The following is a 57,671-nucleotide window of genomic DNA, read 5'->3' on the forward strand; positions in this document are numbered from 1 at the left end:
ACCTGCATCAAGCGGATGAAAAACCTTGGCCAATTGAAAAGCCGAAAGATCCGGATCATTATTTATGGGACTATCATTTTGCCGGGGAACCAATCTTTGTCTTTGGTAATGCACCTGCTTATAAACAGCGGAAAACTCGCGATTTAGGAAATAGCCTCGTCCTTGGTTTCCAGCCCCGGATGATCTTTGAAGGATTGGAAGGAACGGAAAAAGGCGGAATCATGTCGCGGGAAAAGGTCCGGGAACGGGTGGAGAAATGGGATAATCTCCCGAAGCATCCTGATATCAGTCACTTTGGCGATGTAAATCATAATGAATGGAAACAATTTTTCATAGGGGATGATATAGAACCGATAAAAGGTAAGTGTCCCTTCCATCATAAACAATTAACGTAACCGTGAGCAAATTGCTCTCGGTTTTTTTGCGTTTGAAAATAAAAAACATAATCCTTGCCTTATTGAATTTTCAGTTTTATAATGTGAAAGTAGCAATTGCAGTTAATTCGAGATATATGGATTAAATGCTATTTTTATTAAATATACAAAATTAACAATTGGGGGAACGAAAATGTCTAAAGTATTGTTTGTTAAATCAAATGACCGCCCAGCGGATCAAGCAATCAGTGTTAAAATGTATGAAACGTTTTTGAACGCATATAAGGAAGCAAATAGTAGCGATGAAATAACTGAATTGGATTTATTTGAATTGAATTTGCCTTATTACGGAAATACTGCAATCACTGCCTTATTTAAACGCAATCAAGGCATGGAATTGACTGAAGAAGAAGTGGAAATTGCTGATATCGTGCAACAATACTTGAATCAATTCCTTGCTGCCGATAAAGTAGTATTTGCCTTCCCGCTATGGAACGCAACGGTTCCGGCACCATTGGTAACTTATATTTCTTATCTTGCCCAAGCGGGAACAACATTCAAATATACAGCTGAAGGCCCAGTTGGCTTAGCTGGAGATAAAAAAGTGGCTTTACTTAATGCACGCGGATCCGATTATGCATTGCCTGGAATGGAAGCTGGCGAAATGGCTGAGAAATACGTAACGATGAATCTAAACTTATGGGGCATTAAAAACCCAGAAACGGTCGTAATCGAGGGACATAATCAATACCCAGATCGCTCACAGGATATCGTTGCAGAAGGATTGGCGAAAGTTGCTGAAACTGCAGCAAAATTCTAATTTTTTAAAAGGAAAACCAGTATGTATTTTTAGCATACTGGTTTTTCTATGCAGATTTTTCTGAAAGTCGATTATAATAAAGGGTAAGCTAAAAGCATGAAAGGAAGTGCAGACGATATGCAAACGTTTAAATCGCGTGACGAATTAAAGATAGAAGAAACTTGGAATTTAAAGGATATTTACGAAGGTCAAGCTAATTGGGAAAAAGATTATCAAGAAGTCCTGAAGATGACAGAAAAATTAAAAACTTACGACGGCCATATTCAGTCAGCCCAAGATTTATTCGAGTATTTACGGTTAAGTGAGGAAGTTGGCTACATTTATAACAAGCTATATGTATTTGCCATGCTTCAAACCGATTTGGATACACGGGTCACCTCATCACAAGCATTGCTGGATCGAGCTGGTAAGTTAGGGCAGAAAATAAGTAATGCTTCCGCATTCTTCATGCCGTTTCTTCTAAGTCTGGAAGAACAAACATTAAAAGGGTACATAAAAGAAGTCGAGGGTTTGAAATATTTTGAAGAGGATTTATTGGATTCCTTCCGCTATAAAGCCCATGTATTAACGAAAGAACAAGAAGAAGTGCTTTCGCAAATAGGCGAAGCCTTTTCAGCTCCACAAAAAACGTTCGGAATGATCAACAATGCGGATATAAAATTTGGGGAAGTTACGAATGAAGACGGCGAGAGGGTAGAGCTGACGCGAGGAATGTATTCCAAATTGATTGAAGATGATGATCGGGATAAAAGAAAAGAGGCTTATTTCGCATATTATCAGCCATATGTACAATTGAAGAATACAATCGCTTCCACACTTGCAACGGCAATCAAAAATAATGTGAATCTTTCAAAGCTGAGAAATTATCCATCTGCCTTGGAAAAATCCTTATTTGGAGATCAAGTTCCAAAAGAGGTTTATGATAATTTGATTATGTCTACTAAGCAAAATATCGGACCCATGCATAAATACATTCATTTAAGAAAAAAATTGCTGGGTGTAGAAGAATTACGTGCATATGATTTAAGTGTACCATTAGTCGAAGGGGCTAAAGAGGAGATTTCTTATGATGATGGTTTTGCTTTGATGGTGGATGCACTAAAGCCGCTTGGCGAAGAGTATATCACAATCCTTAAAACCTTTAAGGAAAACAGGTATATCGACGTCAGGGAAACACCTGGAAAACGTTCAGGTGCTTACAATTTAGGACTTTATGGTGTTCACCCTTTCATCCTATTAAATCATCGTGATGATTTAGACAGTGTATTTACACTTGCACATGAATCTGGACATGGCATGCATTCATACTATAGCTCAAAATACCAACCGCAAATAAGTGCTGGGTATTCCATTTTTGTCGCTGAGGTTGCTTCCACTGTGAATGAAATCCTTTTGATTCGCCATTTAATTAAGATAACAAAAGACGTACAAAAGAAAAAACATTTACTTAACCATTTCATAGATAGTTTTAAAGGGACATTCTTCACACAAGTGATGTTTGCGGAGTTCGAAAAGATTGTACATGAAAAAGCTGAAAATGAAGAACCTCTAAATGCCGAGGTTTTTAATACAGCCTATGAATCGATATTTCGTGCATATAATGGTGATGAAATAAGTTTCGATGAAGAAGTGAAGTATGGCTGGTCACGCATCCCACACTTTTATCGTCCGTTTTATGTCTACAAATATGCTACTGGTTACGTTTCAGCCATTACGATCGCTGATAAGATCCTTTCTGGGGACAAAAAAACACTTGAAAGTTATTTGACTTTCTTGAAAAGCGGGAGTTCCGATTTCCCATTGGAGCTGCTTAAGAAAACAGGAGTAGATTTAACGAAACCTGAGCCGATCGAAAATGCAATGAAGATTTTCAGTGATCTCGTCGACCAATTCAGTGAGTTGACAGAAGGCTAATCTAAACCATTTCTTCCAAAAGAGCCCATGGTATGATGTTATAAAAAATGCTATAGTTAAAACATTGGCGTATGAAAGGCCCAATCAATAGATTGGGCCTTATTTTATATGCAAAAGAAACAGTTAATTCGCGAAAAAAGTCATGATGACAGCGTTATTTTCAACATCGGAGCCTAGCCAATGGGCCAGTTTCTTCGTACTACAATGGCATATTTTGTGAGGAAAGTGAAAAATGAATTCGACAGTTAATTATATAAAAGAATGGCAGCAGGCACTTCAACTTGAAATCCTGCATTTGAAAAAATATGGCAGCACAAAATACTTGGTTTCGAACGGCCATCTGCTTACAAGCGACGGTTCCTTCAACTATTATTTTGAAACAGGTTCATCGGTAAAAATCCCTGTCGGTTCCCTCGTTCGACTTGAATGGGGAGGGATTAAACAGGATGGAAGAATCCTCTCATCGGAAGGGAAAAGTATAATCATTGTTTTTGATCGCTCGTTAGGCGATATCATCAGTGAAGCCTTTTTATACCATGATCCCTGGGAATTGCTGGAGCAATTGATCATCCGCTTGGATGAAATCAAGAGGAGTAAAAGGAAAAGGCTTCGAATCAAGCGCCTGATGGATCCGTCCATGCCGCAAAAACATCCTTTAACTGAAAAACAAAGCAGTGTGAAAGAATTATATTCCCGCTCGAAGTTCAATCCTGTCACTTTTGTTTGGGGACCGCCTGGAACAGGAAAAACCTATACTTTGGCTCGTACAGTAGCCAATCATTATTTACAAGCTAAAAAAGTTCTGGTTTTGTCCCATAGCAACCAGGCTGTAGATGTTTTGATGGCTGAAATTTCATCATTCATTAAAAAGAAAGATCGTTTCAAAGAAGGCGATGTGCTTCGCTATGGATCTCAAATCGGTGAATCACTAGCTATCCATGATGATATTGTTACGGGGCAATTATTAGGTAAACATGAACCGACATTAATTAAAGAAAAAGAAGAACTTGGCGAAGAAAAACGTCTTTTAAAATATGATTTGGCAGGTTCCTTCAGTAAAAGGGATACAGATCATTTAATTGGGATAGAGAAAAAGCTGGCCAAAGTATTGGAGAAAATCCGCCAAAAAGAAATTCAATTCGTAAAAGAAGCAAAAGTAATCGGGACGACCTTAGCTAAAGCCGCAAATGACGAAACGGTTTATCAAAAGGAGTATGACCTGGTCATCTTGGATGAAGCGAGTATGGCTTACGTTCCTCAGGTGGCTTTTGCTGCAGCGTTAGCCAAGCATATTATCGTTTGTGGTGATTTCAAACAATTGCCGCCCATTGCTTCGGCTCGTGATTCCCTCGTGAAACTTTGGCTGAAGGAAGACATATTTCATCGGGCCGGTGTCGCCCAGTCTGTTGAAGAAGGAGAACTCCATCCACATTTATTCCTATTAAAGGAACAGCGCCGCATGCATCCGGATATTTCAGCATTCACTAATCGTGTCGTCTATAACAATTTTGTTGGCGATCATAAAAGTGTTGCGACTAGCAGGGAGGGCATAATGCTGGCGGAACCGTTTGCCAATAGGGCATCGGCACTTCTTGATACTAGCTTAGCAGGGGAATATTGCATCACTGAACGGACATCCCACTCGAGAATGAATTTATGGCAATTGCTTTTATCTTTTCAGTTGATTCATGAAGCTTATGTGGGCGGTTCAAGGTCAATTGGTTATGTCGCACCATATCGGGCTCAGGCAGAATTGATGGAAAAGCTATTGGATGACTTATATGAAAAAGAACGGCAAACTGCGGATATCATCGCTGCAACTGTACATCGTTTCCAGGGAAGTGAACGTGAGATGATGATCTTTGACACAGTAGATAGTTATCCACAAAACAGGGCTGGAATGTTATTGACAGGGAGAGAAAGTGAAAGGCTGATTAACGTGGCCATAACAAGGACGAAAGGTAAGTTCGTACATGTATGTGACACTTCGTTTGTTAACAAACACGTTTATCGCAGTAAAACACTTCGTCAGCTTGTCGATCATCAAATTCAAAATGATCAGATTGTATCAAAGAAAGACATTGGAAAATGGGTTATCCACCAGCACCCGAAATTACGATGGATGCATGCCCGTAAATTGGAGGACTTTCAGGAAGATATTGAAACTACAAAACATGATATGGTTATCGCTGTACCGGATTTGAACAGTCTGTCAGAAGAATGGCAGCAATATTTAATGAAACGGAACCCTGCAGTGAAATTGACGATCATATCAGCAAAAAGAAATCCTGATATCAACTCGGATCATTTTATTTGTTCACCTATTTCCTTTTCCTTTATCATCTTTGATCATCGAGTTATTTGGCTAGGTTTGCCCGTGGAGTCCAATAATCGGGTTCAGCCCCCATATATAGCGGCTCGTTTGGATTCAAAAATCATGGCAGATGAATTACTATCTCAATTCAAAAAAAGTGAATAGCTCGGGAAAGGCCCTTATAAGGGCTTTTCTTTTTTACATAAATCCCTAAAAAGACCTCGCTAGAATAAATGACGACCATCTGAGCCACTTGCGTCCTTAGTATATTAAACCAAACACCTCGCTAGAATATACAATTTACTTATACTCCCCAATTTGGATTCAACTCCTTATATTTTCTGCTAAAGGCTGCAAACTAAACTAACAAAGCAAGCGTTTCAGGCGACTTTCGGCTGGTTATGATTTACGATTAAGTTACGAAAGCCAAGAAAGGAGGTAACAAATTGAAATTGAGCATATTGGATCAATCCCCGATTGCATCCGGGCAATCAGCACAAGAAGCTTTGCAGGCTTCACTTCAACTAGCTCAAGAAGGAGATAGGCTGGGGTATAGCAGAATCTGGTTTACTGAACATCATGATTTGCCTGGCTTGGCCTGTTCCGTTCCAGAGGTTTTGATAAGCTATATTGGTTCACAAACAAAAAATATCCGGATTGGATCAGGGGCAGTACTGCTTCCACATTATAAGCCATACCGAATAGCAGAGACATATAATATGCTAGCCACGCTTTTTCCAGGCCGGATTGATATAGGAATGGGACGTGCTCCTGGTGGATCTGCCGAAGCAACGATGGCCTTATCCGATAATTTCCTTCAAAATGTATACAAAATGCCCGAACTTGTTCAAGAACTGTTGAATTTTCTAAGAGATGAATTTCCGAAAGAACATCCGTTTTCAAATGTCTCTGCTGCTCCTATCCCAATGGTATCCCCTGAACCATGGATATTGGGAACAAGCGGGAAAAGTGCAAAACTAGCCGCTGAGAATGGAACTGCATACGCGTTTGGGGAATTCATGAGCGAAAATGATGGCGTGCAGAGTTTTAAACAGTACCGTGAGCACTTTCAAACAAAAGGGTTGCTCAAAGCACCTAAAACGATTATTACGGTATCGGCCATTTGTGCTGAAACGGAAGAATATGCGAAAGAAATCGCCCTCAGCAACACCCTGTGGAAAATTCAAAGTGGACATGGGGAAAGAAAGCAAGTTCCAAGTATAGAAGAGGTAAGGAATCATGAATGGACTGAAAAAGAAAAAACACAGATGGATACCATGCATAAAAAACTGATTTTTGGTACCCCTTCACAAGTTAAGGATCGCCTATTGACGATTCAGGAGAAATATCAGGCAGATGAAATCATGCTGATAACCATCACTCATAAGTTGGAGGATCGGCTTAATTCGTTTCGATTGATTGCCAGGGAAATTCTTAACAGTTAATCCTTAAGCATTTTATGTGCATTTTTTGTGTATTTTCTATATGATGGCTTTGCGTCCGATTTATCATAATTGAAAGAAAGAAGATGAAGATATGAATGCTGATCAATATGCAAAAAAACTTGGCGACATTTCTTTTTCCGTTCTGGACCTGGCTTCTATTGTTGAAGGTGGTACAGTTTCGGGAGCTTTTAAAAATACAGTAGAATTAGCTAAGCATGCGGAGCAATGGAATTACAACCGTTTCTGGGTTGCAGAACATCATAGCATGCCTGGGATTGCAAGCTCTGCAACGTCAGTGCTTATAGGCTATGTTGCAGGCAGGACGGAAAGAATTCGGGTAGGTTCTGGAGGCATAATGCTACCGAATCATGCACCGCTGGTTATCGCAGAACAATTTGGAACATTGGAAGCAATGTATCCTGGCAGAATAGATTTAGGACTGGGGCGTGCTCCGGGAAGCGACCAATATACAGCCATGGCACTTCGGGGTGATGTACGTAATAACGGTCAGGATTTTCCTGAACAATTGGCGCAGCTCCGTAGCTATTTAGATGCGGATTCTAAACATAATCGTGTTCGCGCCATTCCTGGAGAAGGGCAGGACATCCCGATTTGGCTGCTTGGTTCAAGTGGGTTCAGTGCAGCATTATCAGCACAGCTGGGATTGCCATTTTCATTTGCAAGCCATTTTTCCCCTGAAAATACTCAACCAGCTTTAGCCCGCTACCGCAATAATTTCCAACCATCCGACGTTCTAGATAAACCTTATGTCATGGTTGGTATCAATGTTTTTGCAGCCGATACTACGGAAGAAGCACAAAGGATTGCTACATCATATCAACAGCAGTTCTTGAATTTGATACGGAACACACCCGGTCAACTAGCTCCTCCAGTTGATACGATGGAAGGCCTTTGGACAGAATATGAAAAAGCCATTGTCATGAAGCAGCTGAACGCTTCCATTATAGGTAATCCAAAAGAGGTAAAAGAGCAGTTGCAGGGATTTTTAAATGAAACACAGGCGGATGAAATGATTATAAACTCTGCCATTTATGATCAGGATGCACGCCTTCGTTCTTATGAAATCATTGCAGAGGTTACTGGAATGAAATAATTGTTAAAGAATGAGCTTGCAGATCCCGTGTCTGCAAGCTTTTTTATAAAAATACATACCGATTGGCTTCATAAACAAAGTTAGGAGAGAGTAATGAAACGAGAAGATCCTTTATCCCTAATATTTCACTTCACAGATAAACAAGGTGACAGCAGGCCACTATATTTTGCGAATCCGAAAAAAGTGATCACCGCCCATTCAATTGAGGATGTCCTTCCCCAATTCCAAAAAGTCCAGGAAGCGATCGAACAGGGGAATTATGCAGCGGGATATGTTTCCTATGAAGCGGCACCTGCTTTTGAACAATCCTTTAAAGTAAAAGATGGAGCCAAAATGCCATTATTATGGTTCGGGATTTTTGATAAACCGGAAGCGGAAATACCTGAAAAAATGACCGGGGCTTTTCATTTAGCTGAATGGCAATCAGAAACGGATTCAAATGCCTATCGTACCGGATTTCAAAGAATAAAATCAGAAATTAAGAAAGGAAACACATACCAAGTCAATTATACGATGCGTTTGCAATCTCAGTTCGAAGGGGATGACTTCGCTTTTTTTGAACGTTTGAAGAGAGCCCAACGCTCGAACTATAGTGCATATTTGAACGTGGGTTCACATCGAATCCTCTCGGCTTCACCCGAGTTGTTTTTTCGTTGGGAAGATGGTCAGCTGATTACTCGGCCCATGAAGGGAACGGTAAAGCGGGGAACGACACTGAAAGGGGATTGGCTTAATGCTGAATGGTTGGCAGCCTCGGAAAAGAATCAAGCTGAAAACTACATGATTGTGGACCTGCTAAGAAATGATTTGGGAATGATTGCGGAACCAGGAAGTGTCGAAGTTCCACAACTTAAGGCAATTGAAAAATATCCGACCGTTTGGCAAATGACATCCACGATTACAGCCGATACGAATCCAGGAACAACAATCATTGATATATTCAAGGCCCTTTTTCCTTGTGGATCGATAACAGGGGCACCTAAAATTAAAACGATGGAAATCATCGCTGATATCGAGAATTCACCGCGTGAAGTTTATTGCGGTGCAATCGGGTTTATCACTCCTGAATCCGAAGCCGTTTTTAATGTGCCGATTCGTACGGTCGTGATTGATAAGGAAACAGGGAAAGCCGAGTATGGGGTTGGCGGGGGGATCACTTGGGATTCCGAGTTATCGGAAGAATATGACGAAGCCTTTTTAAAAGCCAAATTATTAACGGTTGAACGGCCTGCTTACAAACTATTGGAATCGATAAAGCTCAGCGATGGCGAATATTATTTGTTGAATGATCATATCGACCGGATGAAACAATCCGCTGAGTACTTCAATTATCGATTCTCTGAAATGAATCTTAGAGATCGACTCCAAAAGTATGCGGAAATAAACCATGGGACGCTGCAAAAAGTAAGGGTACTACTACATGAAAATGGTGAAATTGAAGTCTTGGGACAAGCAATCAAGCCCCTTGATCCAGAATTCAAGGCCATACTGGCTGAAGATCCAATATCAAGGGCAAATCCATTTCTATTTCATAAGACCACCAATCGTGATGTCTATGAAGGCTTTCAAATGAATAATCCCGACTTCCAGGATGTTCTGCTTTGGAATGAAGAAGGATACATCACGGAATTCACGAACGGAAATGTAGTGGTAAGGATAAATGGTGACCTCTATACCCCTCCGGTGGAATCAGGTCTGCTTGCAGGAACATTTCGTCAAGAATTGATCAGGAAGAAGGAAATCAAGGTGAAAAACATTTCAAAGACTGACCTCAATAACGCTGAGGAAATTTGGTTCATTAATAGTGTGCGAGGGAAATTAAAAGTGAATTTAACTTTCTAAGCTGATAATTCGTAAAAAAGTGAAAATTGTAATCTTTATTACAGTTTGTTGAGTTATAGTAGATGATGAATACTACATTTCCGGGAGGGACTGCTGAGGAGATGCATAAAATCGCAGGATTATCGATTAACGAATGGAAAGCGAAAGATCCTATACTTAATAATGTGATAAAGATGAATGAAGTCTTCTGGAAGAATCCAGATTACGGTAACAAACAAGAAAATCCAATCGTCCAAGCTGAACAAGTTAAATCGGCTGAAGAAAGATTAAATAGTTTTGCCAATTATATAATTAAAGCATTTCCAGAAACTGAACCAATGGAGGGGATCATTGAATCACCTCTAGTCGAGATTCCTTTCATGCAAAAAAACTTGGAAAAATCCTATGGAACTAAAATTGCGGGAAAACTTTTGCTGAAATGTGACAGTCATTTGCCTATATCAGGTTCAATCAAGGCACGCGGAGGTATTTATGAGGTCTTAAAACGTGCTGAGGAAATAGCAATGAAGCATGGCGGTTTAAAGCGGACTGATAATTATGGAATACTTGCGAGTGATGAATATAAGGAGCTTTTTTCAAAATATTCGATTGCTGTCGGTTCAACCGGCAATTTAGGAATGAGTATTGGAATAATAAGCGCGAAGCTGGGATTTAAAGTAACGGTCCATATGTCTGCAGATGCCAAACAGTGGAAAAAAGATAAATTAACAAGTCTGGGTGTCATTGTAAAGGAATATGATGATGATTATAGTAAAGCTGTAGAAGAAGGCCGTAAAGAAGCATCACTTAATCCCGATTGCCACTTTATTGATGATGAAAATTCCATGGATCTGCTGCTAGGTTATGCGACAGCTGCAACGCGCCTGAAGAAACAATTGAAAGATATGTCCATTACCGTAGATGAAGATCATCCTTTGTTTGTGTACTTACCATGCGGAGTCGGCGGCGGGCCCGGCGGCATAACATATGGGCTCAAGTTAGCCTTTGAAGATGATGTACATTGTTTTTTTGCAGAGCCGACACATTCACCATGCATGACGCTCGGATTGATGACAGGACTTCATGACAAAGTTTCGGTTCAGGACTTTGGCATCGATAATAAGACGGAAGCGGATGGTCTTGCAGTAGGAAGGCCTTCAGGATTGGTTTCCAGTATGATGACGACCATGTTAAGCGGCAGCTATACCATAGAGGATAGAAGGTTATTCGAACTGCTCAAGGAAATGGCAGAGACGGAAGGACATTATTTAGAGCCATCTGCCTTAGCAGGAGCATTTGGTCCGATACAACTTTTGTCAGCTAAAGAAGGAAGGGAATATCTTATGGATCAAAAACTGCTGGATAAAATGAACCAGTCGACGCATGTCATCTGGGCGACCGGCGGGAGCATGGTACCAAAAGATATGATGGAACTGTATTTATCTAAAAGTTAAAAAAATCCACAAGAGTGAAATTTTAGAATGCAGGCAAACTCGTAGAAAAGGTGAGTTTGCCTGCATTATTTTTATTTGAAAAACCTCTCAGTTGTTTTCAGACGAAGCCGTTTTTCGTCCAAACCGCACTTTATTGGACCGACAACGAATTATTCGAACCCCGGAGCACACATTTTGCGGTCCGGATGATGATTCCGTTCCCTTAAGGTCGACGTCCTGCCAAATACTCCTCACCGCAAGCTTCAAGCAGGGGCTGGGCTCCAGACATTCAATCCGAATTTCATCACAAAGAAAAGTCTTGTATTAAAATCATGGTAATCATCCCGATACAATCGTGAGAGGGAATCAGGATGAGACCATTCCGAACCTCTTTTGGCATTTTCATTGAAATATCTCCTAAAGTTAAGAAATTGGGGCTCTATGAGCCACTATGTTAAGCCACTTTTGGACCTAGCCATGTCCAATTGGCCATATTCTTTAAATTAATGGCAGAGAAAGTAAGCATCGCTTGCATCGGCAATTTTTTATATCCCCTGAAAGCAGTCTTACGCATATCATACTTCTTTTGCATCTACGAATACACACTCAATCGTTTTTTATGTTTCCCATATATAGGTTTTAGATATAAAAATGACGCAGATGATCTGCATCTTCCACGATATGCGTGCCAGAAATGCCGTGCCACTACTAAAAGCGCGTCTAGGGGAGACCCGCTCAGGCCAAAGCCGAGGGCAGACCGCCGGCGGAAAGCAAGTGCCTGAAGTGGAAATCAACGTTCAATATGTAAAAGCTAAAAAAACTGTAGACAAACTCGATCGAAAGTTTGTCTACAGTTCGTGAAGTTCACGACAGTGAACTTCTATATATTTATAACCCCCATGAGTTCAATAAAAGGTGAATGGCTTTTTCCAATTCGGATTCAGGAATCCCTGCAAAGCCCAATATGATTTTTGGAGGATGTTCGTCAATTTTCTCGATTGAATATGTTGATAATCCATAAATTTTAATATGGTCTTCGTTTGCCTTTTGAATAAGTGTCTGTTCATCCATGCCGTTCTTGACGATGAGGACGATATGCAAACCTGACCTCTCTCCAATGATTTTTATTTGTTGATGTGGCTTAAAAAGATCGATCACTTTCTCCAACTTCCGACGGTACACTTTCCTCATGCGATTCAAATGCTTTTCGAAATCACCTTCCTTCATGAATTGTGTCAACACATGCTGATCAATCCGAGAAACGGTTGAATGGTAAAAAGACAATTCCTGTTGGTGAATTTGTAACAATGGAGCGGGAAGAACCATATAACTGATCCGAATTGATGGCATCAATGATTTGGAAAATGACCCTAAATAAATCACTTTATCACCAGCATCCATACTCTGCAAGGAAGGAATTGTTTTTCCACTATAACGAAATTCACTATCATAATCGTCTTCGATAATATAGCGGTTTGCTGCCCCTTGAGCCCAGTTCAACAATCGCGTCCGTCTGTTAACGGATAGGATCGTCCCATTGGGGAAGTGGTGTGAGGGAGTGACATACACAACGTCGATCTTTGAATCTTCAATTTGGTTCACCTTTACGCCTTCTTCATCAATTTGCAGTGGATGGACTTCATTTGGGTAGCTGCGTAAAATCCGATGAATCAAGTGATACCCAGGATCTTCAACACCATAGATGGCATTTTTATCGAATAGAAGGACAAGCTGCTGCAATAAAATTTCCATTCCTGCACCAATGATGATCTGTTCTGGAACACATTGTACACCACGTGCATGATACAAATAATGGGCAATTTCACATCGTAATTCATATTCCCCTTGAGAATCCCCAAGTAATAGAAGATCTTGATGTGATTCATCGATTTTGCTTTTCATGTATTTTCTCCATTTTTCAAATGGGAAATGTTCCGTGTCAATTTGGCTGGGATGAAAATGATATAGCAATTCCCCTTCTTTATGATTGCTTTGTTCCAATGATACTTGGTTAGTTTGTGTATACTCTAAATCCTCGAATGTTTGAATATAGTACCCTTTTCTTGGTATGACTTCAACGTATCCCTCAGCAGTCAATTGTTCATATGCAGTCTCGACAGTATTTTGACTTATTTGAAGGAACTCTGCCAATTTCCGTTTGGAAGGCAGTTTTGTGCCGTAAAGAAGACGGCCATCAATAATTTCTTTTTTAATATATGAATATAATTGTTCGTACAAAGGTACTCCACTTAACCGATTTAAATCACAAGAAAGCATATTCATTTTTTGTTACCACCTTTTTGAAAAAAATACTGACCCCATTAAATTTATTAAAACTGACACTTTCAATGCGGTCAACTCTTTTTTATACTAAGCCTAACAAATCTAAAAAATGAAAATATTAGGGGGAAGAAAGAAATGGAAAAATTATTAGGAACTGACACAGTAAAAAGAGGAATGGCACAAATGCAAAAGGGTGGCGTAATCATGGACGTCATTAACGCAGAACAAGCAAAAATCGCAGAAGCATCCGGTGCGGTCGCTGTCATGGCATTGGAAAGGGTTCCTTCCGACATCCGTGCGGCTGGCGGCGTAGCAAGAATGGCAGATCCGCGAATTGTCGAGGAAGTAATGAATGCAGTCTCAATCCCGGTCATGGCTAAAGCAAGGATTGGCCATATCGTTGAATCAAGGGTCCTGGAATCCATGGGAGTGGATTATATCGATGAAAGTGAAGTGCTGACTCCTGCGGATGAAGAATACCATATTCTAAAAAGTGATTTCACAGTACCTTTCGTTTGTGGCTGCCGTGATTTAGGCGAAGCTGCGCGCCGTATTGGTGAAGGAGCATCCATGCTTCGTACAAAAGGAGAACCAGGAACAGGTAATATTGTGGAAGCTGTGCGTCATATGAGAAAGGTACAGTCACAAATTCGCAAAGTGAGCATCATGAGTGATGATGAATTAATGACTGAGGCAAAAAATCTTGGAGCCCCATTTGAAATTTTAAGAGAAATCAAACGCACAGGTAAATTGCCTGTAGTTAACTTTGCAGCGGGCGGAATTGCCACTCCAGCAGATGCTGCATTGATGATGGAATTGGGAGCAGATGGCGTTTTCGTTGGGTCTGGTATTTTTAAATCTGAAACTCCAGAAAAATTCGCATCCGCAATCGTTCAAGCGACTACATATTTCACCGATTATGAATTGATTGGCAAGTTGTCAAAAGAATTGGGCAGTGCAATGAAAGGCATTGATATTTCCAAACTAGCTCCGGCAGAACGGATGCAGGAACGTGGATGGTAATATGATAACGATCGGTGTTTTGGGATTACAGGGAGCGGTTGAAGAACACTTGAACCAAATCAAAGCTGCCGGCGAACAAGCGATTATAGTGAAAAAACCGGAACAGTTGCGGGAAATCGATGGCTTGATCATTCCAGGCGGAGAAAGCACGACGATGAGGAAGCTAATGGATCGTTATGGATTTATGGAACCGATCAAAACTTTCTTCGAAGGTAAAAAACCTATTTTCGGTACATGTGCGGGGATGGTATTGGCGGCCAAAGAATTGACTGGCGATGAGGTGGCCTATCTCGAACTAATGGACATTTCCGTTAAAAGGAACGGATTTGGACGTCAACGGGAAAGTTTCGAGGCTGACCTATCCATCAAAGGAATGGAAGCACCTTATAAGGCAGTATTCATCCGGGCGCCATTTGCTGATGGAGTTGGAGAAGGTGTAGAAGTATTGGCTGTTTATGAAGAAAATGTAGTGGCTGCGAGACAAGACCATGTCCTCGTAAGTGCATTTCATCCAGAATTGACAGGTGATGATCGCTTCCTTCAACTTTTCATTGAAATGGTGAAGACATCCGTAAGTAAGGCCGAATTGAAAACTTGCTAAACAAATGAAGCTGTCCTATTAATAGGACAGCTTTACTTTTGAAAGCTCAAAACTGAATTTACTATTCTTTACTTTTATAATAAAAACTAAGTGATCACTCACTTAGTTGGAAGGGGAATGTATATGACAGCAAGAGTTGCAGTTATCACAGGGGGAGCAAGCGGTATAGGCCGAGCCACATGCCTGAAATTCGCAGCAAAAGGGGACAAGGTCGTTGTTGCGGATTTTAATGAAGAAATGGGCCGGGAAACCGTTGATCAGATAACAGCTAATGGTGGAGTGGCCATATATGTTAAAACGGATGTTTCTAAGTAGGAAGATGTTGAATCGTTAATCAATAAAGCAGTGGAAACATACGGAAGGCTCGATATCATGTTTAATAATGCCGGCATTGGTGCGGGCGGTATGATCCTAGATCAAGATATGGAAGGTTACTACAAAACGATTGGGGTGAACCAGCACGGAGTGGCCTTTGGAATCATGGCAGCAGGCCGGAAAATGAAGGAACTGGGTAACAAGGGAGTCATTATAAATACCGCTTCTGTGTTTGGCTACTTAGCTTCCCATGGGACTTTTGCCTATCAGGCGACTAAAGGCGCTGTAAGAATGATGACACAGACAGCAGCTTTGGAATTGGGTGCTCATGGCATACGCGTTGTGGGCATTGCGCCGGGCGGGGTCGACACTCCTATCATACAAGGTTATAAAGACATGGGAATCATCGATAAATTGAATGCAAGGCAAATGCGCGGTGAATTGATTAAGCCAGAAGCCATTGCAAATGCCGTCTATCTATTATCGTTAGAGGAAGCGGATGCGATCAATGGAAGTGTAGTCATGGTCGATGATGGCTATGCATCTTTTAAGTGATTTTCATAAATAGAAAACATCGTCCCAACCAGACGATGTTTTCTATTTATGATATATGGGAATATTGAATTCTAATAGATCAAAGGTAATATTGACCGATTGATACCAGCGATATATCATGGGAAATAGATGGGTGAAACCGGTCTTATCTTTATAAAAGAAGGTTGATATTTTTGAAAAAAGGGCAGCAAACCAAAGAACGAATCATAAATGTAGCCCGGACTCTTTTTGCCACTAAAGGTTTTGACATGACAAGAACGAATGAAATTGCCTCTGCATGCAATGTTTCCGAAGCTACTATTTACAAATACTTTGACAGCAAAAAAGATTTGCTTTTGGCTACAATTACCCCTAATGAAAAAGAGGAATCTGAAGATGGGACTAGCCATCTATCCACGGATAATCTAGTGGAGAATCATGTTACTACCATGATAAAAAAAATTCTTGAAAATAAAGAACAGTTTTCGATATTATTTAGGGAAACACAATTCGATCAAGATATTTCAAAGCAATATGTAGATCAGATTTTCAGGCCAAATGCCAGGCATATTGAAATACAGAAGAGAATAGATAGCGGAGAGATACAATATATCTCTGATATTATATTATTTAATGTAGGGATCATTTCTTTCACATTGGCTTTATCTACACATTATGAGATCCATCAACAAAAAAAGGAGCCATATTTTACTTCTGAACGAATTAAGAGCATTGCTCAACTTTTGGTATATGGTATTCATGGGAAACAAAATCATACATAATGAAACGGTCATATTTAAGGGCATGAGCATCAAGCCGTAAATATGACCGTTTCTTTTTTCATTCAGAGTAGATGTCCAGAGTGTAAGATTTGACTTATATTTTTCAGACAATTACGATAAATGTATACTTCACGAAATGCTCTAAGAAAATTATATCTGGAAATCTTGTAACATTGGAGGGTATCAAATGAGCGATATCGTAATTTTATCAGGAAGTCCGGCTATTCCATCAAGAACGGACATTTCACTAAAACATATTCAATCATTAGTCGAAAATGCAGGATTTACTACAGCTTATTTCTCGATTACGGATTTCACAGCAGATGATTTATTCCAAGGGAAATATAATAGCGAGGATATCTCAAAGCTTTCAGAGAGAATTCAAGCAGCCAGAGGAGTCATTATAGGTTCACCGGTTTATAAGGCTTCTTATACAGGTGTATTGAAAGCATTGATTGATCTGCTGCCAGAAGGTGCTTTTAAGGGTAAGCCGGTGCTGCCAATCATGATTGGTGGAAGTAACAGGCATCTATTGGCGATTGACTATGCGCTTAAACCATTAATTTCAATATTAAAAGGCGAGCCGATGCAGGGGATTTATTTTGTTGATAAGGAAATAGATAAACAGAATCCAGAAAACCCAATCAATGATTTGCATTTAATTGATCGCGTCCAGAGTCAGGTTCAAGAATTTGTAGAAGCGATACAGTTAAGAAATTAATGACTTCAATAAATTAATTCCTTCTATAAAAAGACTGGAACCCTAGAATTTTTTTTTAGAATAACACGCGTCAATAATAGGCCTAATAATGAAAATAGACTCATTTTTTTGGAGACTTTATCTAAAAAGACGAGTCTATTTTCGCATTTATATGAACATAAAATCATAAATTGAATAGTGTGTATAAAAATAACAGTTCATCCATAATATTAAACCAAGTTATTTTATAAGAAAACTCCATTGACAAGGATTAAATATATGTTAATATTTAAAATAATAAAACTTATCCAGAGCGACGGAGGGAATTGGCCCTTTGAAGTCCAGCAACCTGCATGATGGATGCAAGGTGCTACCTCCAACAAAATGTTGATCATTTTGGAAGATAAGGTAAAGATATTTACCTTGCGATCTTTCCATCATGGAAAGATTTTTGTTTTTTGTGAAAATTTTAGGGAGACCATAACAATGTAAGGTTGTATGGAATTATATAAATCTAAGAAATTTAAAATAAAATATTCGCGGATTTTCTTAAAGGAGGAACTGGTTTGGATAAAGAGAATCAGCTTGAAGAAATTTTTGAACGACTTCAAGAAATGCTTAATTCAATGAAATATGGATCCATTACACTTATTGTCCAGGATGGTAAAATCATTCAAATGGAGAGAAATGAAAAACTAAGAATTAAATAAGGTATCTGCTGACTAGAAAAACTAGAGGCGGGTTTAACTGATATAAAGAGAGTATTGGTTAGATTCGTCTCTTTTTCCTAGATTCAAATAACCCGGGGAATATTACAACGGGAATTGATCAACAGTTACTCTAACCTGATACAGCAAGTTTTTAGAGGGGGCTACAAAGTTGGCTGCATTAATAAACTATGAAAATTTCAATACAGGGGACTTCCCTGTATTTCCTGAAGACACTGAGACAAAAGGTGCTTTGGAAGTTCTTAAATGGGCGAATGACCATTATGGTGACAAACTGATTTATGCTTGCAGTTTTGGTATTGAAGGCATCGTGCTTACGGATTTATTGGCGAAGGTCAATCCTTCGGCAAAAATAGTTTTCCTAGATACAGATGTTCATTTTGAGGAAACTTACCAATTGATCGAGGAAGTGAAGAAGCGATATCCGAAGCTTTTGATCGAAATGAAGAAACCTGACTTGACGCTTGAGGAACAAGCGGCGGAATATGGCGATGAATTATGGCTTAGAGATTCCAATAAGTGCTGTAACATCCGTAAAATCGTTCCGCTTACAGATGTGCTTTCATCGGCAACAGCCTGGCTTTCGGGACTGCGGAGGGAGCAATCCGAAACAAGAGCTAAGACCGAGTATATCAATAAGGATAATAAGTTCAAATCAGTTAAAATATGCCCACTCATACATTGGACATGGAAAGATGTTTGGCGCTATGCCCACAAAAATGGACTTCCATATAATGTCCTGCATGATAATGGATATCCGAGCATTGGATGTAAAACGTGTACTGCACCTGCCTTCAATGCAGATGATTTACGCTCTGGCCGTTGGCAAGGAGCTCAAAAAACGGAATGCGGATTGCATTTATCTTAAATAAATAGAAAGTATAGGCTTAAATAAATAGAAACCATAGGGGGAAATTAGCATGACAATCAGTTTACCGCACGGAGGAACATTAATCGATCTTTGGGAACCAAAATATGATTTTAGTAAAATAACGAAGTCAATCGAAATCGATGAAATTGCTTTGAGCGATCTTGAATTGATAGGGACTGGTGCTTACAGCCCGATTAAAGGATTCTTTACAAAAAGTGACTATGAGACAGTGGTAAAGGATATGAGGCTTAGCAGCGGACATGTATGGAGCATCCCGATTACGCTGCCTTTGACCGAAGAAACTGCAGGAAGCCTTACTATAGGTGAAGAAGTAACATTAACCCATGATGGTGAAACATACGGGGTTCTCTCCGTTTCTGATATTTACACTCCAGATAAGCAATTGGAAGCGACATTGGTATATCAAACAGCTGATGAGAAGCATCCTGGAGTGAAAAATTTATATAACCGCGGGGATGTATATGTCGGCGGGGAAATAAAGTTGATCAAGAGAATAGAGCGTCCGCTATTTCAAGCTCATTATTTGGACCCAGTCGAGACAAGGAAGGCTTTCGCTGAAAAAGGATGGGAAACGGTTGTTGGTTTCCAAACAAGGAACCCTGTTCACCGTGCACATGAATATATTCAAAAGACAGCATTGGAAATCGTCGACGGCTTATTCTTAAATCCTCTCGTCGGTGCCACTAAATCAGATGACATTCCGGCAGATGTAAGAATGGAAAGCTATAAAGTGCTGCTTGACAAATATTATCCTAAGGATCGCGTCTCCCTTGCAGTTTTCCCTGCTGCCATGCGTTATGCAGGACCTAGAGAAGCCATTTTCCATGCGATGGTCCGTAAAAATTATGGTTGCACCCATTTTATCGTCGGACGCGATCATGCGGGTGTGGGCGATTATTATGGCACATACGATGCCCAAAAAATCTTCGGGAACTTTAACGCAGATGAGTTAGGAATCACGCTATTATTCTTTGAACATAGTTTTTACTGTAAAGCATGTGGCAATATGGCTTCCGCTAAAACTTGTCCGCATGGCAAGGAAGACCATGTCATCCTGTCTGGAACGAAGGTAAGGGAAATGTTGCGTAATGGAGAAATTCCTCCAGCTACCTTTAGCCGTAAGGAAGTCATCGAGGTGTTGATAGAAGGTCTAAAAAAAAATGAAGTTTATAACTGATTTGACATAAATGGAAGGGTCACATGAAGAGGGGGATTATCAAATGAGTAAAAGTACGAATGTCACATGGCATGAGACGTCATTGACAAAGGAGCACCGACGGAAGCAGAACGGGCATGAAAGCACGGTTCTATGGTTTACAGGACTATCGGGTTCCGGAAAATCAACGATTGCAAACGCGGTCGCTAAAGAGTTATACAATCGGAATATTCGAAGTTATGTTTTGGATGGTGATAATATCCGTCATGGCTTAAATAAAGATTTAGGTTTTTCTGAAGAAGATAGAACCGAGAATATTAGGCGGATTGGTGAGGTTTCCAAGTTATTCGTGGATAGTGGGCAGTTCGTATTGACCGCTTTCATATCACCTTTCAGGGCAGATCGGCAGATTGTACGTGATTTACTCGAAGAAGGGGAGTTTATTGAAGTATACATAAAGTGTCCGATCGAAGAGTGTGAAGTGCGTGATCCAAAAGGGCTTTATGACAAGGCCCGTAAAGGCATCATTAAAGATTTTACCGGAATCGACTCTCCATACGAAGAACCTGAACAACCGGAAATCATTTTAGAATCCGACCAATACAGCATTGAAGAGTGCGTTGAACAGGTAATCGGTTATTTAACAGCAAAGAAAGCGATTTAATCAAGGAGGAAATGTAATGGTTTACGAGAAATTTTGGTCGGAAAATCCACTAATCGCTAAAAATAAAACGGAAATCTGGAAATTGGAAAAAGATGGCTTGAAGATATTTGATGATATTCCACATTACGCAGCAAATGGGTTTGATTCCATCCCTAAAGAGAAATGGGATATGTTCAAGTGGGCAGGTTTATACCTGCAACGGCCAAAAGAAGCTGGTTATTGGATGATGCGAGTCGTAATTCCCGGAGGTATCCTGACTTATGATCAACAAATAACTCTAGCTAACATCGCTAAAGATTACGGGAGGGATGTATATGACATTACAACCCGTCAAGCCATTCAATTCCATTGGCTGACCATCGAACAGGTCCCGGATATATTGAATCGTTTAGAAAAGGTTGGAATGACTACGGCTGGAGCTTGTGGTGATATAACCCGCAATATCATCGGTAATGCATTGGCAGGCATCGATCCTGATGAACTTTTTGATACACGCGAGGTACTTTATGATGTATTTGAGTATTTCCGCCTTAACGAAGACTATTCGAACCTTCCGAGGAAATATAAAATGTCCATAAGTGCTAATATCCATAATGCTTCAAATGCTGAAATCAACTGTGTTTCATTCAATCCAGCTACTAAAGTAATTGATGGAGTAACGGAAGTCGGTTTTCACGTAAAAGTAGGGGGTGGGCTTTCCTCCGTTCCGATGCTGGCAGAAGAACTTGACTTATTCATTTTACCTGAAAAAACTGTGGAAGTGGCTGCCGCCATCACGACGATATTCCGTGACTTTGGGTACCGTGAAAAGCGTCATCGCTCACGTTTGAAATTCCTTGTCGCTGACTGGGGTCCTGAACAATTCAAGGAAAAATTGCTGGAATACACCGGTCCGCTTCCTGAAAAGGGAGAAAGTGCGGTGAAAGGATGGAATGCAGGGTATTTCTACGGCATCCATAAACAAAAGCAAGATGGTCTGAACTATGTTGGCGTCAATATACCAGTTGGTCGTTTAAACCCAGACGAAGTGATCGAATTTGCCGAACTTGCAAAAAAATATGGAAATGGTGAAATCCGCAACTGTAATTCTCAAAATCTAATCATTCCTAATGTGCCGGATGCAAAACTTGAGGAATTAAAGCAGGAATCCATCTTTGAAAGATTTCCATATCAACCAAAGAAATTCATTGGGTATTCCGTTTCGTGTACAGGCATCGAGTATTGCAACCTGGCTCTGGTTGAAACGAAAAACCGAATGAGGACCATATCTGAATCACTTGACAAGGAAATAGATCTCGATGTGCCTGTAAGGATGCATATGGTCGGCTGTCCGAATAATTGCGGTCAAAGAGCCATCGCCGAAATAGGGCTGCAAGGCATAAAAATGAAAAACCAGGATAAAAAGATGGTCGAGGCTTTCGAGATATACGTTGGAGGAACGCTTAATGAGGGCGGGAAGTTCAATGAAAAGCTTAAAGGAAAAGTGGAAGCTGAAAAGCTCCATCATGTTCTGAAAGAAATGATCCTATTTTTCAAAGAAACAAAACTACTATCCGAAACCTTTCTCGATTTTGTGGAAAGGGTAGGGGTGGACGAATTACAAAGTAAACTTGATGATATATTAGCGGAAGTGGCCGTTTAATAGGGGAAGGTAAGCATTCCATGAATCTATACCGTTTTGAAGTCACTATCAAGGAAAAACCAATTCATGTCATCATTGTTGCCGATTCAGATGAAAAGGCGTTTGAACTTGTTGATATCGAGCTGGAAAAGCATTATTTGAAAATGCCTGAAGTGGATGACATCTCATTATATGAAAAAAGGAAAATTAAAAATGGAGCAGGTTTCGTTTTATCGGAATTCGAAACAATTCTCTAAGGGAAGGCAGGATGCAAAAATGGGGAAAGTATATCTAGTAGGAGCCGGTCCCGGAGATCCAGATTTAATTACATTAAAAGGATTAAAATGCATCCAAGAAGCTGATGTCATTTTATATGATCGACTTGTCAATAAAGAACTTTTGAATCATGCAAAAGACGGTGTCGAGCTGATTAATTGCGGTAAACTGCCGGATTATCATTTGTTGCAGCAGGATACCATCAATCGGTTCCTCGTTAAATATGCAAAAAAGGGGAAAATAGTCACCCGTTTGAAAGGCGGCGATCCATTCGTCTTTGGGAGAGGCGGTGAGGAAGCGGAAGCCCTTGCCAAAAGTGGCGTGAGCTTTGAAATCGTACCAGGAATTACGGCTGGAATCGCCGCTACAGCCTATGCGGGAATTCCAGTTACACATAGGGACCATGCTTCATCATTTGCAATTGTTACCGGTCATCGGAAAAAAGATGAAGAGGATAATATCAAGTGGGAATCCCTTGCAAAAGGAATCGATACATTAGCCATTTATATGGGTGTTAAAAACCTGCCATATATTCAAGGAAAACTTTTGGAACATGGGAAAAGCCCGGAGACTCCGGTAGCCCTTATTCATTGGGGTACATTAACAACGCAAAAAACAGCTGTCAGTACGTTGGCTAAAGTAGTGGAAACCGCCAATAACGAACAAATTTCGAATCCTTGCATGATAGTCGTGGGAGATGTCGTTAATTTACGGGAAAAAATCAAATGGTTTGAAGGAAAACAAACCGAAAATTTGTTGGCGAATGAGGCCTTTTAATGGAAGCCATTTTATATATTTGCCATGGCAGCCGTGTTAAAGAAGCTTCAGCCCAAGCCATTGATTTTATTAAAGTTTGTATGCAAGCACAGCCATATTCCATTCAAGAGTATTGCTTCTTGGAATTGGAAACTCCTACGATTGAAGAGGCCTACGAACGATGCGTCCAAAAAGGTGCGACGAGTATATTGGCCATTCCTGTTCTATTGCTGACAGCTGTACATGCAAAACATGATATTCCAGTCATATTGAATAAAATGAAAGAACGGTACCCTGCCGTTGACTTGAAATACGGGAGGCCGATTGGTGTCAGCGAGAAAATGGTTGACATTTTAGTGGAACGGTTGGAGGAAACAAATGTAAGTGTTACAGAGGATTCCTTGGTATTATTGGTTGGAAGGGGCAGCAGTGATCCCGACGTGAAAAGGGATTTATCTCGATTGGCCGTTTTGCTAAGGAACAGGTTTCCAAAAATCCGGGTGCAAGAGTGTTATTTGACAGCTGCCACACCAAGCTTTGGAGAAGCGTTGGAATTTGCGGTGGAATCTCGATCAAACCAAGTATTTATCATTCCTTACTTATTGTTTACAGGTCTCTTAATGCAGTCGATTGAAAAAAGTATAAAAAAGATCCAAAAAAAGGGGAAGCAAAGATTCACACTTTGCCGATATTTAGGTTATCACCCAAAGATTGAACAAGCAATATCGGAACGAATTCATGAAGTGAGTGGGGAGGGAGACTATGTATCCAATTACGCTTAATATCGAGAACAGAAAGTGTGTCATCATCGGCGGTGGTAAAATAGCTTACTTTAAAGCGGGCCCCTTATTGGAAGCTGGTGCTGAAGTTACCGTCGTAAGCCCCGAAATATGCACAGGTTTTCAAGTGTTGGAGAAAGAAGGTAAGATTCGGGTCTTACTTAAAGAAGTGGAAGAAACTGACTATAATGATGCATTTTTAATCATTGTAGCTACCAATTCTACTGAAGTAAATGAACGAGTTTACGAGAATGCATCCGAAAGTCAGTTGGTTAATGTAATCAGCAATCATGAGTTGGGTAATTTTCATATACCGGCCACATTGAATAGAGGCATGCTTTCCATAAGTGTTTCTACCAATGGAGCAAGTCCAACGCTCGCAAAAAAAATACGGAATGACCTAGGTAAAGTATATGATGAATCGTATGAAGAATATCTTGAATTCCTTTTTGAAGCAAGAATGATTATAAAGAGTGGGTCATTTTCAAAAGAAGAAAAATCTAAATTATTGAAAGATTCAATAGAGGATATTTATAAATATTCCTTAAAAGAAAGATATCGTTTTTTAGCTAGGCTTTTACCTGTAGAAGCTGAAGAAAATATATCGATGGGCTGATCAGAAAAACTGAAGGCACCTAACCAACATGTCATTTCATTTTGGTTAGGTGCCTCTTTGTGCCTTAAAGGAAATCTAAATGATTTATACAGGCAAACGGTACCATCGGGTCGATGATATAGGTTCTATTTTAGTGAAAAAAGGGGAATGTCATGAAAAAGTTAATCGTTTTGGCCTTTATCGGGTTTTTAGCCCAATTAATTGATGGTTCGCTTGGAATGGGGTATGGAGTGAGTTCCACTTCCTTATTATTGACATTCGGGATTGCCCCTGCAGTAGCATCAGCATCCGTTCATTTATCGGAAGTAGTGACCACAGCAGTATCCGGAGCTTCACATATAAAGTTTGGGAACGTCGATAAAAATATGGTCTATCGCTTGATCATTCCAGGTTCTGTTGGTGCATTTGTAGGTGCATGTTTCCTGAGTAACCTGCCAGCCGAATTAGCAAAACCGTATATTGCCATATTTTTATTTGGTCTTGGTGTATACGTTTTATTCCGCTTTTTATTTATTTTTAAACCGTCAAAGGAAAATGAAACCGTAAAGCCATTGACCGCAAAACAATCCATTCCGTTAGGCCTTTTTGCAGGCTTTTGTGATGCAACAGGCGGAGGCGGTTGGGGACCGATTGCAACACCTGTTTTATTGTCAAAAAAAGGCATGACGGCAAGGAAAGCTGTAGGAACTGTAGATACGAGCGAATTTGCCATTGCTTTCTTTGGAAGTCTTGGCTTTATCATTTCTCTTGGATGGGAAGCTGTCAATTGGCTTTGGGTCGTAGCGTTGATAATTGGAGGGGTGGTTGCCGCACCAATTGCAGCCTGGCTCGTCAGGATGCTTCCTGCTCAATTAATGGGTGTTTTAGTGGGCGGTTTTATTATCTTAATCAATGTAAGAACATTATTAGCTACATGGATTCCGATTGAAGCCCATATATACATCTATACTGGCATCGTGACAATATGGTTTTCTGGAATTCTTCTTACCATCAATAAAATGGGCAATGCGAGAAAACATGATCATATCGAACACCGCCAGAATGTTTCCTGATTCCGAGTTTGAAAGAAGCGAATGTACACAAGAAGCATATTCCGATGCGGAAATAAACTCGTAGGTATGTATGTGCCTACGAGTAAAGTCGTTTGCCAAATGGAATTCCGACTATAAAGTTGCTGCGGTTTTAATAAAGGATCTTGATCTTATTTAATAGATTCATTACCATTTTTAAGGGTTCCCAAAAATCGAGAGACTTATCACTCCGATGTATAAGAATTCATAGTACCCCTTACTAAAGAAAACCATCGGAGAGATTTGAATGATTTTAGAACAGAAGCAGAATCAATAATTTATAGCTCCTACTGTTCAAATGAGTGATTTACACTTTCACTTAATATAATAGGAGGGACTATTTCTTTTACTCTATCGAATTTAAATCCCTGCCTGTTTGGATATCAGCATTTGATTGATGGAGGCTAATTCAGCGTCCAAAAATTCCCTTGATTTCTACCAGAAATAATGGGTCTTTCGCTTGTCTTGGTTTCCCCAATAGCCCTCCCCGTGCCTACAATAGTCATCAGTTCACTACTAGTAAATGAATGGGCAACTTGAATGCACTCAGCCATATACTTAATGTCCTTTAGATGTCTGTCATTTCCGACGATGAGTACATGAAAAAAAATCGCGGATATCCTTTAATTTAAATCCCTGCAAGCTTTGAAAAGCATGCAGGTTTTTGCTTTATGCCGGGACATCGGAAAAATCGGTTATCAATTTATTCCTTGGAAAAAATCTTTACCTCCACTATGGTATCCTTTTCATATCTAATGTTTGGCACTGTGTCCAGTGAAGGCGAACGTAATGTTTTAGGGGCAATAGGTCTTCCATATACAATTTGTCAGGTCTGCACCCATACTATGGAGCCGTCACCGTTCAAAAGGTAGTTAAATATTTTTCAGTTTTGTACAATGATTAAATAGCAAATTTGAAAAGGAGTTTTAAAATGGAAGGCATCTCTGATCATTTAAAGGAAAATTTGGATATTTTGTTCGTAGGTTTCAACCCAAGCATTCGTTCAGGTGAGACTGGTCATCATTATGCGAATCCAAATAATCGATTTTGGAAAATCCTCTTCGAGTCCGGGCTGACACCAAGGAAATATGAACCGACTGAAGACTCGTCATTGCTGGATTTAGGTTATGGTTTTACCAATATCGTTTCCAGACCTACAAAAGGAGCGGACGATATCACTAAAGAAGAGTACATAAAAGGAAGGAAACAATTAAAAAGGAAAATAAAAAAGTATAAACCTAAACTTGTCTGTTTTGTAGGAAAGGGTGTCTATCAGGAATATCGTCAATTACGAAAAATCTCATGGGGGCTGCAAGAAGAAACTACATTCAATGAGACCATGGAATTCGTTGCCCCATCTTCCAGCGGTTTAGTTAGAATGCCGATAAATGAGATCATCGAAATATATAGTGAGTTGCCCATTCTGCTTGGCCAGCTGAAAAGCAATTGAAGAAACTTATTAAAACAACGGTGAAATTATACGAGTCAGGATAATTCTAAAATGGAAAAGCGGTGGCTTTTCCGAGGTCGAAGGCTTTTGCCAAGGAGTAAAGGATTGTAAATTTATTTTATGGGATACCTAAGTATCGGTTTTGCTAAACAGGGTCTTCGATAGGGACTTTCATACCTAGAATCGATCCTTTGGCGCTGCTTAGTAATATGCAGATTCCTGAATGGGGCATCGATTGGCTACGGTTATGATTGGATTGCTTTCCTTGATGAAATTACGAAATTTCTTTTGATCATTACTAAACATTTTAATGATAGGCCGATATAACCAGTAATGGATTGCCATTACTGGTTTTTTATTTCCCAAGAACATATTTCATAAACCGCACCTTTTTGAGTTCGTTCATTACGGTTAGGCAAATGACGCTTTTTTATGAACATTGGAAGCTTGATTATCAAAATGGCCAGTGATTACATAAACTAGGGTGAATGTACTTCTGAATGATCGGTTTGGTTAGCAGAAATGAAAGCGCTTCTAATTGAAAATGAAACAACCAACGTTTAGAAAACGGGAGTCTGTCTACAATGGGAATAAGCAAATAACTATGGAGGTGTTCAATTGATGAATGTTAATGGTGCCCTAGAGGTTCTTGATCGCATGCGGCTTCCTAATGGTGCATATACTGCAAGCGTTTCCGATGATTATAATTATGTCTGGATAAGGGATGTCGTTTATACAGTAATACCTTTTATAAATGATCCGTCCAATCGTTACGAAAAAGCATATCATGCTTTATTCGACTTATTTCAAACCTATGAGTGGAAGATAGATATTCATACGGTGCAGAAACCCCAGTTTCTATTTGAACATATCCATGCAAGGTATTCCACTGAGCTAAAAGAACTGCCCGATGAGTGGGGGCATGCCCAAAATGATGCGGTAGGTGCCTTTCTATGGGGTGTCGGTGAAGGATATAGGCATGGTAAAAAGGTGATAAGAAACCAACGTGATTTAGAAATTGTCCAAAAGCTGGTCAATTACTTGGAATGCCTGCAATATTGGCAGTCGGAAGATAACGGGATGTGGGAAGAAAATATAGAAATCCACGCTTCAAGCATAGGTGCATGTGTTGCTGGATTGAATTCAGTCAAAATGCTGGTAAACGTCAAGGAAGAACTGATTAAAAAGGGAGAAGAAACACTTCGTTTCCTGCTTCCAAGGGAAAGTTATTCAAAAGAGACGGATTTAGCCCTTTTATCGTTGATTTATCCGTATCGGCTGGTAGACCGTGAAATAGCACTTGAAATATTGAAGAATGTCACAGAAAGACTAGAAAGAACAAATGGTTGCATTAGATATGAGAAGGACCTTTATTATAATGACGGTCAAGAAGCGGAATGGTGTTTCGGGCTTCCATGGTTGGGCTTATGCTACCTTGAACTTGGCATGATGAACAAAGTTAATGAATATATAGATAAAACCAAAATGATCATTCCGGAAAATTGGGAAGTTCCTGAGTTATATATTGGAGGCAGTAATTTACCAAACGGGAATACTCCTTTGGCATGGTCAGTCTCATTATCCTATTTATTCTTGACGAAGACTTCCATGATTCGAACTGAACAAATAACATGAAGCATTCATACTGGATACCTTAAAGCTCTTCCCAAAAAAAGGGGAGAGTTTTTCTTGGTATAATAATATTTTTACAATAAATGTCTTTTTTCTTTAAAAAAGTGTTTAAATTTACAAAAAAACGGCTATTTATAACAATAACTTCACCTCCATTTGAAGGATTAATATCATTTTTATCGAATATATATAATAACTGGGGAAGGATGGGTAAAATACTATCGAGTTAATACTGATGGAGGGGTTTTATTGAGTACAATTATTGACCAGCTACAAGAGATTTATCCAAGCGATTTCGATTTGTATTTGTTTCATGAAGGCACCCTTTATGAAAGCTATAAAATGCTTGGGGCACATATTGTGACAACATTAGGTAATGAAGGAGTACGCTTCACCGTTTGGGCCCCCCATGCCAAGCAAGTTTCAGTAGTCGGTAATTTTAATAATTGGGACGGAAAAGATCATGCGATGAAACGGATCGAGCGTTCAGGTATCTGGGTGTTGTTCGTACCAGGATTACAAGAAGGGGAACTCTATAAATATGAAATACATACACCCGGAAATAAACGTATCCTAAAAGCCGATCCATATGCCTTTTATTCGGAGGTCAGACCAAATACTGCTTCGGTCATTAAAAGGCTGGATAATTTTGAATGGCAAGATTCGAAGTGGATAGCCGATAGGAAAAAGGAAAATATTTATCAAAAACCCATGTCCATTTATGAAGTGCACCCAGGAACATGGAAACAGAAAGAAGATGGTGAATTTTATTCGTACCGTGAATTGGCTGATAGATTAGTTGAATATGTGATTGATAATAGTTTTACACATATTGAAATCATGGCCATAATGGAACACCCTTTTGATAAATCGTGGGGATACCAGGTCACGGGTTATTATTCCGTAAACAGTCGGTACGGTTCACCGGAAGATTTTAAATATTTAATTAACCTTTGCCACCAAAAGGGCATAGGAGTAATCCTTGACTGGGTTCCCGCCCATTTTTGTAAAGACGCGCATGGACTTTCCCGTTTTGATGGTACGCCTCTCTATGAACCAATTGATTACACGAGAGCAGATCGCCCGTTATGGGGGACATACAACTTTGATTTTACTAAACCTGAAGTAATCAGTTTCCTTATATCAAATGTCATGTTTTGGATGGATGTATACCATATTGATGGGGTCCGTGTCGATGCGGTATCGTCAATGGTTTACTTGAATCATGATAATCCATTGCCGGTCAAGCTGAAAAACCAGTTTGGCGGTGAGGAAAACCTGGAAGCCATACAATTTTTACAAAAACTTAACGAAGTGGTTTTCAAGAAATTTCCCAATGCATTAATGATGGCTGAAGAAGCGACAGACCGGCCACTTATAACTTCTCCTACTGATATAGGCGGCCTGGGCTTTAATTACAAATGGAATATGGGATGGACTAACGATATCCTTCGTTATATGAAACTTGAAACAAATGAAAGGCCATATCATCATAACCTCTTAACATTTTCATTTTTCTATGCTTTTTCAGAAAATTTCGTCTTGCCCTTTTCACATGATGAAGTGGTTCATGGCAAGAAGTCATTATTGAATAAAATGCCAGGTGACTATTGGCAGAAGTTTGCAAATTTACGGTTACTCTTTGGGTATTTCATGACGCATCCTGGAAAGAAGCTTCTATTTATGGGAGGTGAATTTGGTCAATTCATAGAATGGAAAGATGAGGAACAATTGGATTGGCTGCTTTTGGAATATGAATCCCACGAAAAGATGGCATATTACTTCCGTACCCTTCAGAACTTTTATAGCCAAACTTCCTCCCTTTGGAGACTGGATCATGTCCAGGAAGGTTTTGAATGGATCGATCCGAACAATAGTGAACAAAGTATCATCACCTTTATGAGAAAAGGTAAACGCAAAGGCGATTATTGCATTGTTGTCTGTAATTTTTCTGCACAGGCTCATGCTCAATATCAAATAGGTGTACCATCCCATGGCAAATATATAGAAGTTTTCAGCAGTGATTCAGCAGCTTTCGGAGGGTCGGGTCAGATCAATGAAGAACCCATTAATGTCAAAAAGATACCATACCATAATCAACCATACAGCATGGAAATAACTGTACCTCCATTAGGCATTTCTATATTTATGAAGCAAACAAAAAAAAGACGGGGGAGAGTGACCGAATAATGGGAGCGAAAAAATGGATAGCAATGTTATTGGCAGGAGGCCAGGGTTCAAGGTTAGGTGAATTGACGATTGGTTTGGCAAAACCAGCTGTTCCCTTTGGCGGTAAATATAGAATCATCGATTTTCCATTAAGTAACTGCACTCATTCTGGTATAGATACGGTTGGGGTACTGACCCAATACCAGCCTTTGATTCTAAATGATTATGTTGGTAATGGCAAAGCTTGGGACCTTGATTTGGATGTTGGCGGAGTTTCCGTACTTCCCCCTTATCAAGGGAAAGAAGGCGGTGAATGGTATAAAGGGACGGCAAATGCAGTTTATCAAAATATCCAATACATTGATAACTATGATCCGGAACATGTACTGATTCTCTCTGGTGACCATATTTATAAGATGGACTACAGTAAGATGCTTGATTATCACATCGAAAAAAATTCAGAGGCAACAATAGCGGTCATTCAAGTGCCGTGGCAGGAAGCAAGTCGTTTCGGAATCATGAATACCAATGATGATGATAAAATCACACAATTTGACGAAAAACCAAAATATCCAAAAAGTAATCTCGCTTCCATGGGAGTTTACCTTTTCAATTGGAAAACCCTAAGACGGTATTTAATCAATGATGAAAAGGACGAAAATTCTTCCAATGATTTTGGCAGCAACATCATTCCAAAAATGCTTGAAGATCGAAAAAAGCTATATGCCTACCGTTTTAATGATTATTGGAAAGATGTCGGAACGGTCGAAAGCCTTTGGCAGGCACATATGGACTTATTGGAGGATACGCCAAATTTCCAGTTGGATGATCAGCAATGGAAAATTTTTGCCCGCAATGCAAATCATCCGCCGCAATATATATCACCGGATGCCGAGGTCAGTCAGTCGCTTATCAATGAAGGATGCATGATACATGGGAACATTGAACATTCGGTTTTATCCTATAATGTACAGGTGGGCTATGGGTCAACCATAAAAGATTCAGTCATCATGCCTAATGTCACGATTGGTGAAAACGTTCATATAGAAAGAAGCATCATAGCCAGCAATTGTGTTATAGAAGATGGTGCCGTAGTTGGCAATTCAGCGGTGACATCCGATATTACCTTAATTGGTGAAAATCAAACCATTATCAATCCAAACAAAAAAAAGATCACTCTTAACTAGAAAAAGGGGAAGATGCTATGGAAAATGTGTTGGGTATTATTAACTTAATCAATGAAAGACAACATTTAAAAGATCTGACTGCTCACCGTAATGTAGCATCTGTGCCATTTGGTGGACGCTACCGTTTGATTGACTTTACTATGTCGAATCTCATTAATGCAGATGTATCAAAAGTAGCCGTTTTTCCAAAAGAAAAGTATCTTTCAGTTATGGATCATCTTGGCTCAGGTAAAGAATGGAACTTGGATCGGCGTTCAGGAGGCTTACACATCTTGCCCCCTATCCATCCGGACGAAACGGTAACAGGCGATATGAAGCAATTTTATGATCATCTCAGCTTTTTCGAACGTGCAGAGGCAGATACTGTCATCATTTCCCCAGGAAGCCATGTATGCAAATTGGATTTTAATGAAGTGCTTGATTATCACAAAAAACATAAAGCGGATATAACGGTGGTATATAAGGATTATGTAGGGGAATTGATTGAAAAACCAATCTATCACACCTGCTCGGTAGATTCGGATGAAGACATAACTGACATTAGCTTTTATACCATCCCTAGACCTGGTGACCATGTTTGTCTAGAAACTTTCATCATAAGTAAAACGCTATTGGTGAACTTGATCAAAAGCTGTGTTGCCAGTGGGGAATATGACTTTTTGAAAGACGCTGTGAAAGCAAATCTTCATCGTTTTACCGTAAAAGGCTATAACTTTACTGGTGATATGCCATTCATCCATTCCATTGAAAGCTTTCATGCCAGTAATATGAATTTCCTGAACCCTTCGGTAATCCGTTCTTTCTTCGGGGATACTTGGGCTGTTTATACGAAAATCAAACATGAGGCACCGACCAAATATTCAAGTTCTTCGAAGGTTACCAATTCATTGATAGCCAACGGTTGTGATATTGAAGGGATTGTCGAAAACAGTATACTCTTCCGTGGGGTAAAGGTGAAAAAGGGTGCGATAGTAAGAAATAGCATCATCATGCAAAAAGGCGTGATTGAAGAAGGGGCCATCGTTGAAAATATCATAACTGATAAAGAAGTGAGAGTTACTGGTGAAAAATCAGTTATTGGTTTAAAACAGCCTACAGTAATAAAAAAAGCGGAAGTAATTTAATAGAGGAGGTGCGGCAATGAATGTTGTATTTGCTGCTTCAGAATGCGCCCCTTTTATAAAAACGGGAGGGCTCGGAGACGTTATAGGCGCGCTCCCGAAAGCGCTGAAAAAACAGGGAGTCCATGTAAGTGTAATCCTACCTAAATACGCGGATCTTCCAAACCAATTCAAACAGGAATTGGAACATATTACGAGTATTGAAGTTCCTGTTGGTTGGCGCCAGCAATTTTGCGGCATCGAAAAACTTGTTGCTAACGGAATTACATATTATTTTCTGGATAATGAATATTATTTCAAAAGGCATGGTAGTTATGGTTTCTTCGATGATGGCGAAAGGTTCGCCTTCTTTTCCCGTGCAATTTTAGAGGCTTTACCCTATTTAGAAGAAAAACCGGATGTTATACACTGCCATGATTGGCAAACGGGCCTTGTCAGCGTTTTGAAGAAAGCCCATTATCATAACCATCCATTCTATCAGGATATTAAAACGATATTTACGATACATAATTTACGCTATCAAGGAGTTTATCCTAAAGCTGTATTAGCTGAATTACTCGATTTGAGTGAGTTATATTTTAATATCGATGGTCTTGAATTTCATGGGAATGTAAGTTATTTGAAAGCCGGCCTGGCTTTTTCTAACATAGTCACAACTGTAAGCCCAAGTTATGCGGAAGAAATTCAGATACCTTATTTCGGGGAAAATCTGGATGGGTTTTTACGTAAGAGAAATGGTGAGCTTAAAGGGATTATCAATGGAATCGATTATGAGGAATATAATCCTGCAGCAGATGAACATCTTGCTGTTCCATTCGATTCTTATGAGGGTAAGATGGAGAATAAACGTCAGCTACAGGAATCGCTGGGTCTTCCTGTCAATGATGACGTCCCGGTTTTATCAATGGTAACGAGGCTTGTTGATCAAAAAGGAATAGATCTTGTTCTCCATGTTTTTCATGAAATGATGAACCAAGGAGTTCAATTCATTCTTTTAGGTACGGGTGAAGAGCAATATGAAACGGCATTTCGTCATTTAGCTGACCAATATCCAAATCAGGTTTCAGTCCATACATATTTTGATGAGGGGTTGGCAAGAAGGATATATGCAGGTTCTGATTTATTCCTGATGCCGTCACAATTCGAACCATGTGGTATCGGCCAACTCTTGGCACTGCGGTATGGTACACTGCCTTTAGTGAGGGAAACTGGCGGACTTCGTGATACGGTCATACCGTATAACCAATTTACTGGTGAAGGCAATGGCTTCAGTTTTACGAATTATAATGCACACGATATGCTCCATACAATTGAGCAATCTGTTGGTCTTTACAAATTCCAGCCGAAAAGATGGAGGAAAATGGCCGAAAATGCAATGAAGTTAGACTTTAGTTGGACATCATCGTCATTAAAGTATATGGAGTTGTATGAAAGTTTGATTCCTGTCATGAAGTGATAACTGGATAGGTAATACACAAAGCACTTGCGAACATTGTTTTCGTAAGTGTTTTGTTTCTTTTACCATCAAATATGGGTATATGATATTTATATATAAAATATTGCTGTGTAGGAGAATGAAAAGATGAAAAGAAGAAGGATGGAAATTGTATTTTTATTTATATTAATTGCTTCAGTTTATATGATCCTGTTTACTCAAGTTAGCTTCGACGTGAAGCTATTTTTTATTGGATTATATATTTTGGTCATGTTTATCACCCTATTTTCACTAATGCTCGAAAATAGATTTGCCCACGAGACACTTTTATGGATGTATGTGCTTTTATTTTTCCCGGTATTTGGATATGTGTTTTATCTATTCTCAGGTCAGCTCTATTTAAAGGGGTATTTATTCCGAAGTAAAAGGAAAAAAGATCGAGAAGAATGGAAGAGTCTTGTTACACGGGTATCCTCTCCAGATTTATCGTTCTTGAATGATCATCAGAAATCATTCGCAGCTTTTGCCAAAAATGCATCTGAGACCACCATTAGTACATCATCGAAAACGGAAGTATTGAAAAATGGCAACGAAACGTTTACAGAAATCATAAAACAATTAAGAAAAGCTGAGAAATTCATCCATATTGAATACTATATTTTTCGTTCCGACAGGCTTGGTACTGAAATTATAGATATCCTTATTGAAAAAGCAAAAAATGGTGTGGAGGTTTTATTCATTTTTGATGCGGCAGGAAGTTTAAGCCTCTCAAATAATGAGGTTAAACGGATGAAAAATGCAGGGGTTAAAGCCTATCCCTTTTCGCCATTGAAACACGGTTTTTTCAATCAAAAATTTAATTTTAGGAATCACCGTAAAATCATCATCATAGATGGGGAAGTTGGCTTTGTAGGAGGTTTAAACGTAGGAGAGGAATATTTAGGCCGAAATAAAAGCATTGGTTTTTGGAGAGATACACATATGATCCTTAAAGGTGAAGCGGTATATATGCTTCATACCGTTTTCCTTTTGGATTGGGAATATGTCAGCGGCGAAGATGTATTGCAAGGACGTCCAGAATTCAAGAATAAAGTGGTACAAGGGGATGGAGCTGTCCAGGTGGTAGCGAGCGGACCTGATACACAACAGGGGATCATGAGTGATTTTTACTATTCACTTATCACGAACGCCACAAAATCAATCTGGATTGCAAGTCCATACTTCGTACCAAATCAAGCGATTAAAGCAGCAATTAAACATGCCGCAATTAAGGGGATACAAGTCAGGGTTATGGTTCCGGCAGTAAATGATGGGTTTTTAACCCAATACGGCAGTCGCTCCTATTTCGGTGAGCTGCTTCAATTCGGCGTAGAGGTATACTCGTACAACAAAGGTTTTCTACATCAGAAACTTATTATCGTAGATGGTGATATGGCTTCCATAGGAACGGCAAATATGGATATGAGGAGTTTCCACCTGAATTTTGAAGTGAATGTCTTTCTTATGGGCAGCCGTACCATTGAAGATCTCATCACTCATTACAAAGAGGATATGATGGATAGTGACAAACTAGATCCTATCGGGTATAACAATCGTGGTTTACTGGAACGTTCAAAAGAATCATTTGCCAGATTGTTTTCGAATGTACTCTAATGGGAAAAAAAGCAGATAAATAGTATAGTTGAAATGTAAAGAAATTAAATTGGCCATAAGGAGAATTTAAGAGTATATGAAATTGGTTTCCTGGAATGTAAATGGAATTAGGGCTTGTGTTAAAAAAGGATTTTTAGATTACTTTAAAGACGTGGATACAGATATTTTCTGCCTTCAAGAAACTAAGCTTCAAGAAGGGCAGATTTCACTTGAGTTGGAAGGGTACCATCAATATTGGAATTATGCACTGAAAAAAGGATATTCAGGTACAGCCATTTTCACGAAGGAAAAACCGCTTTCAGTGAAATATGGTGTAGGAGAGCTGGATGAGGAGCCGGAAGGCAGGATCATAACACTTGAATTCGAGAGTTTTTATATGGTGAATGTTTATACCCCCAATGCAAAAAGGGATTTATCGAGACTGAATTACCGTCTCGAATGGGAAGATGAGATGATAAAATATCTTAAGGAACTGGACCTGGTGAAGCCGGTTATCTTTTGTGGTGACCTCAATGTCGCACACCAGGAAATCGACTTGAAAAACCCAAAACCCAATATAGGGAATTCCGGTTTTACAAATGAAGAACGTGGAAAGATGACTGAATTACTTGATTCAGGGTTTATCGATACATTTCGCCATTTTTATCCAGACCAGGAAGGCTCTTATACTTGGTGGTCATATATGGCAAAAGTCAGGGAGCGGAATATTGGGTGGAGAATCGATTATTTCATTGTTTCAAAACGTCTGGCGGATTCTTTAATAGAGGCAAACATTCACTGCGATGTCATGGGCAGCGATCATTGCCCGGTCGTTTTGGAAACAAACCTCTAAATGGAATAAATTCGGTTAAATGGGGATACTAATGGTTATCCATATTCAACAGGAGGTTTGATTATGAACACATTTATCGTGGGCTTTCATCAAGAAGATAATGTAGACAGCATGCAAGTGCAAAAATTGACGTCGCCTGAGTTTGAAAAAGCAACATCACGCGGATTTCGCAGATTATTTGAACTGGATACAAATATCGGTTATTTCGTATTTTTTGATGCTGAAGATGATGAGGGTGATTTATCCCATCTAGTTTTACAGTATGAAGAAGATAATCAGGATCCAAGTGATTGTTACTCCTTTACTAAAAATGATTTTTATGAGTTCATGGCACTTTATTTACAAGGGATGGATGAAGTGGAAGTGGAGGATGAAGAAGATGATGACAATGAAGAGTACGGACCAATCCATCATCTTGCCCATTTGATGTTTCATATTGTTGAAGAAGGAAAATCCGTAAAGCCATAATTGGCCGAGTAATGTAATGATAGGTACTTGTGAGCTTTGTGACAGGGATAAGATAGAACTGACCATCCATCATTTAACACCCAGAGAATTTGGCGGAAGCCATTTACCAATAGCCTATCTCTGTAAATCTTGCCACAAACAGATTCACGCACTGTATTCAAACCGAGAACTGGCCATCCGACTAAATACCGTGCTTTTGTTAAAAGATGATGAAGCATTAAAAAAATATTTAAAGTGGATTAAAAAACAACCGGTAACGAGGGCAGTGAGAATAAGAAAATCAAAAACGAAATAAAGCAAAAGCCCATCTTAATAAGATGGGCTTTTGCTTTTCATTTTCAGCTTGCTTTATTTTTCAACCGATCCAATAAAAATCCACCTTTAAAATAACGTGGTTCATATGAAATGATGAAAGCTTTAGGTTCAAACTTTTCAACGGTTGCTATCAATTCTTGTTCCCGATTGCGTTTGGTCAAGATTTCCATACGATAACGGTTGCTATCCCTGCCCTCGCCCGTATAAAGAGTTACACCAAATCCGTTGTTCCTCAATGTATCTACCAAATGTTCATTTTTGGTTTGAGTATTAACGGTTACATTAATAAAACCGATGGCAAGTTTTTGCTCAATTTTCGTACCAAAAATTATTCCGATTCCAAAACCGACTGCATATACAACCATGGCGAGTATGCTTTGGTCACCGCCAAATACGAGGGATAATCCAAAAACGTATATTAACATTTCTGCGATACCCAGTATCGAGGCTAGTATGGTAATATTTTTTACTAAGAAAATGGTTCGCAATGTGTAAATCGGAACATAAATAAGTTGTAATAGTAGAATCAGAAGTATTTCTTTCACTTGAGCACCTCACCAAAATCTTCCAGTTTAATTAGACGTTTCAAATTGGGGATTGTTCATTCCATAAGTAACATCTTCCCTAATATAACCACATCATTATAGGGTAATTCAATGGGGAATATTATGTATTTTTTGTGTCATTTCCATGGACACAGATTTAAAAATCCCATAAGATTTTTAAATATTCTTTTTTTAATTAATTTGGTATCATTATCCTTATTAATTCATATGGGGGAATGATGATGTTTAATTATGATGGTCGGATATTCAAAGCTAAAATCAATTCTGAAAATGGAGAAGTGTCAGGAAATACTACCTTCCACTATTCACAAGACGGCTCAATTCTTTCAGCAAGTTATCAGGGGGGAGAGATTGTTAAAGGGACTTTAATAGGGCTGGTCAATCTGGATGGAACTCTGGAATTCAGGTATAATCATATCAATGAAAAAGGTGAAATTAGAGGAGGCAGCTGCCTTTCCACCCCTGAAATGCTTCCTGATGGAAGGCTGCGCTTGCATGAAAAGTGGAAATGGTCAGATCTCGAACGGACTGAAGGACATTCCATCATTGAAGAAGTGAGAAAATAACAATCTACTTAGAGGGGTTTGAGGACAATTACTACTATTTGTTTAGTGCGGCATGGTCAAACAGATTGGAATGCACTAGGAAAGCTGCAAGGGCAGACTGATATTCCTTTAAATGAACTTGGAAAGATACAGGCACGGCAATGTGGTGAATTTTTATCAAAAGATGATTGGGATGTAATTATTACAAGCCCCCTGAAGAGGGCAAGGGAGACGGCGGATATCATTTCGCACTATATTGAAGTACCGGTTATTGAAAAAATGGAATTCATTGAAAAGAATTTTGGCGCCGCTGAAGGAATGACTGCAGCGGAAAGGAAGTCTGCATTCAGGGATAAAGATTATCCTGGTCAGGAAAATCAGGAATCTCTACGAAACAGGCTGATGAATGGGCTCCAGGAAATTCAGAAGGAGTATCCTGAGAAGAAAGTTATACTTGTTGCCCATGGAGCCGTCATTCATTTTATTTTACGCTTGATGTCAAATGAGTCAATCGTATCCAACGAAATGCGCTTGTTCAATGCATGTTTGAGTACGATCAGATTTGAAGTTGATTCCTGGATAATTGATGATTTCAATCAAGTGAATCATTTATCTTAGTCCTATTAAGCTAGGTTAGTTAAAAAGGAAATGGTTGATTGAAAAGCTAAGTATAGAAAGAAGGAAATCATGACTATTAAGAAGGCATTGATTTTAGGCGCTACAGGTATGGTAGGCACCCAGTTGGTTAAAGAGCTAGGCAAAAGCAAAATCTATAGTGAAATCCATTTGCTGACAAGAAGGGCACTGAAACTCGCCGATCCCAAATGCATAGGACATGTTGTGGATTTCGATAATTTATCCAAGTATGCCGATTTGTTCAAAGTCACCGATGTGTTCATTTGTTTGGGTACAACTATTAAAAAGGCTAAATCGAAGGAAGCATTTCGTAAAGTGGATTATGACTATGTAATTGAAGCAGCTAGATTGGCAAAGACATCCAATGTTGAAAAAATACTCGTCATTACGGCCATGGGTGCCAATTCCAAATCAATGTTCTTCTACAGCCGTGTTAAAGGTGATGTGGAAGGTACACTACAACATCTGGCATTGAATACTGTACATATTTTCCGTCCTTCCTTACTTCTTGGAGAACGAAAGGAATTCAGGGCAGGTGAAAAGATTTCTGGGCTGCTAAGTACTTTTGCAAAATTTGTCTTTGTAGGCCCTTTACGTCCATATCGTGCAATAGAAGCAAACAAAGTAGCTGCTGCAATGTACGTTGCGGCCCAAACGACGGCAAAAGGATATCATTTTTATGATTCTGCTGAAATAGAGGAACTTGCACAAAGAGTTACGATTAATAGTGATCATCCGGATAAAATAGTAAAAAAATAGATACAAGTTTCCTGTAAAAATGAAGGTTTGGGAAGACCATGCCGACGATATACTGAAAACGAGCCCCAATAAGGCTCGTTTTTAAATTCCTGGACAAATTTTGATCCCCCTTTGAGGTAATGGAGGACAAAGGATTACTATTAATTATTGAAACGTGCCTGTAAAAGGCTCGAATTAGACTGTAGTCAAACTCGAATAAAAGCCAGTTTATCTACATTTTTTATTTATAAATGTTTCAGTTGACTGGAACGGAAGGTAGGAGACTCCTGAGATGAAAGCAAGTACCTGGAGTGGAAATCAACGTTCATATCTTCCGGATGAAACTTGATTGTAACAGTGATTTCCACTACAATTTGTAGTGGGAGGTGGAAAAGGATGAAAATTAAAAATTTTAAATATGATGAAGTTGGACTGAATCGTTTCTTTGGTCCATTGGAAGCAAATATCATGGAATATTTATGGGATAAAGATGAACAAAGCATTAAAGCGGTTCAACAATCATTGGAACTTGACAAACCTATCAATTTCAACACAGTAATGACCGTCATGAATCGTTTAGTCGAAAAAGGCATTCTTGAAAAGAGGTCTGAAGGAAGGCTTTCATTATTTCGCCCGGTGCAGTCCAAAGAGGAGTTTTTTGAAGAGCAGTCAAAGAAACTGACTGAGAACTTGCTGGATGAATTTGGTGGAGCGGTCATAAGCCATATGCTGGATGCCATGAAAGACGCTGACCAAGGTTTAATTGAAAAATTGGAACAAAAAATTCAATCGTTAAAAAAGGATAAATTATAATGTGGAAGAGAAAGTCTTATTTTGTGATAAGCCTGAGTCTTTTAATTGCCTGTGTAGTATGGTGCCAAATGGGAGCTTTTTTAGTACACATCTTTTTTGGCGTGAATATTAAAGCTAATTTCTTTAAATTTTGTTTTAGTTTATTCAAGGAAGATTCAGTATACTACTTTGTGGTCGTCACACTGCTCAGTATAATAATATCCTATAGTATATTAAGTACCTTATTCAAAATTGCAGAGCAATATTTCTTATCCAGAAGGTTTAAACAAAAGCTTTTTCTTTCAAAAAACGTTGATATGACAAGGAATGTAAATGAAACATTCAATCGGGACAACAATGATATCTTAGTTGTGAACGCTGAACTGCCTCTTGCGTTTACGCTTGGTTTCAGGCGGCCTTTCATTGTGTTCAGTACTGGTTTAATTCGATTACTGGACTTTGATGAACTAGAAGCGGTAGTGGAGCATGAAGCCTTTCACCAAAAGAAATATGATCCACTCGTCATCTTTATTTTACAGTTGATTTCAAATGCGTTGTGGTTTGTCCCACTGACAAAATGGTGTCATAAAAATTACAAAATAATAAGTGAATTATCAGCCGACGAGAATGCGATTCATAAAATGGGGACTGAATTAGGAATAAGTGCCGCTTTATTGAAGTTAATTAAACATGGGTGCACTGATAAATCCTCTCCTGTCCTTGTTCATTTCTCGAATGAATCAGTTAACTATAGACTTCAGCAATTAATTGATCCCCATAAAACAATTCCTTTAAGGGCTGAAACTACCACGATTTTTGTTTCCATTTATGTTTTGGTTATCCTTATAGGAATGACTATAGTGATTGTCTGATGACTTTCACTTGATTTTTTTACCACTTTACACTACACTTTGTAGTGTTAAATAAAAAAAAGGAGATGTGTCATGAATAAACAAGAAATCGGTACCTTTTTATTAAGAGTTATGTTGGGAATTTCTTTTTTCTTGCATGGTTTGTCAAAATTTAAAGGTGGATTGGAAAACACTTCAGGGTGGTTTCAAAGTATAGGCATTCCGGGATTCATGGCCTATGTAGTCGGTATTATTGAATTGGTTGGAGGAATTGCTTTAATAATAGGTCTTGGAACAAGAATAATTTCTGCCCTCCTTGTATTCATCATGGCTGGTGCAATTGTTTATGTGAAATTCCCAGCAGGTTTTATGGGGAATGGAGAAGGCTCAGGGTATGAACTGGATCTCGTTCTTATGATTATTGCCCTTCACCTAGTATTGAATGGAAGCCGCTTCCTATCTATAGACTCTAAGTTACCAAAACTAAAAAAAACACAGGATTCGGAAAGGATAGCAAGTTAATAAGATTAAGCGACATTACAAAAATTCCAACACTTTTTAAGCATTCTTGAGGCATGATACCGGTGATCTACTAGGGTTATGCCTTTTTCATTTCATCTATTCTTATTTGAAATGCTTCATGATTTGAAAAACCATGAATAAAAGAAGTTTCCCATAACTGCCATAACGACGTGACATACTTTGTCTATACATCAAGAACCTTGGAATTTTCAATTCAACATTTAGAAAATTTGATAGTTTTCAGTAAAATTCCGTTGACGAACGCATGTTCTGTGTTGTAAAATTCAATCATGGGCAATAATGGTATAGTGATTATTGCCATTGACAGTTCAAAAGCAAGCCTGGAAATTTCCAAGCTTAGTAAAAAAATTCAAAGCAAAAGGAGTTATCTAATTATGACCATGCGATTATCTCCATATTTAATGATGAACGGAAATGCGAAGGAGGCGATTCAATTTTACGAAAAGGCATTGGATGCAAAAGTCCTCTTTAAACAAACTTTTGGAGAAATGCCAGAAAATCCTGAATTTCCTCTGCCAGAAGAAGCAAAGGATCTTGTGGCACACGCAATGTTAAAGGTTGGGGAAACGGACTTCATGTTTTCGGATACGTTTCCAGGTCAAACCAGTCAATCTGGAGATCAAGTCACGATCTGCATTTCAATTAACGAAATTGAAAAATCAAAACGAATCTTTGAAACTTTGTCGCAAGGTGGAGAAGTGAAAATGCCTCTGCAGGAAGCTTTTTTCAGCCCTGCTTATGGGATTGTAACAGACAAATTCGGTGTAACCTTTCAAATTTATACAGAGGGTGAAAAATAATTTGTTAAATAATAACAGCTGTTTTTGTGAATAGTTGCAGCTGCAATGTGTGAATAAATAAATCCCGATTTCTCATTAATATCACTGAGAGATCGGGATTTTTAAGTATGACTCTTATCTCTTTTAATAGGGCATCAAAAGATCCCCCACGGAAGCATATAAGATAACATCACGTTTATAGATTAAGTAGGCGTCCATTCTCACTGTCACTGGAATCTAGATTCAATCTGAATGTATATATACTGCCCGTAACTCCACCACTGATATCATGAATACGTAGTTACCGATATTTTTTTCTGGCTCCACAATTTTACTCTGATACATTATCGTTATCTCCCTGTGATATTCGTCATATATTCTTCATCTATTTGTTCTTTGTTTAGAATATGCCTATGCTATTATTTAAAACATTGACATACAAATTAGGCTCCTTCTTTGTAAAAATTTTTCCTTTTAATAAGGTACTATCATATCATTCGAAGTAACAATTCATTGCGTAATAAGGGGAAAGGGGGAACAATGTGAATACAGATCAAGCTTTCGACCTGCTAAAGGATGCAGGAGTAACAGAAAGCAATAGTATACAAACTGTTAGACGCTGGCTTCGTGAAGGTAAGATTAAATATGAGGGAGGCAACGGGAATAGGAAAACCGGATACATAATGGATGACACAGATCAAGCATTTGAAATGTTAAAAGATGCAGGAGTAACAGAAAGTATTAGTGTACAGACTGTCAGGCGCTGGCTTGGCGAAGGTAAGATTAAATACGCGGGGAACGGAAAGAGGAACACCGGATACATAAGCGATGACACAGCTTCAAAGCTGGCTATAAATGATAGTATAATTCAAAATAAGGACGAAATCATACACCGATTAAAATTAAAAATACAAGCTCAAGAAAAGCATATAGAAGGTATCGAAGAGCTTCATGAGACAGCAAAAAGAATATTGATTCAGCAAAGGGATATGTTCAAAAAGGAAGTTGCCATTCTAAAGAATGAGAAAAGTGAATTACAAAATGAATCAAAGGATTTATTAAAAGAAAATATTGAATTACGTAATGAATTGATAAAATTAAAAGAAAAAATCAGAAACAATTACATGATTGACTCCACTATTCAATCCAATGATTATAGTGAAAAATTAGGGCTTTCTAAAATGGCGAGCGATAAAGAAGTATTGGCAGAATATAAAGGGTTACTAAAAATAACTCATCCTGACCATAATGGCAACGCGAAGGTATTTCATTACATTAAGACTGATTACGATAATTTTAGAAAGAGCAACAAAGGTAAATGAATAGTGAATGCATGCAAAGGTATTTTGACATCAAACCTAAAGAAAAACCTAGGGTAAAAGCGTAATTTGAAACGTCGCAAATAGTTTGATGGGACAAAACAGTGCCAATTCAGACTATTGATCATTATTTTTTGTTTGGCGACTTTAAATAGGAGATTTTTAAATGAACGAATAGGTGCCTTTGTTCATTAGGCACCTAAAATTGAGGCTTTTAAAGTCTATCGTTTATACATCATGAGCGGCTACTCTGTCTCCTCATCCATTGTGTTGCAACCCATTTTTCCCCAGTGATAACGGGCGCCCCACCGTGTAAAGTTAGTTCGTTTAGGTTTTTATCGTTGTAAAAATATTCGAAATACACAGCCCTTCCCTTTCGCGGGGATACTGAAAAATTCAATTTAGGAAAAAAGGTTTCCCCTCCATGCTCCACATCATTTAAGTACAAGATGATTGTGCTAATTCTATTATTTTTTGCTGCAATACTTGAAGATGTAAAAAAATCAAAATGAGCTTTATACTCTTGTCCAGGAGTGTATTTAAGAATTTGAATACCCTCTCCATGTTCAACGGGTATATTCATGATTGTTGATATCCTTTTTTCAATTTTGGTAAGGATGTCATATTCATTTTCTTGAAAAAACATACTGCTGCTTGTTCTTATCTCATTTACTTCGTGCGTAACTCCAATTTTGGAACGATTCATTTTGTCTTTTGACAATTCAATAAGTCCGTCACATTCTTCGTCACTCAAAACATTTTCTAAAACTACAATTAGTGGTTCTTCTAATCTAGCAACTACATTGATTTCTCTGTCTTCCGTTTTGATTTTATTTCCAATATGATTAAAAATCGTTTGTTCTTTACTTGTTTTATTATCCACTGTCAACTTTCATCGACTCCCAAAAGAATGAATTTTCAGAACAAAAAGTTTGGATTATTCTGTAAGCGTTTTCCTATGTTAATTATACCATGAACATTGTTATGTATCTGTTACTTATTTCCGTCGACCAGTAAAAATTACTGGATGAACTGGCGCTTGACTATAGCAAACTTTAATCTTTTACATAAAATATAGGAAGCTCACAATATGAAAAAGTCTCTTTGCATAGATTTTCATGTGTGTATTTTCACTAAAATCCTTACGTGAATTTTTCCTTCTGTTCAAATAAGAGTAAAAATGATGCTTGCTTGTTCACACTTTTGTGAAAGGTATATCATTCCTCTTTTATTATAAAAGGGTTTATATAAGCTATTCTCTTAACCCTATAATCAAAGCCGTTTTCTTTCAGAATGTGCACAATGACAAGGGGACGGAGGATTCATCACCAAGAATCTTAGAGAAAAAGAGACAAAGGATAAAAAGTAATAGTGCGATAGGGAATGTTAAGGAGTGATTGAAAGTGGAGGACTTTAAATCTATCTGTGTTACTGAAGGAATTAAAAAAGTGGATGTGATAAAAAATCCGACGTCGTTTCCACTGATCGGAAAGGGGGCGCAAGGGGCCGTTTTTAAAATTTCCTCAGATAAATGTGTGAAAATTTGTGCAAAACCAGAATTTGCGGCTAAAGAGGGAAATGTATTAAAAATTGCACAGGAGTCTCCCGCTATTCCACGGCTTTATGAGGTGGGGCATAACTATATTATTATGGAATATCTTGAAGGGCCAACTTTATTTCAATATTTAGAATCTGGGGGGATCCTATCCGAAAAATTGATGAGGCAAATTCTTTTTGTTTTAAAAGAAATGAAGCGATTAAAGTTTACCAGATTGGATGCCGATTTGCGCCACATTATTGTAACTAAGGAAGATGAATTAAAAGTAATAGATCATTATAGCTCCTTTACACGGATTCGAAACAAGCCAGAATTGATATTCAAAGGCCTAAAAAAGTTAGGTTTATTACCAATGTTCTTGGAAGAGTTAAAAGAAATGGATCCCGAATCCTATATAGAATGGAAAAATTTATAAATAAAAAAAGTAACTCCTTTAAAGCAAATAAGAGTTACTTTTTTCTATGGAAAAATCCAGCGTTATTTGGGATTGCTATGATGCTGGATGATACGTTCAACGATTTCAGGCAATTTATTTTTCTGTTCTAAAAGAAACTTGTAGAGAGCATCCCTATCCTTCGTTTTCACATTCCACTCTTTAGGGATGGATTCGATTACTTGATAGATCGATTCGTTCGGCAATTTTACAATTTTTTCTATAAATGATGTAAGCTCTTTGTGATTATCGAGAAGAGAGAAGGCCCACTTATAAAAAGGCCAATGGTAATTATATACTGGTGTTTCACTTAGCGTTTGAGCAGACCATTGGTAGCGTCCTGGAAAAACTCTGCCATGATCAATCATATGGACATAATAGCCGCCATCGCTGAGATTTTCCAAAATGACATTCATCGTACCTCGATCAGAGTTATTCACCCATTGGTCGAATACCGTTATACCGGCAAGCATATCCCGGTTTTTAACATCCATCTTTGTGGGAGGATTTTCTCTAACATTCTCGAAAACGGTACTGTTTTTAATAAATACACAGCCATATTGGTATCCAGAACTATAGTTGTGTTTAGTGGATTGTAATTCAGGCGTCTTCTTGATGAAATCTTCCGGTATATACACAAGATCAAATGGGATAACGGGAAGTGAAAGGAGCTCTGCCAACTTTCCGATCAGGTATTCATTGACCACTTCCTTTTCTCTGCCTTTCTTAGTATCGAACCACTTCACGACATATTCTTTACCATCGCTGAAAAGAATGACATGTGCGGTTCCGCCCCGTAATGTTTGTACATATTTAACTGGATATTTTGTCATATCACTTTGTCTCCTTTAAAAATATTTGTCTAGCTCTTTTTCATTTTCACCTTATCTTTTTTATTAACATTATTGCTTCTGTATTGAATGATGAAATTCGTTATAAGTTTCGGTAAATGACTTTTCTTTTCTAAAAAGAAATTTGTACAGCGCTTCACTTTTCTTCTTTGGGTAGGAATACAAATGATGTTAAATCCCTTCATTTAGCATAGAGAAGGCAAATGGATAAGTTTCTTGGTAACTGATACTGTACCTGACAACTCATTTTTGCATACTACGATATCACCCGAATTCTGGGATCAATCATATGGACAAAATTGACGCCTTCCCTAAGTTCTAGTAAAATACTATTTTCGATAAATAAACACGAATAGTGGATCTGAACTAAATTTGTATTTTTGGAATGTAATTTGGGAGTGTTTTTATGATTTCGTCTTGGGTATAAATTAGTCCGACGGGGACAAAAGGAAGGAACATTGCTAATTTATTGCACACATACTCAATTACTACTATTATTGGTTCTTTTATTTTCAGTGCCATTCATTTAATTACAAACTTTTTACCATCGCTAAAAAGAATGACATGTACCTTTCCACAAATTAATGACTTTACGAGCTCAACAGGTTATTTTGGACTGACCCATGGTTAATTAATTTCGTTGTTTTTTTCTATTAAGCTGTATAGCCTTTGTTGTTCGATGATTTGTTTATTCAAATCGAAATTTTCATCAATTACCTGTCTTGCACTTCTGGTATATCTCTTCCATACTCTTGGATGACTCAGGAAATATTTTAGACCTTGAGCCAACTTTAAATCATCTTTCTCAGGAACAAGGTAACCTGTTTTTTTATGCTCAATCAATTCCGGAATCCCACCGTGAAAAGTGGAGATGACTGGTAAACCACTTGCCATAGCTTCTTTTAATGCATTTGGAATACCTTCTACATCACCATCTTCGCCTGTTTCACTGGCAAGGCAAAAGAGGTGGGAATCTCTTAATTCGTTAGAAATTTGGTTTGAATCCATTGGTCCCCTAAGAAAAACGCGCTCGTTTAATTGATTTTCATCAATGAAAATTCTTAACTTCTCTTCATCTTTACCTGTCCCAATGATGTGCAGTGTCGTTCTTGGATATTCCTGATGAATCCGTTGAAAAGCCTTCAAAAGTGTAAGGAACCCCTTTTTCTCGACAAGTCTGGCTACGGACAAGATTCGGATTTCTCCTTCATTAGGTAGGGAACGTTGGACAAATGGGTATAAATCTAAATCCAGCCCCCCATATAGTACATGTATTTTATCTTCTTTAAATCCTAATTTTTTTAATTCATCTGCAAGAAAATGGCAGACTGAAAAACAAGCAGCTCCATGTTTTACTAAATTTTGATATCGGAGGACATTTTTGCGAAATCTCTTAAATGTTTGAGTGGAAGAATCACGTCCTCGAAAATGTACAACCAAAGGTATATCATACTCTATAGCTGCTGGTAATATATCGATGGAATGTTTCCCCTGATGAGCGTGAATCGCGACGACATTTTGCTCCTTAAAGAAGGCTCCAAGGTCTTGAATTTCGTTCAAATTATAATAGTGTTCAAACTGATATTGAACATTGTCGCAATTTGGGTATGGGCCTATAACAATAGGGCGATATTGATCCAGCATAATGATCTGATTGTACATAAATCCTTGATTGACTTTTATAGGTTCTCTAATGTAAAAAGCGATTGTCTTCACTATTTCAATCCCTTTCTTCTATCTAAAATCAAATTTTCGATAAAACTTTGAAATATTTGGCGATCTCGTTCAGAAAGATCTTTCGGAAAAGCGGACCATTTAAAAAATTGTACTTTTTGTATTTCTATATCATCAGGTTTTAAATCTCCGCTGAGTATTTCTTCGGTAACGTAAGCAATGTTGACTGAAAAGTATTGATCACCATTAGGCAGCTTCGTAAAATAGTCCTTCCCTGAAAAAACGCCAATTAATTGAAGGTTTCCGATGTTAATTCCTGTTTCCTCCAAAATTTCACGTCTGCATGCCTCTTCCGCAGATTCTCCTAATTCGATGAAGCCGCCCGGCAATTTCCACATTTTTTCGGATTGTACCATTAGAAAACGGCTGTTCTGATCGATAACCAAAACGGTGACCCCAGTAAGTATCAAAGCTCTAGTTCCAACGAGAGCACGTAAATCTTCAATATATCCCATCTCAAGTCTCCTTTCTGATCTTTCTGGTTAATCCACTTTTATAGTAAATGCAAAATGGAAAAGATTCGAAACGGACAAGTACATATATTTGTTTGTTTTTTGTAAAGTTCTTATTTGTATGTGTATGAGCATAAGAATCTGAAGAAATGCTAGGAAAGGCTTTCCTTAAGAACTCAATAAAAGAAGGTATGACTTAATTTTATGAATAAGTGTTATTATCCTAAAGCAACTATTCGATGATTTCATAGTATAGATATTATGGTTATTAATAAGCAGCAAAGAGGTGGTAGATCAGATGAATGATTTTAAATTAATAAGGGTTGAAAGAATTGAAAAGAACGGTAAAAAGGAACTTCTTATTCATAATCCAACCACATTAAAACTAATTGGGGCAGGAAGTCAAGGTGCAGTTTTTCAGCTTGATGAAGATATTTGCGTAAAAATTTATGTCAATCCAAATGCAGCAACTAAAGAGGGAAAAGCACTTGAAGCAGCGAAGGATACTCATATTGTTCCGAGGTTATATGAAGTCGGACCAAACTATGTAATTATGGAATATTTAAAAGGTCCTAATCTAAAAGATTTTTTGAAAGGGAAGCAAGATATTCCCGAATCGATTACAGAACAAATCATAATGATTCGAAAGGAACTGAAGAGAGTTGGATTTATTAGAATCAAGACCTCAATCGGACATTTTGTTGTAACAAAGGGAAATGTGCTGAAAGCAATCGATCATTCAGATGGCCTCACAATGAATGATCCATATAATCCAAAGATGTTTCGTGATTTAAAGAAATTGGGGTTATTGGATACTTTCCTGAAACAAGCAAAGAAAATCGATCCTGAATCGTATGAAGAATGGCAAAAAAATATCGACTTCAATGCGATATAGGAAACTAACCGATATAAATGAGATTATGCGAAATTTGGGCCTGGCCAGTATCGCTAACAGTGCATGATGATTTCCTACAAATCCAATTATGTCGTACAAGCAGGGAAAATTAAAAAAGGAAAGTCGAACCCTAAACATAAAGGAGTTCGACTTTTTAGTTTGGAATTCTCCAGAATCTAAAATTCGCAATATGGGCGGAAATGCATTATTTCTCCCGTTTCTAAATGTGCATGTTCGGCATTTATTAGGACAAATTACAATATTCGTAAAATCATTTTTACAACCAGATAACGTTTTTCCTTATTAAAGTGGTTTTTTTAAATTTTTTTTGGAAGATTGTATATGTTTAACATTTACACATGACAAACGCTCAGTCATTCAAAGGCTTGTTGAATAACTATAGAAAGAAAGTGATGGTTGTTTATCTATGAAAGATCTGTCTATGCAAATAAGAAAATCGGAAACCACATGTATGGTTTCCTAAACTAAAATGAGGTGAATCATTTTCAAACATCCCTAAATTTGATACCAAACATTTAGATTAAGACTGCTTAAACTGTACCATTTTTTGGGCTTCCATTAATCTTGAAGTATAGACCGGAATGATTACGATGGATCAGTTGTTTTCCCGACACAATAAATTACAAGTACATTGCTATCATTATGATCGGCAACGGCAACACAATCATGTCGACAATACTAAGAAATGGTGAAATAGCCTATCTCCGAATGTTCTTAAACTGATTCTGCAACGAAAGCGATTTACTAGAAACATAAAAGGTGAATCCAAGGTCAATTGAGAAGACGATTTTCTAACGACGCAATATGTAATTCAAATGTGCCTCCATAACCAATAAATAGTGAAAAGGGTGGGAACCTAATGGGTAAAAATGATCAAACAGATAATCACAAGGAAGACAATAGGAAGAAATATAACCATATATTAGAGAACATTCAACTCCAGCTCCAACTCCAAGAAAAACAACAGAAGGAACTTCAGGTGGAACTTCAGAATCAGTTAATTAAACAACAAAATGAGACTTTAAATAAAATCTTACAAGAAATAACGAAGATTGCACAACCACTGGAAAAAGTTCAAGACCAACTCCAACACCAAGAAAAACAACAGAAGGAACTTCAGGTTCAACTTCAGAATAAATTATCTAAACAACAAGATGAGCATTTAGATAAAGTCTTACATGAAATATCGAAGCGTTCACAACCACTAGAAAAAATTCAAGTCCAACTCGAACTCCAAGAAGAACAACAGAAGCAGCTTCAGATTCAACTTCAGAATCAGTTAATTAAACAACAAGATCAAACTTCAGATAAAATCTTGCAAGAAATAACGAAGATTGCACAACCACAACCACAACCCCTCTTATTAAAATCACCTTTTAGTATAATCGATACACTTGATTTAGATGTAGAAAAAAAGGCGCAAATTGCGATGTTTATAGCAAATAGCAGTAAAAATGAAGATGAAACTAAATAAAGAAGAAGAGGCTGTTAAAGCCTCTTCTTCTTTATTTGGAAACAAGTTCATTTCCATCGGATTCCGGTGCACAGTAGTTCCCATATGTCGAAACTAGACGAAGTTTGTAAATGGAGCGAAATGATTCATTAAAATTGTATCCAATATGCTAAGTTTTGCTCTTCAAGTACCGAGAAAGTAAAAGTGTTGCATTACCCTCTAAAAGGATGATAAGTGTTGTTGCTTTAAAAGTGAAATTCCTTAACTATATCCATTCAACATAGATCGAATTCTTATTAAAAATGGATGGGGTTAATAAAAACCTCCCCTTTCATTTGAAAATTCCCACCTCAAAATTATGAATACAATCCATCATATATTTTAAAATGGCTGTTTTCACATACTTTGTTGCTATTTACCAAGTAGTGAGGTGTGGTTGATTTCCCCTCCAGATGCTCGCTTTCCGCGGGGCGGGCGGTGAGCCCCCTAGGCGTAAACGCCTGTGGGGTCACACCTGTCCCGCCGCTCCCGCAGGAGTCTCGCACTTCCGCTCCAATCAACCTTAGATTGTTTCGTTTTAAAAACAACAACCTTTACGAAAAGAGCCTTTAAAATTAAACAAAAAACTGCCTGCGATGGAGTTTTTCAAAGAAAGGGAAAGGGAAATCGTTTAGGCTACTGTACCGCAAAAAGCTCCACAGCGGTTTATACAAACCGTATATCGACCATTTCAATCTCCATTACATAAAAAGTGTAATGGAGGTTTTAAAGGGCACTAACCGACAGGCTGCGGGGCCCGGCCACAGCCAGATTGGAATTCTTCCATATATGGCCTACTGGCCCCGTTAAATAAAAATGGACGAATTGGGCTACTAACTAGACCGTAAGTTGTCCTATTGCATATAAAGGATTAATGAATGCAAAAGGGAGGCAGCTTATGAAAATCCGAAAGGCCATTATTCCGGCCGCAGGTCTAGGGACCCGATTTTTGCCTGCTACAAAAGCTCAGGCTAAGGAAATGCTGCCGATTGTTGATAAACCAACGATTCAATATATTGTTGAAGAAGCAGTAGCTTCGGGCATAGAGGAAATAATTATCATAATCGGTAGAGGAAAAAGATCAATAGAGGATCATTTTGATAAATCCTATGAGTTGGAAGATGCACTTTTAAGAAAAAACCAGCTCGATATTTTAGAGGAAGTTCAGAAAATATCCAGCTTGGCAAATATCTATTATGTCCGCCAAAAGGAACCGATGGGTCTAGGACATGCAATTCTCTGTGCTAAAAGCTTCATTGGAAATGAACCTTTTGCCGTTTTGTTAGGGGATGACATCGTTATGTCTAAAACACCATGTCTGAAACAAATCATCAGTGTTTTTGAGTATTGCAACAGTTCCGTCGTAGCTGTTCAGAATGTTCCGGAAAAGGATGTCAGTAAATATGGAATTATTAAGCCAAAAGGGACAATGATTGAGCCAAACCTTTTTCATATAGATTCTTTGGTGGAAAAACCGAAAAGGGAAGAGGCGCCTTCCAGATATGCGATAATGGGGCGTTATGTTTTTAGACCCGAGATTTTTGAAACGCTTTCCAAGCTTCCGGTTGGACATGGTAATGAATTACAACTTACTGATGCCATTAATGAGCTAAATAAACAGCAGGCTGTATTAGCATATAACTTTGAGGGAAACCGATATGATATTGGTGATAAAGTTGGATTCATTAAGGCAACAATAGACTTTGCTCTGCGCAGGGATGATATAAGAGACGAGGTACTTTCCTATTTAAGGGATGTAAATAAGAAAGAAAACCTCCAAATTATAAAGAGAGAGCTTGAATAATATGAAAATAGCTGTTTTGGGTACAGGTTATGTCGGGCTGTCCACTGGTGTTTGTTTGTCAGAAATAGGTCATAATGTCATTTGTATCGATACAGATGAACAGAAAATTAAAAGCCTACGTCAAGGGATTTCTCCAATATATGAACCTGGTCTGGAGAATTTGCTTATTCAAAATGCTGCAGCGGGTAGACTGCTATTTACTACATCTCATCGAGAAGCGCTAAATGGTGCCGAGATTATCATAATTGCCGTAGGAACACCGCAAATGGAGGATGGGGGAGCAGATTTATCTTATATTGTGCAGGCCGCGAAGGATATTGCTGCGAACCTGGTACAGAGTTCAGTAGTCGTTATAAAGAGTACTGTGCCTGTTGGTACGAATGATTTTATTAAAAGCATCATTGAAGAACATTGTAACGAAAGTGTCACCTTTAATATGGTATCAAATCCTGAATTTTTAAGACAAGGGTCTGCCGTCATGGATACGATGCAAGCAGATCGAATCATAATCGGTTCTGAAAATGATGAGGCTGCTAAGAAAGTACAAGAAATGTATCGTCCATTAAATGTACCATTTATATTAACAAGCATTCGAAGTGCGGAAATGATTAAGTACGCATCTAATGCCTTTTTGGCGACCAAGATTAGCTTTATCAATGAAGTTGCCAATTTATGCGGAGTAGTGGGTGCAGATGTTAAAGATGTAGCAAAGGGAATGGGAAAAGATAAAAGGATCGGAGAAGCTTTTTTACAGCCCGGCATTGGTTATGGAGGATCTTGTTTTCCAAAGGATGTTAAAGCGTTGCTTCATACTGCCAATTTAAATGGAGTACATTTTTCCCTGTTAAAAGAAACAGTAGCGATCAATGATTTTCAGCAGGAGCTCCTTGTAACCAAAGCGATAAATCGCTTAGGAGATTTAAAAGGGAAAAAAGTTGCAATGCTTGGTCTCGCTTTCAAGCCAGAGACAGACGACATGAGGGAAGCTCCATCAATCAAAATTGCGCGTTCATTAACCAAACTTGGAGCAGAAGTGGTAGCTTATGATCCGGTTGCAGTGGATAATGCGGAGAACATATTAGGGGATACAATCAGGTTTGCAAGCACAGTCCGCGAAGCGGCAGTGAATGCGGATGCTGTATTCATTGTTACCGAATGGAAAGAGTTTAGACTTTTAGATTTGAAAACATTGATGACAACAATGAGACGGCCAATCATTTTTGATGGTAGAAATTGTCTTGAAGAAGATCGAATCAGAGCGTGCAAGAAAATTGAATATTACCCAATAGGAAGACCAGCAATTGTTATTGGAATGACATAAAGCGAAAAAAAATTTCTAACACTTCCTTAACTCAGACATGTTGAAAACGTATATTAGGTTCAAACTGGAAATGCAGCACCTTTGATCTTATCTTGGGTGCTTTTTTATATTTCTTAAATAGAAGAAAAATCTTTATCGACGATTAAAACCTTAGATTAACATCAACTATAACATGTTGTTTTTATTATCATTGTTTGAAACTTGTGTCATGGCACCTACTTAAATCCCCCTTTGTATTAGACAAACGCATACTCTCTGCCATTTAGCTTTACTGTATGTTATTAGTCCATGCGTACCTAGGGAGTCCTGCATAATATACTTGAAAAGGTCCAGGAAATTTGCTTACTATGCATGAAAGGAGATCATTTATTTGCACACAGTTATGCATTTGAATTTAAGAGTTGATCCGACCCAATATATCTCACAGATTCGAGAAGTTCCTGATTATGATTATATTCATATGGTACGACAACCTAAGTATATGATAGATCTTTCCCTTTTAAATGAGAAGGTTCATTATCTCAATGAAGTTTTCTCACCAAAAGAATATGTCAAAAGAAATAATATCTCCCTATTACATGCTCATCATGGCCAATTAGGGATGTTATTACTTCCTTTTAAAGAGGAAACAAACCTTCCGTTGGTAACAAGTATTAGAGGCAGGGATGCAACCCTGGCTAATCAGCCCATTGGGTATCTAGATAACATGAAAATGCTATTTGATCGAGGGGAGCGTTTTTTTCCAGTTTGTCAGTATTTAGCAGATAGGTTAATTGCTTGGGGTTGTCCTTCAGAAAAAATTAGAGTGCTATATGGGGGCGTTGACCTTAACGAATTCAAATACCGGGCACCACATAAAGGGGATTCTCAAAACATTCTTTCCATCGGTAGGTTGGTGGAAAAAAAAGGACATCACATCTTAATGCAAGCTTTCCAAAAAATCAGAGGTAAATTTCCAAATGCAACCTTGACGATTATCGGTAGAGGGGGGCTTGAAGAATATCTCATTTCATTGGCAAATCAACTTAATTTAGGAGACTCTTTTCGCCTATTAAACCATCTCCCTAAAGATCAAGTTCGAGAACAAATGACCAATGCAGATATATTTTGCGCCGCGAGCTTAGAAGCTGCCGATGGAGATGTAGAAGGTATACCTAATACATTAAAAGAAGCTATGGCGATTGGAGTACCAGTGATTTCGACCAATCATGCGGGCATCCCTGAATTAATAACAAATAACAAAGAAGGGGTTTTAGTACAAGAAAACAATGTGGATGAACTGGCAGATGCTCTTGAATTTATGCTATCTAACAGAGAGAAATGGGAAACATATACAGTAGCGGCTCGTCAAAAAGTAGAACTAAAATTTAACCTCGCCCAACAACTTCAACAACAAGCAGAATTTTATGATGAACTTGTAGCCCCTTATAAATTAGGTAAACGATATTTAGTAACACCGCGCCAAAAAGATAAAAAAGTCCTTAATGAGACGCCACAGCCTCAACAGCAAGGTAAGTATGATGGCGAAAGGATAGCGCCTGGAAAAAAAGCCGAATTAGCCAAAAAAGCCCTTATTTATATGCAACAGCTACAACAGCTTCAAGGGCTTCCACAGTTACAACAACTTAAACAGTTTCCGCAGCTTCAGCAGTTACAACAGCAGACTAATGATAAAGTCAAAGATGAACTTGTAACATCTATTAAAAAAGAAAAAGAAGCTAAAGTTCAACAGGGAGCTAAGGATCAAGATGAAAAAATAGCTTTTCGTAAAAAAGAAAAAAAGGCTCAGAAAGCCGAAAAAGTAAAAAAAGCCCTTTATAAAATTCAAAAATTTCAACAGCAGGCCATAGATGAGCAGTTAGGAGGAGATCATGGAGGACTTTAAAACCATTACTGTTACCAAGGGTGAAAAATCTTTGGAAATTCACAATCCGACAAGCTATCCGCTGATTGGAATGGGAGCTCAAGGTGCAGTTTTTCAACTTTCAGAAGATAAATGTGTAAAAATCTATTCAGACCCAGTACAAGCGAAAATGGAGGAAGAAGCT

The 57,671-nt window shown here is 38.5% G+C and carries 54 protein-coding genes, 1 pseudogene and 1 riboswitch (2 of these 56 cut by a window edge); of the genes and pseudogenes, 48 read left to right on the top strand and 7 right to left on the bottom strand.

Annotated features, from left to right (window positions below):
- The 8 genes from ACFX4H_RS05365 to ACFX4H_RS05400 all read left to right on the top strand — a co-directional run.
- Positions 1 to 395, top strand: partial view of a YqcI/YcgG family protein gene (locus tag ACFX4H_RS05365; RefSeq protein ID WP_377434742.1) — the 3' portion only. It extends 340 nt beyond the left edge of the window; the window shows 395 of its 735 coding nt (coding positions 341–735); the start codon falls outside the window, past its left edge; the stop codon is at positions 393 to 395.
- Between the two features lie 172 nt (positions 396 to 567).
- On the top strand, positions 568 to 1,194 hold the full coding sequence (locus ACFX4H_RS05370; protein ID WP_377434356.1) for an FMN-dependent NADH-azoreductase: 627 nt from the start codon (positions 568 to 570) through the stop codon (positions 1,192 to 1,194).
- A gap of 117 nt (positions 1,195 to 1,311) precedes the next feature.
- Positions 1,312 to 3,108 (top strand): oligoendopeptidase F, encoded by a 1,797-nt coding sequence (pepF, locus tag ACFX4H_RS05375; RefSeq protein WP_377434359.1) that lies wholly within the window; start codon positions 1,312 to 1,314, stop codon positions 3,106 to 3,108.
- 232 nt (positions 3,109 to 3,340) lie between these two features.
- Positions 3,341 to 5,587, top strand: a complete 2,247-nt coding sequence (locus ACFX4H_RS05380; RefSeq protein ID WP_377434361.1) for an AAA domain-containing protein — start codon at positions 3,341 to 3,343, stop codon at positions 5,585 to 5,587.
- A 281-nt stretch (positions 5,588 to 5,868) separates the two neighbouring features.
- Positions 5,869 to 6,867 carry an LLM class flavin-dependent oxidoreductase gene (locus ACFX4H_RS05385; protein WP_377434364.1) on the top strand — a complete coding sequence of 333 codons (999 nt, stop codon included), beginning with the start codon at positions 5,869 to 5,871 and terminating at the stop codon, positions 6,865 to 6,867.
- A gap of 91 nt (positions 6,868 to 6,958) precedes the next feature.
- Positions 6,959 to 7,981 carry an LLM class flavin-dependent oxidoreductase gene (locus ACFX4H_RS05390; protein ID WP_057277548.1) on the top strand — a complete coding sequence of 341 codons (1,023 nt, stop codon included), beginning with the start codon at positions 6,959 to 6,961 and terminating at the stop codon, positions 7,979 to 7,981.
- 93 nt (positions 7,982 to 8,074) lie between these two features.
- The gene (pabB, locus tag ACFX4H_RS05395; protein ID WP_377434366.1) at positions 8,075 to 9,823 is read left to right on the top strand and encodes an aminodeoxychorismate synthase component I; all 1,749 of its coding nucleotides are present in this window, start codon (positions 8,075 to 8,077) and stop codon (positions 9,821 to 9,823) included.
- A 101-nt stretch (positions 9,824 to 9,924) separates the two neighbouring features.
- Positions 9,925 to 11,256: a D-serine ammonia-lyase gene (locus ACFX4H_RS05400; protein WP_249597776.1), complete on the top strand. Its 1,332-nt coding sequence runs from the start codon at positions 9,925 to 9,927 to the stop codon at positions 11,254 to 11,256.
- A gap of 433 nt (positions 11,257 to 11,689) precedes the next feature.
- Here ACFX4H_RS05400 and ACFX4H_RS05405 read toward each other — a convergent pair whose 3' ends face one another.
- Complete coding sequence (locus ACFX4H_RS05405) at positions 11,690 to 11,827, bottom strand: hypothetical protein (RefSeq protein ID WP_377434368.1); 138 nt, start codon at positions 11,825 to 11,827, stop codon at positions 11,690 to 11,692.
- A gap of 296 nt (positions 11,828 to 12,123) precedes the next feature.
- The gene (gene pdxR / locus ACFX4H_RS05410; protein ID WP_377434370.1) at positions 12,124 to 13,518 is read right to left on the bottom strand and encodes a MocR-like pyridoxine biosynthesis transcription factor PdxR; all 1,395 of its coding nucleotides are present in this window, start codon (positions 13,516 to 13,518) and stop codon (positions 12,124 to 12,126) included.
- 135 nt (positions 13,519 to 13,653) lie between these two features.
- Between pdxR and pdxS the strand changes: the two genes are divergently transcribed.
- From pdxS to ACFX4H_RS05535, 25 genes and pseudogenes are all read left to right on the top strand, one after another.
- A complete protein-coding gene (pdxS, locus tag ACFX4H_RS05415) occupies positions 13,654 to 14,541 on the top strand; it encodes a pyridoxal 5'-phosphate synthase lyase subunit PdxS (protein ID WP_034306956.1) in 888 nt (295 codons plus the stop codon).
- 4 nt (positions 14,542 to 14,545) lie between these two features.
- Complete coding sequence (pdxT, locus tag ACFX4H_RS05420) at positions 14,546 to 15,142, top strand: pyridoxal 5'-phosphate synthase glutaminase subunit PdxT (RefSeq protein ID WP_283867939.1); 597 nt, start codon at positions 14,546 to 14,548, stop codon at positions 15,140 to 15,142.
- 123 nt (positions 15,143 to 15,265) lie between these two features.
- Positions 15,266 to 16,012 (top strand): annotated as a pseudogene (locus ACFX4H_RS05425) (SDR family NAD(P)-dependent oxidoreductase).
- A gap of 173 nt (positions 16,013 to 16,185) precedes the next feature.
- Complete coding sequence (locus ACFX4H_RS05430; protein WP_377434372.1) at positions 16,186 to 16,773, top strand: TetR/AcrR family transcriptional regulator; 588 nt, start codon at positions 16,186 to 16,188, stop codon at positions 16,771 to 16,773.
- A gap of 187 nt (positions 16,774 to 16,960) precedes the next feature.
- On the top strand, positions 16,961 to 17,494 hold the full coding sequence (gene ssuE, locus ACFX4H_RS05435; RefSeq protein WP_377434375.1) for an NADPH-dependent FMN reductase: 534 nt from the start codon (positions 16,961 to 16,963) through the stop codon (positions 17,492 to 17,494).
- Between the two features lie 280 nt (positions 17,495 to 17,774).
- Positions 17,775 to 17,883, top strand: a riboswitch (SAM riboswitch).
- Between the two features lie 156 nt (positions 17,884 to 18,039).
- On the top strand, positions 18,040 to 18,183 hold the full coding sequence (locus ACFX4H_RS05440) for a YezD family protein (RefSeq protein WP_072273036.1): 144 nt from the start codon (positions 18,040 to 18,042) through the stop codon (positions 18,181 to 18,183).
- Between the two features lie 169 nt (positions 18,184 to 18,352).
- Complete coding sequence (locus ACFX4H_RS05445) at positions 18,353 to 19,069, top strand: phosphoadenylyl-sulfate reductase (RefSeq protein ID WP_063591048.1); 717 nt, start codon at positions 18,353 to 18,355, stop codon at positions 19,067 to 19,069.
- 52 nt (positions 19,070 to 19,121) lie between these two features.
- The gene (sat, locus tag ACFX4H_RS05450; protein WP_057277555.1) at positions 19,122 to 20,270 is read left to right on the top strand and encodes a sulfate adenylyltransferase; all 1,149 of its coding nucleotides are present in this window, start codon (positions 19,122 to 19,124) and stop codon (positions 20,268 to 20,270) included.
- A gap of 43 nt (positions 20,271 to 20,313) precedes the next feature.
- Positions 20,314 to 20,913: an adenylyl-sulfate kinase gene (gene cysC / locus ACFX4H_RS05455; protein WP_048680807.1), complete on the top strand. Its 600-nt coding sequence runs from the start codon at positions 20,314 to 20,316 to the stop codon at positions 20,911 to 20,913.
- A 16-nt stretch (positions 20,914 to 20,929) separates the two neighbouring features.
- Positions 20,930 to 22,555 (top strand): nitrite/sulfite reductase, encoded by a 1,626-nt coding sequence (locus tag ACFX4H_RS05460; RefSeq protein ID WP_034306938.1) that lies wholly within the window; start codon positions 20,930 to 20,932, stop codon positions 22,553 to 22,555.
- Between the two features lie 20 nt (positions 22,556 to 22,575).
- Positions 22,576 to 22,791, top strand: coding sequence for a DUF3906 family protein (locus tag ACFX4H_RS05465; RefSeq protein ID WP_034306935.1), 216 nt, complete (start codon positions 22,576 to 22,578; stop codon positions 22,789 to 22,791).
- 19 nt (positions 22,792 to 22,810) lie between these two features.
- A complete protein-coding gene (gene cobA, locus ACFX4H_RS05470; protein ID WP_057277558.1) occupies positions 22,811 to 23,587 on the top strand; it encodes a uroporphyrinogen-III C-methyltransferase in 777 nt (258 codons plus the stop codon).
- Positions 23,587 to 24,348 (top strand): sirohydrochlorin chelatase, encoded by a 762-nt coding sequence (locus ACFX4H_RS05475; protein WP_249597780.1) that lies wholly within the window; start codon positions 23,587 to 23,589, stop codon positions 24,346 to 24,348. Before cobA ends, ACFX4H_RS05475 begins: the two co-directional genes overlap by 1 nt.
- Positions 24,329 to 24,961, top strand: a complete 633-nt coding sequence (locus ACFX4H_RS05480; protein WP_063591050.1) for an NAD(P)-binding protein — start codon at positions 24,329 to 24,331, stop codon at positions 24,959 to 24,961. The genes ACFX4H_RS05475 and ACFX4H_RS05480 overlap by 20 nt, the downstream gene beginning before the upstream one ends.
- A 152-nt stretch (positions 24,962 to 25,113) precedes the next feature.
- The gene (locus ACFX4H_RS05485) at positions 25,114 to 26,013 is read left to right on the top strand and encodes a sulfite exporter TauE/SafE family protein (protein WP_377434378.1); all 900 of its coding nucleotides are present in this window, start codon (positions 25,114 to 25,116) and stop codon (positions 26,011 to 26,013) included.
- Positions 26,014 to 26,962: 949 nt separating this feature from the next.
- Complete coding sequence (locus ACFX4H_RS05490) at positions 26,963 to 27,481, top strand: mismatch-specific DNA-glycosylase (RefSeq protein ID WP_034306929.1); 519 nt, start codon at positions 26,963 to 26,965, stop codon at positions 27,479 to 27,481.
- 621 nt (positions 27,482 to 28,102) lie between these two features.
- On the top strand, positions 28,103 to 29,116 hold the full coding sequence (locus ACFX4H_RS05495; protein ID WP_095392135.1) for a glycoside hydrolase family 15 protein: 1,014 nt from the start codon (positions 28,103 to 28,105) through the stop codon (positions 29,114 to 29,116).
- A 246-nt stretch (positions 29,117 to 29,362) separates the two neighbouring features.
- Complete coding sequence (gene glgB, locus ACFX4H_RS05500) at positions 29,363 to 31,303, top strand: 1,4-alpha-glucan branching protein GlgB (protein ID WP_377434381.1); 1,941 nt, start codon at positions 29,363 to 29,365, stop codon at positions 31,301 to 31,303.
- Entirely contained in the window at positions 31,303 to 32,469 is a 1,167-nt protein-coding gene (locus tag ACFX4H_RS05505) for a glucose-1-phosphate adenylyltransferase (protein WP_095391104.1), read from the top strand. Before glgB ends, ACFX4H_RS05505 begins: the two co-directional genes overlap by 1 nt.
- Before the next feature lie 17 nt (positions 32,470 to 32,486).
- Positions 32,487 to 33,593, top strand: a complete 1,107-nt coding sequence (gene glgD / locus ACFX4H_RS05510; protein ID WP_249597783.1) for a glucose-1-phosphate adenylyltransferase subunit GlgD — start codon at positions 32,487 to 32,489, stop codon at positions 33,591 to 33,593.
- Between the two features lie 16 nt (positions 33,594 to 33,609).
- The gene (glgA, locus tag ACFX4H_RS05515; RefSeq protein WP_377434385.1) at positions 33,610 to 35,046 is read left to right on the top strand and encodes a glycogen synthase GlgA; all 1,437 of its coding nucleotides are present in this window, start codon (positions 33,610 to 33,612) and stop codon (positions 35,044 to 35,046) included.
- Between the two features lie 126 nt (positions 35,047 to 35,172).
- A complete protein-coding gene (gene cls / locus ACFX4H_RS05520; protein WP_283867869.1) occupies positions 35,173 to 36,678 on the top strand; it encodes a cardiolipin synthase in 1,506 nt (501 codons plus the stop codon).
- 76 nt (positions 36,679 to 36,754) lie between these two features.
- Positions 36,755 to 37,510, top strand: a complete 756-nt coding sequence (locus ACFX4H_RS05525; protein ID WP_377434388.1) for an exodeoxyribonuclease III — start codon at positions 36,755 to 36,757, stop codon at positions 37,508 to 37,510.
- A 63-nt stretch (positions 37,511 to 37,573) separates the two neighbouring features.
- Positions 37,574 to 37,978, top strand: coding sequence for a hypothetical protein (locus tag ACFX4H_RS05530; RefSeq protein WP_063591059.1), 405 nt, complete (start codon positions 37,574 to 37,576; stop codon positions 37,976 to 37,978).
- 16 nt (positions 37,979 to 37,994) lie between these two features.
- A complete protein-coding gene (locus tag ACFX4H_RS05535) occupies positions 37,995 to 38,273 on the top strand; it encodes an HNH endonuclease (RefSeq protein ID WP_377434391.1) in 279 nt (92 codons plus the stop codon).
- A gap of 43 nt (positions 38,274 to 38,316) precedes the next feature.
- On the opposite strand, the gene ACFX4H_RS05540 is transcribed toward ACFX4H_RS05535, so the two are convergent.
- The gene (locus ACFX4H_RS05540) at positions 38,317 to 38,838 is read right to left on the bottom strand and encodes a DUF2179 domain-containing protein (RefSeq protein ID WP_034306915.1); all 522 of its coding nucleotides are present in this window, start codon (positions 38,836 to 38,838) and stop codon (positions 38,317 to 38,319) included.
- 242 nt (positions 38,839 to 39,080) lie between these two features.
- Here ACFX4H_RS05540 and ACFX4H_RS05545 point away from each other — a divergent pair, with 242 nt between their 5' ends.
- The 8 genes from ACFX4H_RS05545 to ACFX4H_RS05580 all read left to right on the top strand — a co-directional run bounded on the left by ACFX4H_RS05545 (position 39,081) and on the right by ACFX4H_RS05580 (position 45,065).
- A complete protein-coding gene (locus ACFX4H_RS05545) occupies positions 39,081 to 39,425 on the top strand; it encodes an avidin-fold protein (RefSeq protein ID WP_048680864.1) in 345 nt (114 codons plus the stop codon).
- Between the two features lie 27 nt (positions 39,426 to 39,452).
- Positions 39,453 to 40,022 carry a histidine phosphatase family protein gene (locus ACFX4H_RS05550; RefSeq protein WP_063592562.1) on the top strand — a complete coding sequence of 190 codons (570 nt, stop codon included), beginning with the start codon at positions 39,453 to 39,455 and terminating at the stop codon, positions 40,020 to 40,022.
- A 69-nt stretch (positions 40,023 to 40,091) separates the two neighbouring features.
- Positions 40,092 to 40,799: an NAD(P)H-binding protein gene (locus ACFX4H_RS05555; RefSeq protein WP_283867867.1), complete on the top strand. Its 708-nt coding sequence runs from the start codon at positions 40,092 to 40,094 to the stop codon at positions 40,797 to 40,799.
- Positions 40,800 to 41,174: 375 nt separating this feature from the next.
- Complete coding sequence (locus tag ACFX4H_RS05560) at positions 41,175 to 41,591, top strand: BlaI/MecI/CopY family transcriptional regulator (RefSeq protein WP_034306913.1); 417 nt, start codon at positions 41,175 to 41,177, stop codon at positions 41,589 to 41,591.
- The gene (locus ACFX4H_RS05565; protein ID WP_063591060.1) at positions 41,591 to 42,442 is read left to right on the top strand and encodes a M56 family metallopeptidase; all 852 of its coding nucleotides are present in this window, start codon (positions 41,591 to 41,593) and stop codon (positions 42,440 to 42,442) included. Before ACFX4H_RS05560 ends, ACFX4H_RS05565 begins: the two co-directional genes overlap by 1 nt.
- A gap of 72 nt (positions 42,443 to 42,514) precedes the next feature.
- Positions 42,515 to 42,943, top strand: coding sequence for a DoxX family protein (locus ACFX4H_RS05570; protein ID WP_034306910.1), 429 nt, complete (start codon positions 42,515 to 42,517; stop codon positions 42,941 to 42,943).
- Positions 42,944 to 43,338: 395 nt separating this feature from the next.
- A complete protein-coding gene (locus ACFX4H_RS05575; protein WP_034306908.1) occupies positions 43,339 to 43,764 on the top strand; it encodes a VOC family protein in 426 nt (141 codons plus the stop codon).
- 521 nt (positions 43,765 to 44,285) lie between these two features.
- Positions 44,286 to 45,065 carry a hypothetical protein gene (locus tag ACFX4H_RS05580; RefSeq protein ID WP_328138061.1) on the top strand — a complete coding sequence of 260 codons (780 nt, stop codon included), beginning with the start codon at positions 44,286 to 44,288 and terminating at the stop codon, positions 45,063 to 45,065.
- Positions 45,066 to 45,297: 232 nt separating this feature from the next.
- Here the strand turns inward: ACFX4H_RS05580 and ACFX4H_RS05585 are convergent, their stop codons facing one another.
- Positions 45,298 to 45,951 (bottom strand): 2OG-Fe(II) oxygenase, encoded by a 654-nt coding sequence (locus ACFX4H_RS05585; protein WP_034306902.1) that lies wholly within the window; start codon positions 45,949 to 45,951, stop codon positions 45,298 to 45,300.
- A 514-nt stretch (positions 45,952 to 46,465) separates the two neighbouring features.
- Between ACFX4H_RS05585 and ACFX4H_RS05590 the strand changes: the two genes are divergently transcribed.
- Positions 46,466 to 47,035, top strand: coding sequence for a hypothetical protein (locus ACFX4H_RS05590; RefSeq protein WP_063591064.1), 570 nt, complete (start codon positions 46,466 to 46,468; stop codon positions 47,033 to 47,035).
- Positions 47,036 to 47,097: 62 nt separating this feature from the next.
- Here ACFX4H_RS05590 and ACFX4H_RS05595 read toward each other — a convergent pair whose 3' ends face one another.
- The 3 genes from ACFX4H_RS05595 to ACFX4H_RS05605 form a co-directional block, all read right to left on the bottom strand.
- Complete coding sequence (locus tag ACFX4H_RS05595) at positions 47,098 to 47,886, bottom strand: HipA family kinase (protein WP_377434397.1); 789 nt, start codon at positions 47,884 to 47,886, stop codon at positions 47,098 to 47,100.
- A gap of 645 nt (positions 47,887 to 48,531) precedes the next feature.
- Complete coding sequence (locus tag ACFX4H_RS05600) at positions 48,532 to 49,620, bottom strand: glycosyltransferase (RefSeq protein WP_237752049.1); 1,089 nt, start codon at positions 49,618 to 49,620, stop codon at positions 48,532 to 48,534.
- Entirely contained in the window at positions 49,620 to 50,093 is a 474-nt protein-coding gene (locus ACFX4H_RS05605; protein WP_034306891.1) for an NUDIX hydrolase, read from the bottom strand. The genes ACFX4H_RS05600 and ACFX4H_RS05605 overlap by 1 nt, the downstream gene beginning before the upstream one ends.
- Positions 50,094 to 50,388: 295 nt before the next feature.
- Here ACFX4H_RS05605 and ACFX4H_RS05610 point away from each other — a divergent pair, with 295 nt between their 5' ends.
- From ACFX4H_RS05610 to ACFX4H_RS05635, 6 genes are all read left to right on the top strand, one after another.
- On the top strand, positions 50,389 to 50,985 hold the full coding sequence (locus ACFX4H_RS05610) for a hypothetical protein (RefSeq protein WP_052137250.1): 597 nt from the start codon (positions 50,389 to 50,391) through the stop codon (positions 50,983 to 50,985).
- A gap of 880 nt (positions 50,986 to 51,865) precedes the next feature.
- A complete protein-coding gene (locus ACFX4H_RS05615; RefSeq protein WP_063591069.1) occupies positions 51,866 to 52,480 on the top strand; it encodes a hypothetical protein in 615 nt (204 codons plus the stop codon).
- Between the two features lie 916 nt (positions 52,481 to 53,396).
- On the top strand, positions 53,397 to 54,302 hold the full coding sequence (gene galU / locus ACFX4H_RS05620) for a UTP--glucose-1-phosphate uridylyltransferase GalU (protein ID WP_034306886.1): 906 nt from the start codon (positions 53,397 to 53,399) through the stop codon (positions 54,300 to 54,302).
- Position 54,303: 1 nt separating this feature from the next.
- Positions 54,304 to 55,623 (top strand): UDP-glucose dehydrogenase family protein, encoded by a 1,320-nt coding sequence (locus tag ACFX4H_RS05625; protein WP_377434402.1) that lies wholly within the window; start codon positions 54,304 to 54,306, stop codon positions 55,621 to 55,623.
- Between the two features lie 370 nt (positions 55,624 to 55,993).
- On the top strand, positions 55,994 to 57,508 hold the full coding sequence (locus ACFX4H_RS05630; RefSeq protein WP_241636221.1) for a glycosyltransferase: 1,515 nt from the start codon (positions 55,994 to 55,996) through the stop codon (positions 57,506 to 57,508).
- Positions 57,495 to 57,671, top strand: the start of a protein-coding gene (locus ACFX4H_RS05635; RefSeq protein ID WP_328138057.1) for a hypothetical protein. 1,005 nt of this gene lie beyond the right edge of the window; only the first 177 of its 1,182 coding nucleotides appear in the window; it begins with the start codon at positions 57,495 to 57,497; its stop codon lies beyond the right edge, outside the window. The genes ACFX4H_RS05630 and ACFX4H_RS05635 overlap by 14 nt, the downstream gene beginning before the upstream one ends.

It is taken from the genome of Peribacillus sp. YIM B13477 (genome assembly GCF_042787955.1).
In the GTDB taxonomy this organism is placed as follows: domain Bacteria; phylum Bacillota; class Bacilli; order Bacillales; family DSM-1321; genus Peribacillus; species Peribacillus frigoritolerans.

Coding starts and splice junctions, on each gene's coding strand:
- ACFX4H_RS05605 (WP_034306891.1), bottom strand. CDS start 50,093: ATGGGATATATTGAAGATTTACGTGCTCTCGTTGGAACTAGAGCTTTG.
- glgD (WP_249597783.1), top strand. CDS start 32,487: ATGGAAAATGTGTTGGGTATTATTAACTTAATCAATGAAAGACAACAT.
- ACFX4H_RS05485 (WP_377434378.1), top strand. CDS start 25,114: ATGAAAAAGTTAATCGTTTTGGCCTTTATCGGGTTTTTAGCCCAATTA.
- ACFX4H_RS05625 (WP_377434402.1), top strand. CDS start 54,304: ATGAAAATAGCTGTTTTGGGTACAGGTTATGTCGGGCTGTCCACTGGT.
- ACFX4H_RS05400 (WP_249597776.1), top strand. CDS start 9,925: ATGCATAAAATCGCAGGATTATCGATTAACGAATGGAAAGCGAAAGAT.
- ACFX4H_RS05575 (WP_034306908.1), top strand. CDS start 43,339: ATGACCATGCGATTATCTCCATATTTAATGATGAACGGAAATGCGAAG.
- ssuE (WP_377434375.1), top strand. CDS start 16,961: ATGAGCGATATCGTAATTTTATCAGGAAGTCCGGCTATTCCATCAAGA.
- cobA (WP_057277558.1), top strand. CDS start 22,811: ATGGGGAAAGTATATCTAGTAGGAGCCGGTCCCGGAGATCCAGATTTA.
- ACFX4H_RS05495 (WP_095392135.1), top strand. CDS start 28,103: ATGAATGTTAATGGTGCCCTAGAGGTTCTTGATCGCATGCGGCTTCCT.
- pabB (WP_377434366.1), top strand. CDS start 8,075: ATGAAACGAGAAGATCCTTTATCCCTAATATTTCACTTCACAGATAAA.
- ACFX4H_RS05555 (WP_283867867.1), top strand. CDS start 40,092: ATGACTATTAAGAAGGCATTGATTTTAGGCGCTACAGGTATGGTAGGC.
- sat (WP_057277555.1), top strand. CDS start 19,122: ATGACAATCAGTTTACCGCACGGAGGAACATTAATCGATCTTTGGGAA.
- ACFX4H_RS05570 (WP_034306910.1), top strand. CDS start 42,515: ATGAATAAACAAGAAATCGGTACCTTTTTATTAAGAGTTATGTTGGGA.
- ACFX4H_RS05475 (WP_249597780.1), top strand. CDS start 23,587: ATGGAAGCCATTTTATATATTTGCCATGGCAGCCGTGTTAAAGAAGCT.
- ACFX4H_RS05610 (WP_052137250.1), top strand. CDS start 50,389: ATGAATGATTTTAAATTAATAAGGGTTGAAAGAATTGAAAAGAACGGT.
- ACFX4H_RS05390 (WP_057277548.1), top strand. CDS start 6,959: ATGAATGCTGATCAATATGCAAAAAAACTTGGCGACATTTCTTTTTCC.
- pdxR (WP_377434370.1), bottom strand. CDS start 13,518: ATGAATATGCTTTCTTGTGATTTAAATCGGTTAAGTGGAGTACCTTTG.
- ACFX4H_RS05460 (WP_034306938.1), top strand. CDS start 20,930: ATGGTTTACGAGAAATTTTGGTCGGAAAATCCACTAATCGCTAAAAAT.
- cls (WP_283867869.1), top strand. CDS start 35,173: ATGAAAAGAAGAAGGATGGAAATTGTATTTTTATTTATATTAATTGCT.
- ACFX4H_RS05380 (WP_377434361.1), top strand. CDS start 3,341: ATGAATTCGACAGTTAATTATATAAAAGAATGGCAGCAGGCACTTCAA.
- pepF (WP_377434359.1), top strand. CDS start 1,312: ATGCAAACGTTTAAATCGCGTGACGAATTAAAGATAGAAGAAACTTGG.
- ACFX4H_RS05595 (WP_377434397.1), bottom strand. CDS start 47,886: ATGACAAAATATCCAGTTAAATATGTACAAACATTACGGGGCGGAACC.
- glgA (WP_377434385.1), top strand. CDS start 33,610: ATGAATGTTGTATTTGCTGCTTCAGAATGCGCCCCTTTTATAAAAACG.
- ACFX4H_RS05525 (WP_377434388.1), top strand. CDS start 36,755: ATGAAATTGGTTTCCTGGAATGTAAATGGAATTAGGGCTTGTGTTAAA.
- ACFX4H_RS05565 (WP_063591060.1), top strand. CDS start 41,591: ATGTGGAAGAGAAAGTCTTATTTTGTGATAAGCCTGAGTCTTTTAATT.
- ACFX4H_RS05405 (WP_377434368.1), bottom strand. CDS start 11,827: ATGCAAAAGAAGTATGATATGCGTAAGACTGCTTTCAGGGGATATAAA.
- ACFX4H_RS05370 (WP_377434356.1), top strand. CDS start 568: ATGTCTAAAGTATTGTTTGTTAAATCAAATGACCGCCCAGCGGATCAA.
- ACFX4H_RS05615 (WP_063591069.1), top strand. CDS start 51,866: ATGGGTAAAAATGATCAAACAGATAATCACAAGGAAGACAATAGGAAG.
- ACFX4H_RS05465 (WP_034306935.1), top strand. CDS start 22,576: ATGAATCTATACCGTTTTGAAGTCACTATCAAGGAAAAACCAATTCAT.
- cysC (WP_048680807.1), top strand. CDS start 20,314: ATGAGTAAAAGTACGAATGTCACATGGCATGAGACGTCATTGACAAAG.
- pdxS (WP_034306956.1), top strand. CDS start 13,654: ATGGAAAAATTATTAGGAACTGACACAGTAAAAAGAGGAATGGCACAA.
- ACFX4H_RS05480 (WP_063591050.1), top strand. CDS start 24,329: ATGTATCCAATTACGCTTAATATCGAGAACAGAAAGTGTGTCATCATC.
- ACFX4H_RS05535 (WP_377434391.1), top strand. CDS start 37,995: ATGATAGGTACTTGTGAGCTTTGTGACAGGGATAAGATAGAACTGACC.
- ACFX4H_RS05530 (WP_063591059.1), top strand. CDS start 37,574: ATGAACACATTTATCGTGGGCTTTCATCAAGAAGATAATGTAGACAGC.
- ACFX4H_RS05490 (WP_034306929.1), top strand. CDS start 26,963: ATGGAAGGCATCTCTGATCATTTAAAGGAAAATTTGGATATTTTGTTC.
- ACFX4H_RS05560 (WP_034306913.1), top strand. CDS start 41,175: ATGAAAATTAAAAATTTTAAATATGATGAAGTTGGACTGAATCGTTTC.
- ACFX4H_RS05505 (WP_095391104.1), top strand. CDS start 31,303: ATGGGAGCGAAAAAATGGATAGCAATGTTATTGGCAGGAGGCCAGGGT.
- ACFX4H_RS05545 (WP_048680864.1), top strand. CDS start 39,081: ATGTTTAATTATGATGGTCGGATATTCAAAGCTAAAATCAATTCTGAA.
- galU (WP_034306886.1), top strand. CDS start 53,397: ATGAAAATCCGAAAGGCCATTATTCCGGCCGCAGGTCTAGGGACCCGA.